Here is a 52430-nt window from a genome sequence, read left to right as displayed (position 1 = left end):
CAATCGAAACAATCACCTGCACACCTCTTTCACCGCTGGTAACGCCATGCGTCCCCGGCAGCGGATGCGTACTTTACGCACCGGACCGGTTCAGCGCAAGGCCTTTTTGAAGAGATTGTCATTCAGTTGTCATGCCTGATCAGGCAAGGCACTACCCACGCCAGTCCAGGCTCTCATCTGCCTTTTTGCTCCTTCTATGGTTTCTCTCTACCCCGTCTTCTATCTACCCCCTTTCAACAGACTTTCTGCCAATCCTGCTCCGCCCCTACTACATACCCTCTACTTAGCCGCGCTCAACAACTTCCACCACCATGCCTGAATTCCAGTCCCCAAGAACGCATTCGGCCCCGCCATGAATGGCGGGGCCGAATATCAGAGATCACACTCCCCTGCTTATCCTTGCTTGCTGCTGCGCATCTTGCGCCCTAGCGCCATGACTGGGCCACTGGCCACATAGAGAGCGAAGAGGCCGAGCAGCATCACGGACGGCTCCAGTGAGATGACCACGAAGGCCAGCACGATAGCGAGCAGCGCCACGAAGGGCACCGGCCCCTTGAGATCGATCTCCTTGAAGCTGTAGTAGCGGATATTTGACACCATCAGGATGCCGGCAGCTGCCACCACGAAGACCATCAGTGACTTGAAGGCGAAGGTTTCGGCATCAAAGTTGTGCATCGTCCAGACGCAGCCAGCGACCAATGCGGCGGCAGCCGGACTTGGCAGGCCAATGAACCACTTCTTGTCAGTGGAGCCAATCTGGACGTTGAAGCGCGCCAGGCGCAGCGCTGCACCGGCCACATAGACGAAGGCGGCGATCCAGCCGATCTTGCCCACATCCTGAAGTATCCAACTGAATGTGACCAACGCTGGCGCCACGCCGAAAGACAGCATGTCTGCCAAGCTGTCATATTCGGCGCCAAAAGCACTCTGAGTATTGGTCAGGCGTGCCACTCGTCCGTCAAGGCCATCAAGTACCATTGAGACAAAGATGGCAATGGAGGCATTGGCAAACTCACCGTTCAGTGCGCACACCACCGCAAAGAAACCGGAGAACAACGCCGAGGTGGTAAACAGGTTGGGCAGCAGGTAGATACCACGTCGTCTGACAGGCTTGCCATCCTCAACCGTATCTTCCACTACCTCACTGTCATCCGTGAACTCTTCCACCACCTTGTCCAGCACGGAACTGGTGCGGCGTGGCTGCTCTTCAGGTGCATCTTCTGCGCCGGGATGTCGATTGTCGTCAGTCATGGGATTCCTTGCATCTTGCCTCGTCGTGGCAGGGTAACGTCATTCTACACCTGCCAGTGACCGCGAATAGTGCTGACACCCTAGCGGCCTCATCGCTGACTGTCACTTTCCTCATCGACTCATTACCGATAGATACGCATAAACGCAAGCGGGGCGCCCTCCTGATGGAGAGCGCCCCGCTCATTTCACGCCAGATCCAGAAGGAAGGATCAGTTGCGTGACTTGTCGACCAGCTGGTTGGCCGTGATCCACGGCATCATGCCACGCAGCTTCTCACCGGTCTGCTCGATCGGGTGTTCAGCATTCTGACGACGACGTGCAGTCATCGACGGATAGTTGGTGTTGCCTTCCTGGATGAACATCTTGGCGTATTCACCGCTCTGGATGCGCTTCAGTGCATTACGCATAGCCACACGGGACTGCTCGTTGATGATTTCCGTCCCCGTCACGTACTCGCCATATTCCGCATTGTTGGAGATGGAGTAGTTCATGTTGGCGATGCCGCCTTCATACATCAGGTCGACGATCAGCTTGAGCTCATGGAGACACTCGAAGTAAGCCATTTCCGGTGCATAGCCAGCTTCCGTCAGGGTCTCGAAGCCCATCTTGACCAGCTCGACTGCGCCACCACACAGGACTGCCTGCTCACCGAACAGATCTGTTTCGGTCTCGTCCTTGAAAGTGGTCTCGATGATACCGGTACGACCACCACCGACGCCGGCAGCATAAGACAGGGCAATTTCCTTGGCCTGACCAGAAGCATCCTGGTGGATGGCGATCAGATCAGGGATGCCGCCACCTTTGACGAACTCGGAACGCACGGTGTGGCCCGGGGCCTTCGGCGCGATCATGATGACGTCGAGGTCAGCGCGCGGAACCACCTGGTTGTAATGGATATTGAAGCCGTGAGCGAAGGCAAGAGTCGCGCCTTGCTTGAGGTTAGGCTCAACCTGATTCTCGTAGATAGCCTTCTGGTTTTCGTCCGGCGCCAGAATCATGACCACATCAGCAGCCTTGACGGCATCTTCAACTTCAGCGACTTTCAGGCCTGCTGTTTCAGCCTTGGACCAGCTGGAAGAGCTGCGACGCAGAGCAACAGTGACGTCGACACCGGATTCCTTCAGGTTGTTCGCATGAGCGTGGCCCTGTGAACCGTAACCGAGGATGACCACCTTCTTGCCCTGAATGAGGGAAAGGTCGCAGTCCTTGTCGTAATAAAGTTTCATTGTCATTGCTCCTGGCGGCACATCCATACAAATGGATGGCATGAAATCATGAAATAGCGTGTCTGTTGTTCTTGCCGTCTCTCGCCTATCGGGAGAAACGTTCAGCAGTGTCCAGCGCCGACGACCAACTATCCTGGGCCGCTCTGCGTCTCGGGAGGTCGTGCACCCTGATGATCAAAACCTGTCTTGCGACTTTGATCAAGGTCTGCCGTCCCCCTCTTGCGCGGCGATGACTCCACCTTACCCGCCGCCCATCGTTGCGTAAAATGCTATATTTGCACTACCACATGCCGATTATTGCAACGACAGGGATTGGCTATTCACCCCAGGACTCACAGACAGCGGACCTTCGGAATGGACAATCGCCAACTCAAGCAATTCCTGACCCTCGCCGAGACGCTTCACTTCGGACGCGCCAGTACCGCCTGCCATCTAAGCGCCTCAGCGCTGTCGCGCGCCATTCGCGCCATGGAAGAAGACCTGGGCGTCACTTTATTCGAACGTGACAACCGCAGTGTCGCTCTGACGCCCGCCGGCGAACGCTTCCGACGTCATGCTCGCGAACTGCTGAATCAGTGGGATGACATACGTCAGTCACTGCTGGAGGACAGCAACGAGCTACGCGGAGAGCTATCTCTCTATTGCTCGGTGACCGCCAGCTATAGTTTCTTGTACGACATTCTCGCCGCCTTTCGCGCTCGTCATCCACATGTGGAATTGAAACTGCACACAGGTGACCCGGCAGTGGCGCTGGAGCGTGTATTGATGGGCCATGAGGATCTCGCGATTGCCGCTCGCCCCGATGTACTGCCAGCCCGCCTTGCCTTCACTGACTTTGCCGAGTCACCGCTACGCTTTATCGCCCCACGCCGTGATGGCCCCGGCCAACAGCTTGAAGGCATCGATGAGACAGGTGCAGACGAGACAAGTATCGATTGGGCACGCGTGCCGATGATTCTTTCGGAGACTGGTCTCGCACGTGAACGCTTCGATGTCTGGTGTCATACGCGAGGCATCAAGCCGCGCTTATACGCTCAAGTCGCCGGTAACGAAGCAATCGTCAGCATGGTCGGATTGGGATTTGGCATCGGCGTGGTGCCACAGATAGTGCTCGACAACTCTCCGCTGGCCGATCAGGTACGTATCCTCGAAGTCGATCCGCCGCTGACACCTTACAAGGTGGGACTGTGCGTGCAGGAGAAGCGTTTGCGGCACCCATTGGTGCGCGCCCTCTGGGATGAGCTGCCTAACAGTCCATTACGCACCACCGATTGAAAACCTCATCCGCCGGAATCCAATAGACCGAGAAAGGAAGCACAGATGAAAACGGCGCCCCGAAGGGCGCCGTTTTCATCTTGCGATCTTGCCTATGCCTGTCTTACAGGCTCAGCACCTTCTCGCCACGTGCAATGCCAGAAACACCCGTACGCGCGACTTCCAGTACGCCCACCGGCTGCATTGCCGCCAGGAAGGCATCCAGCTTGCCGGTGTCACCAGTGATCTGGATGGTATAGAGGCTCGGCGTGATATCGACGATCTGGGCACGGAAGATATCCGCCGTCCGTTTGATCTCGTCACGCTGAGCACCCAATGCCTTGACCTTGACCAGCATCAGTTCGCGCTCGATGTGGCTGCCCTCGGTCAGATCTACCAGCTTGACCACATCAATCAGCTTGTTGAGATGCTTGGTGATCTGTTCGATGACCTTATCTTCACCCACCGTGGTGACCGTAAGACGTGACAGCGTTGCATCTTCCGTCGGCGCCACGTTGAGGGTTTCGATATTGAAGTTACGCTGTGAAAACAGGCCGACGATTCGTGACAGCGCACCCGGTTCATTTTCCAGCAGAATGGAGATGATATGTCGCATCAGGTCCGCTCCGTCTTCGTAAGCAGCATGTCACGCATGGAGCCAAGAGGCACCTGCATCGGATAGACGTGTTCACGCGGGTCAACATAGACATCGAGGAACACCAGCTCGTCCTTGTTGCGGAAGACCTCTTCCAGCGCCGGCTCCAACTCTTCCACCGTGTGCACCTTGATGGCACGGAAGCCATAGGCACCCGCCAGCTGGACAAAGTCCGGCAGCGACTGCATGTAGGAATGCGAATGGCGAGACTTGTAGTTCAAGTCCTGCCACTGGCGCACCATACCCAGCGACTGGTTATTGAGATTGATGATCTTGACCCCGACACCATACTGCTTACAGGTCGAGAACTCCTGCATCATCATTTGGAAACTGCCTTCACCAGTGAACAGCACCACTTCGTCATCCGGGTAAGACATCTTGATGCCCATGGCCGCCGGGAAGCCAAAGCCCATGGTGCCGAGCCCACCGGAGGTGATCCAACGATTGGGAAGTTCGAACTTGTAGTACTGCGCGGCAAACATCTGATGCTGACCGACGTCGGTCGCTACAAAGGCTTCGCCACGCGTCACGCGGTGCACCGCCTCAACGACCTGCTGAGGCTTGAGTGGCTCACCCGGGGCAGCCGGCTCGTAGAGCTTGCCTTCACGTTCGGCACGCCAGCCATCGATCTGGGTCCACCAGGCGGCCAGCGCCTCAGGATTGGCCAGCTCGCGCCCCTGCACAAGGCTGATCATCTCGTTGATCACGGCGTCCGCCGGACCGACGATCGGTACATCGGCGCGCACGGTTTTGGAGACCGAGCTCGGGTCGATATCGACATGGATGATCTTGGCGGTCGGGCAGAACTTCGAGGTGTTGTTGGTCACGCGGTCATCAAAGCGTGCGCCGATACAGATGATCAGATCCGTATGGTGCATGGCATTGTTCGACTCGTAGGAGCCGTGCATGCCAGGCCAGCCCAGACACTGACGATCGCCTTGCGGATAGGCACCAATGCCCATCAGCGAGGTGGTAATCGGGAAGCCGAGACGGCGGACCAGGTCGGTCAGCGCCTCACAGGCACGCCCAGACACCACGCCACCACCAGTGAAGAACAACGGGCGACGCGCCTTGAGCATCAGCTCAACCGCTTTCTTGATCTGACCACTATGGCCACGGGTCACCGGGCTATAGGAGCGCATGCGTACTTTTTTCGGGTAGCTGTACTCATAGCGCTCGGTCGGTGCCGTCATATCCTTCGGAATGTCGATCACGACCGGCCCGGGGCGACCACTACCGGCAAGATAGAAGGCCTTCTTGATGACGCCCGGGATTTCGCTCGGGTGCCTGATCGAGAAGCTGTGTTTCACGATGGGCCGAGTCACACCGACGATATCAGTTTCCTGGAAGGCATCTTCGCCAATCAGGTGACTGGCGACCTGTCCGCACAACACCACCATCGGAATCGAGTCCATATAAGCGGTGGCGATACCGGTCACGGCATTGGTAGCACCGGGACCTGAGGTCACCAGTACGACGCCAGGCTTGCCGGAAGCGCGCGCATAGCCATCAGCCGCATGAGTAGCAGCCTGCTCGTGACGGACCAGAATGTGCTGGACCTTATCCTGGCGGAACAGGGCGTCATAAATATGCAGCGCCGCTCCCCCCGGATAGCCGTAAATATATTCCACGCCCTCGTCGTGCAGGGCGCGGGCGATCATGTCAGCGCCGGAAAGCAATTCCACTTGATTATTCTCCCCTGGAGGTCTCGAGTGCGTCCGGCGGCAATACGCAAGCCGGATCGAGTGCGACCTGAATGTCGCTGCCGTGTTGTCACGGCACCTGATGCCAAACCCTGGCGTCTGAGGCCCGGTTAGGGCCTGCACTCTTGTCGCATCGGTTGGATGCGGTCGGGGCTGATGGCCGGTCGGTACGGTTGGCGTACCCGGACCGGCGTATCCTTCGACAGGCGGACAGAGACTCAGCGTCTGTCCTTAACGCGGTACTTCGAGGGTCACTCGAAAGGCCGCGCCCGCAATCAGGAATGGTCAAGAGTCCAACAGCCACGAGAGGCTGTCAACTGCCCCTTACGCCACTTTGCGTCGCTTGCGCCAAAAGCCACGCAAAAGATGCAAAATGTCGCCACATCCATGCGCAAGACATCACCATCAGTCATTATTTCGCAATTTACTGCCTCATCAATTTCACATGAGTGTGTACGTAATTGCCTGAACACGACCACTCCTCGGAAATGACAACGCCCCGCGGCCTGCTGGACATTACTGCCAGCCGCCCGCGAGGCGTCGATGATGATGTGACTTTAGCGCGTGAAGGTCAGCTCACCGCCCTCTTCCGCCACATGGATGATATCCCCTGGCACGAAGTCACCGGCCAACAGCGAATGTGCCAATGGGTTCTCGATACGGCTCTGGATTGCGCGCTTGAGCGGACGAGCGCCATAGACAGGGTCAAAGCCCGCCTTGGCCAGCAACGCCATGGCCGCATCGCTGATCTCGAAGCCAAGGTCGCGATCTGCCAGACGCGCCTTGAGACGTCCCAGTTGAATGCCAGCGATCGAGGCGATCTGCGACTGTCCCAATGCGTGAAAGACGACGACCTCATCAATGCGGTTGATCAGCTCAGGACGGAAGTGATTGCCTACCACTTCCATCACGGCGGCTTTCATGTCGTCGTACTGGAAAGCAGCTTTATCAGCAGCTTCGCCTTCTGTCTCGCCTTCAACTACACCATTGAGACCACTCATTCGCTGGATCATCTCAGACCCCAGATTCGAGGTCATCACGATCACAGTGTTGCGGAAATCGACAGTACGTCCCTGACCATCGGTGAGACGGCCATCTTCCAGCACCTGCAACAGGATATTGAAGACATCCGGATGCGCCTTCTCCACTTCATCCAGCAACAGCACGGAATACGGTTTGCGACGCACAGCCTCGGTCAGATAACCGCCTTCTTCGTAGCCGACATAGCCGGGAGGCGCACCGATCAAGCGAGCCACGGAGTGCTTCTCCATGAACTCCGACATGTCGATACGCACCATCGCCTCTTCGGTATCGAACAGGAAGTTGGCCAGCGATTTACAGAGCTCGGTCTTGCCAACGCCAGTCGGGCCGAGGAACAGGAAGGAGCCGTTGGGACGATTCGGATCCGACAGCCCCGCACGTGAACGACGTACCGCGTTGGCCACCGCGATTACCGCCTCGTCCTGACCAATCACCTTCTCGTGCAGCGCCTCTTCCATGCGCAGCAGCTTGTCACGCTCACCTTCAAGCATCTTGGAAACAGGGATGCCGGTCCAACGCGAGACAACCTCGGCAATCTCTTCCTCAGTGACATTGGAGCGCAGCAATACGTGAGTCGAGGTGTCTGCCTCACCCTCACCCACCTCACTGATCTGTTTCTCAAGCCCGGGGATCACACCGTACTGCAGCTCGGACATGCGGCTGAGGTCGCCTGCGCGTCGTGCCTGCTCAAGATCGATACGTGCTTGCTCAAGCTCAGCCTTGAACTGGGCCGCACCCTGAATGCTGGCTTTCTCGGCCTTCCAGACTTCATCGAGGTCCGCGTATTCACGCTCCAATTCAGTGATCTGCACTTCCAGGGCATCGAGACGCTTGAGCGCGGCTTCATCCGTCTCCTTCTTGAGCGCCTCGCGCTCCATCTTTAGCTGGATCAGGCGACGATCGAGACGGTCCATCTCCTCCGGCTTGGAGTCCAGCTCCATGCGGATACGTGAGGCCGCCTCATCAATCAGATCAATCGCCTTGTCCGGCAGCTGGCGATCCGTGATGTAGCGCGAGGACAACCGTGCCGCCGCAATGATGGCGCTATCAGTGATATCGACACCGTGGTGCACTTCATAGCGCTCTTTCAAGCCGCGCAGAATGGCAACGGTGTCTTCTTCACTGGGCTGGTCGACCTGTACCTTCTGGAAACGACGCTCCAATGCAGCATCTTTCTCGATGTACTGGCGATATTCATTCAGCGTGGTGGCACCGACACAATGCAGCTCGCCACGCGCCAGCGCCGGCTTGAGCATGTTGCCGGCATCCATCGCGCCCTCGGCCTTGCCCGCGCCGACCATGGTATGCAGCTCATCAATGAACAGGATGACCTGCCCTTCTTCCTGCGACAGCTCCTTGAGCACCGACTTGAGGCGCTCCTCGAACTCCCCTCGGAACTTGGCCCCCGCCAGCAGCGAGCCCATGTCCAGTGACAGCACACGCTTGTTCTTGAGACCTTCCGGCACTTCGCCATTGACGATGCGACTGGCAAGCCCCTCGACGATAGCCGTCTTTCCCACCCCCGGCTCACCGATTAGTACCGGATTGTTCTTGGTGCGGCGCTGCAATACCTGAATCGTGCGACGAATCTCTTCATCGCGCCCGATGACAGGGTCCAGCTTGCCGGCACGCGCACGTTCGGTCAGGTCCATGGTGTACTTGTTGAGCGCTTCGCGATTGTTCTCCGCGTCTGCATCCCCCACGGCTTCACCACCACGCAGGGCATCAATCGCCGATGCCAGTGCTGGTTTCTTGACGCCGGAAGAGATGAACAGCTTGCCAAGATCACCGCCCAGCTCTAGCGCGACTAGCAACGCGAGCTCGGAGGCAATGAATTGGTCGCCGCGCTTCTGGGCCTCGCGGTCCGCGAGATTCAACAACTTGCCGAGTGCCTGAGAAGGTGCGACGTTGCCATCGAACTGTGAGACGGTTGGCAGATCATCCAGCTGACGCCTCAGGCCACTCATCAGCGCTGTAGCATCACCACCGGCCTTGTTAACCAGTGCCTTGAGGCCACCATCACGGTCCTCCAGCAACGCCAGCAACAAGTGCTGAGGATGGATTTCATTGTGGCCACGCCCGACGGCGAGGGACTGAGCATCGGCCAATGCGTTCTGTAGCTTGCTGGTCAGTTTATCTATGCGCATGGTGCTTCTCCTGAGAGTCATGGCGGTACTCCTTTTCTCAGGAGCTTCGCCTGTAACAATTCGTATCTGACACTCAAGATGGGGGCTGCCCAGTGGCTTTCAAGGGAGTTTTCGCGGCAATGCAGCATACATGGTGACTTTCCTGATCCAGATCACCTCGAGAGCACCTTCTGGTAAAAACAACAACGCCCCACCCACCTGAATCATTCAAGTGGGTGGGGCGTTGTGCGGACAATAATCGCTATCAGCTCATGCGAGCTAATCCCAACGAGTCCATCAAGGCAATTCAGCGCAGCCAGATAACGGTAGCCAAGCGCCCTGTCACACCATCATCGCGACGGTGGGAGTAGAAGCGCGGTTCTGATGCAGTACAGAAATGCCCACCGCTGACATGGCCAACACCAGCACGCTCAAGTCGCAGACGTGCCAGCTTGTAAAGATCACACATATAGTGACCCAACCGATAAGGGCTAGCTTCGAAGGCATCTTCCGCTGCTGGCTGATCAGACAGAAAAGCATCTCGTACTTCAGGGCCCACCTCGAACTGCGCATTGGAGATGGCCGGCCCTAACCAAGCCATCAGCTCACCAGGGTCTTCCCCGAGCCGCGCAACCGTGGCTTCGAGCACACCTTCTACCAATCCACGCCAGCCAGCATGTGCCACACCGATGCGAGTGCCCTGGCGATCGCAGAACAATACCGGCAAGCAATCCGCCGTCATCACGACACAGGCTTGTCCCGTACCGGTGCTGACACAGGCATCTGCACGCGGCGCTACGACTGTTTCAGAATGCTCCTCACCGTGGCAGACCTCGAAGGCATCCATGACCTGAGTGCCATGCACCTGATCGAGCCAGGCCAACGGGCGGCCATCATCAACTTCTGCCGCCAGCAACTCCCGCACCCGCGCCACCATTATCGGGTCATCACCGACATGCAGCGCGGGATTGAAGCCGGCAAAAGGGCCCTGGCTTGGGCCACTCTCGCGCGTGGTGACAAAGGCCTGCACCGGACTGGGTGCGGGCCAATCCGGCAAAATCAGGGTCGGGCGCTGGCTGTCGTGCATGTCATCTCCTTGAGCCAGCACTGTGACAATCGGCATTTTTCCTCGACCGTCACAGCGCCAGCACAAAATCAGCGGGCGATGTCTTCCTTGAGATAGTCGATCAGTACCAGCATGTCACCCGGCATCTCGGCGCGGAATTCAACTTCCTTGCCGGTAATCGGGTGAATGAAGGCAAGGCGACGTGCATGCAGCGCCTGACGCGGGAACTGACGCAACAGCTCCTTCAGTGGATCACTGGCACCCGGCGGCAACTTGAAACGACCACCGTAGACCGGATCACCGACCAACGGATAGCGCTGATGCGCCATGTGCACGCGAATCTGATGCGTACGCCCTGTCTCCAGCTTGCAGCGGACATGGGTATGGCCGCGGAAGCGCTCAACCACGCGATAGTGCGTGATCGCCAGCTTGCCACTGTGCGTGACTGCCTGGCGCTTGCGGTCCTTGGGATGGCGGCCGATAGGCGCATCCACGGTACCGCCAGCCGTCATCACACCGGTCACGACTGCATCGTATTCACGCGATACGGTACGCGCCTGCAACTGCTCGGCCAGCTCAGTCTGTGCCGTCAGCGACTTGGCGACCACCATCAAACCACTGGTGTCCTTGTCGAGACGATGCACGATACCAGCGCGCGGCAGCATCGAATTGCCCGGGCAGTGGTGCAAGATAGCGTTCAGCAAGGTGCCATCATGATTACCGGCCCCCGGATGCACGACCATGCCGTGGTCCTTGTTGATGACCAATACATCGTCATCTTCGAAGACGATCTCGAATTCGATATCCTCAGGGCCGTGACTGACTTCTTCTTCAAGCTCGGCGTTCAAGGACAGGCGCTCACCGCCATAGACCTTCTCGCGGGGCTTTACGGCGGCGCCGTCGAGGGTCAACACACCGGTCTTTATCCAGTGCTTGAGGCGCTCACGGGAATAGTCGGAGAAGATCTCGGCACATGCCTGATCGAAGCGCATACCAATCATCGTTTCCGGAATTCGCTCTTCGCGGTTAATGGTGTCTGCCATATTGCTCTCTGAGGCCGTTTCGCAGGAAAGGGCCTTTGCTTTATAGTAAGTGCGGATCGGCGGATTCTAGCATGCCCGCCATGGATTGCCCGAGATGAGGAAACCGATGCGCGCTCTTCCCTTGACTGCCCTCGCCCTGGCCAGCACTTTGCTGGCTGGCTGTGCGACCTCCGAGCCGGCACCGGATCTCCAGGAACAGGACCTGTATCGTCAGGCTCAGGTTTCCCTGGACACCAGCCGCTTCAATTCAGCGGTTCAGCAACTTGAAGCCCTGGATACTCGCTTCCCGTTCGGTAGCTATGCCGAGCAGTCGCAGCTGGAACTGATCTATGCCTATTACCAGGTCGACAACTGGGAAGCGGCACGCGCCGCAGCCAGTCGATTCATTCGCCTGCACCCTGATCACCCGCAGATCGACTATGCCTACTACATGCGTGGTCTGGCAGCGTACAGTGCAGGACGATTCAGTCTGGAAGCGCTGGACCTGATCGACATCTCGCGCCGCGATCTAGGGGCTACGCGTGATGCCTATATCGATTTTGGCGAATTGGTGCGTCGCTTCCCCAACAGCACCTACGCAGCAGATTCGCGTCAGCGCATCATTTATCTGCGCAACGTGCTGGCACGTGGCGAGCTGCAGACAGCTGATTTCTATCTGCGCAAACAGGCCTATCTAGCTGCTGTGAAGCGTGGCGAGTGGGTTATCGAGCACTACCCTAACACTCCTGCCACCCGCGATGCGCTGGCCGTGATGGTAGAAGGGTACTTGGGGCTCGGTCTACGTGACCGCGCCAGCGAGACTCTCAAGGTGCTGATCAAGAATGATCCGGACAACAAGCGTCTGGATGGTCGCACCTTCGACCCTCGTTACGTTAACGCTGACCCGCTCACCGTATAACTCAAGCACCATCCAAAGCATGGCAGCTGTACCTGCGCGGCGCCAGATACATGGCCGCAAACGAAAAGCCCGTGATCATTGATCACGGGCTTTTTTATGCTCTCACGCGTCAATCAGCATGGCACCCACTGCTGATCAAAAGATAACCACTAGCGGAATCACTCGCCGGCGGCCCAGCCATTGACGATCGGATAGCGGCGATCACGCCCAAAACCACGCGGTGTAACTCGCACACCGACCGGCGCCTGACGGCGTTTATATTCACAGCGATCGACCAAGCGTACTACCCGATAGACGTCTTCTTCCTCAAAGCCAGCACGGATAATCGCCTCAGCACTCATATCACTCTCGATATAGTGAGTGAGAATGGCGTCCAGGATGTCGTAATCAGGCAGCGAGTCGCTGTCGAGCTGATCTTCAGCAAGCTCCGCCGACGGTGGACGCGTGATGACACGCTCAGGAATCGCCGGCCCCATGGTGTTACGCCAATGGGCGAGACGGAACACCCACGTCTTGTAGACATCCTTTAGCGCGTTATAGCCACCGACCATGTCGCCATAGAGCGTGGCATAACCCACCGCCATCTCACTCTTGTTACCAGTCGTCAGCACCATCAGCCCTTTCTTGTTGGAGATGGCCATCAGCAGCACACCGCGACAGCGGGACTGTAAATTCTCTTCAGTGGTATCACGCTCGCTACCCGCGAAGCTCTCGGCCAACGTTTCGGTAAAGGCCTCGACCATCGGGGCGATGGGCATCACTTCATAACTCACGCCCAATAGCTTGGCTTGCTCAGCAGCGTCCTCCTTCGAGATGTCCGCCGTATAGTGATACGGCATCATCACGGCATGCACGCGGTCTGCGCCCAGCGCATCGACAGCAATTGCCAGTGACAGACCGGAATCGATCCCACCGGACAACCCGAGTACCACACCCTTGAAGCCACTCTTGTTGACGTAGTCACGCAGGCCCGTGACCAGTGCGCAGTAAAGAGATTCTTCCGGTGACAGCAGTTCGGCGATTTCACCAGACTGGGGTGTCCAGCGGCCACCCTCTTCCTTGAGGAACTGCACCGGCATCAGGCCGACATCCCACCACGGGGCCTGAACGCAGGTCTTGCCATCGGCATCGATCGCCGCGGAGCCTCCATCAAAGACCAGCTCATCCTGGCCGCCAATCTGATTGACGTAGACCAGCGGGCAACCCACTTCAGCGGCACGCTTGGCAAACAGACGATTGCGCTCAGCCGGCTTCTCGAGATGATAGGGGGAGGCGTTGAGGCTGACGAGGATATCAGCCCCCGCGTCACGGGCCTGACGCGTCGGAGTGCCGTCCCACAGGTCTTCACAGATCACGATGCCCAGACGAGCGCCACGGCATTCCACCACGCAGGATTCAGTACCCGGTGTGAAATAACGTTGTTCATCGAAGACCTGATAGTTGGGCAGCGCCTGCTTGGCGTACTCGGCGATCCATTCGCCATCCTTGAGCACACCGGCAAGATTATAACGCTGGCCATCCCGCATGCCGGGGTAGCCGACAATGACCATCACGCCACGCGCGACTTTCTTTGCCATGCGCGCACGTGCCTCTTCAAGACGTGCTTCCATGGAGTCGCGCAGCAGCAGGTCTTCCGGTGGATAGCCCGTCAGACATAGCTCGGGTAGCACCACGACATCGGCCTTATGCTCAAGACTCGCTTCACGAACGGCCTCAATGGCACGCTCAGTATTGCCGGGAATATCACCGACCAGCGGGTCGAGCTGGGCCATTACCAGAGTCAGATCTTGCATGCGGTAAGGATCTCTCGATTGGCGGTTCGATAAGGGGCCAGTACACTGTGGCCAGACATCTGGCTCAGACGATTGAGCCGTGTACCGGCCCATCTGAATTCATGATGGCCGCCATTGTCCCGCAAGGTCACGCCGCTGGCAAAAGCCGCTCGCGTCACCTCACCAGGGAGTTATATAGGAATGAGCCTGTTGATCATCCGTCTGCTGGTTTTCGTCGTCCTGTTCTGGGCGGGTTTACGCCTTTACCGCATGTATCGCCAATGGAAGCTGGGTCAGGAACACAGCGAGCATGGCGAACCTACTGAGCGTAAAGCCCAGAACATGGTGCGCTGCGCCTACTGCGATCTGCATCTGCCGGAAGACGATGCCATTCGCCATGAGGCGCTCACCTTCTGCTGCAATGAGCATCAGCAGCACTTTCTGGAGGAAGGGCCGCGCAAGTAAGCCAACATCCCTGGCCCGAACACGTTGTCCAAGCACGCGATCAAGCCCAGTGCGTCGTCGCATCTTCCGACGGCGTCTGGGCCAACAACGTAACAGGCTGATAGGGGACGGGATCAACAATCGGCGTGCGCCCGAGTAGTTGGTCCGCCAGCAGGCGAGTCGATGCCGGCGCCAACACTAGTCCATTGCGATAGTGACCGGCGTTGACATGCAGATGGCGTCGCTCTGGCACAGCACCAATGAACGGCGTGCCAGTGGGGGAGCCAGGGCGTAAACCTGCCCAATGATGCTCGACCTCACACTCCGCCAGCGCCGGAATGATCTCACAGGCACTCTTGACCAACGATTCACGCGCCTCAGCGGTGGTCGTCTTGTCGAAGCCGACCTCCTCTAGCGTGGACCCTGCCACGATACGACCATCGGCGCGCGGAATCACGTAGCGCCCATTCTTGAGCACCACTCGCTCCACCAGCCCCTTGGGCGCCTTGAACAGCACCATCTGGCCACGTACCGGACGCACCGGCAGCGCCATGCCTGCCTCGCTCAGAATCTCGCGACTCCAGGCACCGCCGCAGACCACGACCTGCCCCGCTGCCAACACCGAGTTGGCGGTCTGTACGCCGATAGCAGTGTCGTCCTGCATCAGAATGCCTTTGACCGCGACATTCTCCAGCAGACGCACACGTGGATGCGCCTCAAGCGCCGCACGCAAGGCCTTGCCAAGGCGCGGATTGCGAATGCTACCCAACGTCGGCATCCATAGCGCGGAATCACATCCAGGGGCGACGGCGGGTGCCTTGTCGTAGAGGAAATCTGCATTAACGCGAGTCAGCGGCTTGGCATATTCTTCAGACCAGGCAAGCGCTGTCTCGGCGTCCTCGACATTCAGGTACAAAAGCCCCTGCTGACGATATTCAGGATCAATGCCCGTGGACTCGAGCAGACGTTCGGCCAGCGAAGGATAAAACCCTTCGGACCATGCTGAGAGTCGTGAGATCGGTGAACTATAACGCCAAGGATAAAGCGGCGAGACGATCCCACCACCCGCCCAGGAAGCCTCGCGACCACACTGACCTCGCTCGACAAGCGTGATACTCGCGCCACCATCCGCCAGTTCCAGCGCAGTCAGCATGCCGATCACTCCCCCGCCTACCACTACAAAATCATTCACGCCTGTCTGCCCCTACCGTCAATTGCGAGAGTCTACGAGCATACCCTGCAGCCAGTGATCCACAAGTCACACGGATGCCTCCAGCCTATTAGCAAGCAATCCGCTACCAACAGTCTCCCCCGCCTTCTGCCGTGCGCCGACCGGTACTGCTCAGACTCAATGTCTTGCACTCAGTATCTTGAGCCTGCACGTCGATTGCCGTGGCCTTGAGCGTGAACGCCGTCTCATTGCCACTGATGCCTAGCGTATAAAAGCTTTCCGGTGATGTCGTGCCACGCCCCAAACCATCGGCGTCGCAGCTCGCATCTCCACCAATGCTCTGGGAGTACTCGCCACAGCGCGCCATGTAACGCTCCTGAGCCTGGGCAAGTGTGACCAGCGCAATGTGTGCATCCTCACGATGAGTTCGCAGTACATAACGCTGATAACTGGGGTATGCGATAGATGCCAGAATGCCGATAATCGCGACAACGATCATGAGCTCGATCAGGCTAAAACCACACTGCTTCCAATAAATATTTGTATGACGAGCAGCACGCAAATTCGTAATGAATCTTTTGGACATGGTGGCTTCCTGTCATTAAACAGCCACCGCAACAAGTTGCGATGGCTGAGATAAGAAGTGAGAACACTGCGCCTCACTAAGTGACTTACCGTAGCTGATACCAGGACACGCGGCCTGACGCAGAGGATGTCTGAACATTCAGCTCGAGCGGAGTGACCGCCCCTGGCTCACTCCCACTGGCACCAGTTGCCACAAAGACATGATTGCCAATGCTGGTCAGCCCGCTAGGCTCTCCAGAGAGCTTGATGCTGACCACGATATTACCAACCTCGGGACCGCTCTCATCCACCTTTCCGATCAGATCACCGACATCGAAGCTCTTGTCTTCATTGAGATCGAAAATCGGCACATAGCTTGAGTTTCCGCTGTCGTAGGACGGCAAACCTGTTTGCGCATCTACCGCGATCAGCCAACCACTACTATTGGCTTCACAGAAATTACTGCCGCCACCGTCCGTGCGAGTTGCAACCACCAGAAGATTACCTAGCAGGCTGGCCGGCTGGATGACCTCTTCCCCTGCATCCGTGAGATCCAGATACCAACCATAGCGAGAATCACTGTTATCCAGTTGCTGGCCATAATCAAAGAGCTGACCATTCAATGTACGGCCTACCAATTCACCTTCGCTGTATTGCTGCTCGTCAAAGGCACGCGATTCAAGTTGATTACGCCCCAATCCAAGATGCTGCCCATCATCCAGCACGGTGTAGAGACTTTGCTGAGTGGCCACATCATCATCAATCGGCGTATAGAGCTGCTCACCAGTGCCGAAGGATACTAATAAATTAGGCTCGCTCATGGTGTGCGTCACTCCAGTAAGGCGACTCAGTGTCGGCTTGACCGTGATCGGTTGAACACTTCCACTTCCACAGCTCTTTACATCACAGGTGGCTGTGAAAAGCAGGTTGGCACTCCACTCAGAAGGATCTTTCTCGCTGAGATTGAACTTCCATAACCGTCCCTGCATATCACCACCGTAGGCAAAGTCGACCGTTCCGTTGCCATCAAGATCAGCGACCTGAAGGCTGGTGAGTTCTCCTGCCCCACTGCCGCCAACAAGCTTGGCAATCGCAGTGCCAGTCGTCAGCTCACGCAGAAACAGAGTGGCGGAGGCCTGGTCGTTCTCCGGCTTGAGTCCATTGGGGACCAGTAATGCCTGTTGTCCATTGTTGAGCTGACCAACATGAACTTCGCCATAGACATAGCCAATATCCTTATCCTTGAGACCATTGCGATTATTGTCAGCCCCAAATTCCCAACCTGACAGCCCAGTGGTCGAGATCTCATTGCCTTTGACGGCATCCGTGACATTGAGTACGAAAACTCCACGGCCACCGCCGCCCAATCCAGAAGCTAGCCAGGTACTACCCTCGGATAATGTCGTCACTCGCGGGACGGCATCGACATAATAGCGATGCTGGTAACCAGTGCTCGCCAGATAGCCGAGACCTTCTCCGTTTTCTTCACTAAACAGCAGCTCAGGAATGTAGGCGAATTGCTCATCGCCTGTACCAAGATCAAAGGCATGCAACATGCCATCGTTGGCACCGACGAAAACACTGCCTTGGCTATTGTCATTGCTCCGCGTGATGACTACCGGTGAGGAGCCAATGATATCGCCTAGAACACTCCCTTGGCGGGTACGCAATCCTTTGCCTTCCAGCGCACGACTCCCCTTGAGCCAGGCGACCATCGCCTCACGCCCCTCACTCTTGCTCAAGTCATCGGGAGCATAGCGCTCTAGATCCTTCTGCTGAACATTGGTGAGGTTGCCTTCCGAGAACACGACTGTTGAGCCGTTATCGGCGGTATAGACCTTTCGATTGGCAACGCCTGCTCCCTTGAGATTGGCCGTCAACCTATCCGAGGCATTCCATAATGGAGATGTCTGGTTTGCCTCGAATGTATCGCTATCCACCACATCAATATCGGAATCGGAGTCCCCCTGCGTAACGGCTGATACTGCCATTACCTCTCCCGACCAGCTGGCCGGTGAGTAGCTGACCTGTAATATCGCGCCACCTGCCTCGACCTCGGCAGTACTCAGATTGGTCGCCACGCCGCTGACACTCTCGCCTCGTGCAACGATGTCGCGGGAAATGGCCGCCAGTGCATCAACCAGCGCCGCAGGGTCAGCGGCATTGAAGTAAAGGCCACCACCATCTTCTGCCGCCTGCTTGAGATCATCGATAGTGCTGGAGGTAGACTCTTGAACGTAGCCTGGCGCGCCATTCGTCAACGCGGTATTCCACTTGCTATTATCGGCGTCGACGCCAAAAGCTACTGTATACGTAGTCATTACTTGATCTTCATAACTTCCACTGCCTAATGTCGTCTTCAAGTCATTATGGGCATAGTGGTAGGCAACATCTGCAAGCGTTGTCTTGCCACCATAATTACCATTGGAATAATACCAACGGCGACTATCTCCATTAGCATCGCCAATATCCTCGACATTGTTACGGTCGCTACCACTACTCTCTCTATTCCAGAAACCATCAGTCACCAAAATAGTAAAGTTCTGCTGGCACATACCTCCTTCATCAGCACTTAAAATAGGAGATGATCCTAATCGTGAATATCTACCTGCATAGTATTCTCCTGCACGATAAAGGGCTTCACGCAAGGGTGTGCCTCGGTATGAGTTCTCACTACTAATGACACTTTTCTCTATGGCCGCTCGGAGTTCATCAAAGTGACTATTGGTGCTAGTATTTCCCAATACCCCCCCGGTAACCGAACTCAACAACCCAGATACCGTATTCAATATCTGAGTAATGATCCCATCTACACCAACACGCTGAGCAGTGTTAGCATTGGGATTGATCGTCAAGAAGCCAGTGCGATATTGAGTGCCGGTCAACAACTCAAGACTTGCGGCTTTCCCAACACTCAAGCGATCTCGATAGTAAGTAAACCAATTAGCATAATTCTGCTGCTCAGCACTTGTAAGGTCTATTACTTTACGCTCAAAATCACAACTTCTTTCCTTGTCTATGTAATAGGAAAAATCTGCCCTGCTATCTGTCAGGTCCACCATATTACTAGCATTATATCCCAAGGCATAATCAATCAACGCCTTCTTAGGATCACTTTGAGGAGCACGAGAACCACTGGACTCGAGCTTCCAAGGCTGATATTCAATATTTTGATTATATGCTTGTGAATTATAGGAAGCACAAAATAGTCGATCGTCAAGATCATATTGTGAAAAAATCCTCACCCAATATGGACTATAATTCCCACATCCACGACTCCTAGTGCAGTACCAAAGATCTCCATATAATTTATCATAGCCTCGAGCCGATTCCCCACCCGCAATAGTATCCTCAAAGGACATCGAGCCTGAGTCATCCAACATCAACAGTACATTGGGTGTGACACCGACATTCTGAGTAATAGGAAGCTGTGAAAGCGTACGCTCGTCATCTGCAGAAGCAGCGAAGCTTGTAGTAGTGACGAGTACCAGGCCGCAGGCTGGCAGCAGACGATAACGCGAGTAACGCTGTGTCATTGATAGTTCCCTTACTGTGCCAGTACGATTTCACTTTGAACGACCGCAAGCGCCAAGCGCTCACTGCCCATCCAACCGGCGGCCGTAATGCGATAACCGTTTTCAGGCAGAGCATTATTCATATTATCGGCATTGAGAATCCCCTGAACGGTACTGCCCAGATATTCAATGATGTAGTTGCCACTCACGTTAGCATCTAAATGACCAATGCCATCCCACCCGCCTGGCGTGAGCAGATTGCCTGGGGCTTCGACACCAGCCGCCGTCAAATCATAGAGACCTTTCTTTCCTGTTTCTGAAAATTCACCTAGCGGGATACTGCCATTTTCCAATGCGGCTTCTGCTTCTCGTAACAAGCCTTCGGCATTGGCATACGCAGTATCATAGCGCTGAGTATTGACCGTCATCCGAGTCTGCAACTGAGTGTTCTCGCTGCCCGAAACAGCCATCAAACCCACGACCACCAACATGACCAGCACCATCAATAGTGCCATGCCACCCTGCTGTCGCGCTGAAGAAAGCCCTGCATTCATAAACCGAGATTCCGTGGACTAAAGGTCATGGAGAAAATGCGCTGCATGGCACCACCCGCCTCACCTTCCACCTGGAGTGAAGGCGGAGTACTAAGTGTCAGATCAAGATGAATGCGACGCACCTGGCTCCAACGACTCCCCACTTCGGCAGCAGTCTGGTCTACGGCGTAACCACTTCCCGCAGTGATATCGAACTTCAGCTCCATATCATTCACGTAGCTGGCCAGCTCTTCAGTGCAGCCTGCTGCAGGGCCATTACCCGATGCATTATCCGAGCTAAGACAAAGCCGCTGCGCCTTATCATCGCTCGGGGCTAGCATCACCAGATACCAACGCTCGAAAGGATAAACGAAGGGACGAGTTTGCTGATTGCCGCCGTAACCATGTTGTAAACCATTGGCCAATGACAATTTGCCATCGTCGCTGGCACTGATGGTGTCGATATCACCACTTTCACAGTCACTCACCATCACGTAACTGCCAGATGCCAATTGCTCGCCACTGTAGTTCTTGACGTTCAACACCCTGTCCCCCTGCGCTGCAGATGACGAGAGCTGCCAACCACGTTGACCATCACTAGCGAGTGCGAGTGCCGGAATTTGCATGGCCAGGCGATCATAGCTCAGTCCCTCATCAATAACCGCTGTCACCTCTAGTGGCTGTGCATGAGTGCCAGTATTGTCGCTCACGCTTCCCAAAGGCGTGCAGCCCGAAAATCCGATATTGCGCATCACCGGTTGTAGCCGATGAGAAACGTGCCGCGCGCTCTCCTGCAGATAAGAAAGCGCTTCCTGAGTCGTCGCGGTAGTGCGCGTAGTCAGAAAGTACTGCAGTGCCATACCGGTGATAAAAAGCCCCAACACCAGGCCCAGCATCAGCTCAACCAGTCCCATGCCTTGCTGACGGTGGAAGCTTTGCTGGCGATGCTGGCGGCAACAAAAAGTAAGTAATGGCTTCATGGCGCGACCCGGACCTCGAGAGTTTCATTAAGCGTCTGTGCATCGGTATCGCTAGCACTGCCCTTATCGGCTGCTGCCTGCCAGCTTACGGTCAACTCGAGGAGGCTATTATTACCGGCGATGTTACCCACCGGGCTGCTCAAGCGGCTAGCGGTAAGCTCCTGCTGCCAGGCCCAGACATCATGTGCCGCCAACGCGTCATTACTGGTAATTCCCGTCTGCTTTTCTGCTTCTTTTGTACTGCCACCCAAATATTTTCCCTCTGAGTTGGCCTGGATACGCTCCGCCATGCCGATCAGAAGAATACGCGCCTCTGTACGCGCATAGCTTTCGCTATTGGCCTGTAGAGTTTCCATTTGCATCAACGCAAAACCAAGCAGGGCAATTCCCATCAGCAGCAGGGCAATCAGCGCCTCAATCAAGCTGGTGCCTCGTTCGGTAGCTTTTACTGGCCAGCATTTCTTACCCACAGCTCATTCCCCCATTACCGTACGCTTCCGGAGCCAAGCGCCCGATGACCGACAGCTCTAGCTGGCGATGGGCCGCAGAGGTGGCTGTCCCACAAATCAACAGTCGCGTGGTGTTACTGGCAGCCCCCTGATCATCAAAGGAGATGCTGTTAGTACCGCTCTGCACCAATGCACCACTAGCATGCTCACGTAGCACTTCAACCTTGTTGCTGCTGAAGCTGCTCAGCGCATCTGCTGGGCTCCCCAGCACCACAGCCCAGCCATTATTCCATTCAGTCGTCGCTTCACAGCGGCTACCGTCATTACTGAGCGGGCATACTGATACCTGCAACCCGCGGGTGACAGCCGTACTACGAGCATAATTAAGCGCAGAGGTCAGTGTCTCTGTCGTGCTAGCTACTTCCTGGCGCGCGATAAAGCCCTGCCAAGCAGGTACAGCGATGGTCGAGATAATAGCTAACACGGCAATCGTGACCATCAGTTCAATGAGGGTAAAGCCACGCATCATGTAGACTCGCTTACCAGTAAGGCTGCCAACAGTGGAGAGGTAAACAGGCATCATCAGGCGCTTCCATCAGAGGGTATCGGCGGGTCAGCCATATGCAAACATTCGTTATTAATCAGTTACACATTCTCACTCAGCCGACACGTAACAACAAGATTCCCCTGCCCTCCTCACTGGCATACATGCCTCCAAGCGCCGGAAACTGACATAAAAAGCCCCGGTCACGAATGACCAGGGCTCGGGGGCGACGCACATTGAGGATGTAGCCAGATCTACCAGCAATCGTTATCTTCGAGCGTATTCGGGTCTATTAGTACACCTCCAGATTTGACCCCTAATTCTGTCAGCTCAAAGGTTTGGCAGTCCTCATCATTGACCTGCGCTCCCTGCGCAGTCGCCGTCAGTTTGTAGCTGTCCGCGTCTCCTGCGACGGCCAGGGAATAGAAGCCCTCTTCACTGACCGCATCAGCCTGCCCCAACCCTATCCCCTCACCACCTCCTCCCAGTGCATCCCCACAACTGGTGGCATCCGTAACACTGGCAGTCGCATATTCACCACAGGTCGCCATGATGCGCTCCTGCATCTGGGCCAATGCCAGCAGCGATGTCGTGGCGTCAGTACGTCGTGATCGCTCGACCTGGGATTGATAACTCGGATAAGCGATGGAGGCGAGAATGCCGATGATGGCAACCGCAATCATGATCTCCAGCAGCCCAAAACCCGATTGTCGTCTGATAAGCATCAGCCACCCCGCCTCAACAGCGTGATATCACGAATGGCGCGCGGTTCACTGCGTGGGTCAAAGAGAATGCGCACCTCCTGTCCTCTCTGCAGGTGGAAGCTCTTCAGCTCCCGCCCCTTGCGAGTCAGCACTCGCGATGCCGGTACCAACACGAAACTGATATCGTCGAGCATTACTTGGTTGCCTTCGATAGAGTCAATGACACCCGTCATCTCTGACTCGCCATCCACCTCGATGGCCAACCCGGCGGAAAGTACCGTCGAACTCATACCCATCATTGCCATCCCTGCCAACATCGCCAACCACACGGTGCAGCGAGAGGGTCTATCTACGAGATAGCGTGCATCGTTCATCATTGGTTCTCCTAACGCAGCTGATACCAGGCGCTCCGACCCTCGAGCCCGCCGATGCCAAAGTCCATCACTGTCGGAAGCACTGTCGTGGTACCGCCCAGGCCTACGAACTGGGTATCGCCCACAAATTTAGGCGATGTCGGCTCACCGTCTACTCTGATCGACAATACGACCTGGTCGTTGACGTTGTCACTGGCATTCACCGTGCCGTCGTCATTGTAATCAAATACCTGTTGGACATTGCTACCGCTGCGCGACGGCTGCAGACCATTACGTAGACTGAGTGCGTTAAGCCAGCCACTGGCCCCTCCCGTGCAGGGACCATTACTGCCCGGGATGGTGGTATTGAAGACAATCAGGTCGCCTCTGACTGCCGGGATGGTGACCATGCGCTCACCTGAGTCTGGCAGAGAGACATACCATCCATATTGAGCACCATTATTATTCAGGTTGGCATAGTCGACGCTGACCCCAGTAACCGTGCGTGCGTCACTTACACCGGATATGTCCGAGAAGCTCTGTTTGACCAACTCACCATGGTAGCGACGCGTGGAAGCACCGGTATGCAATACGCTGTAGAACGCCTGCTCGGAGGTATCGACGGCATCCTGTAGCGTGACCAGTTGTCCTGTTCCCCAGTAGACATTCAGATACGGGGTATCGACGGTGCTATGGAAAACGCCACTCCGCGCCACGGCGACCCGTGAGGTGATTGGCTGACGTGAGGCTACAGGGCAGGTCGCGGAGGCACTATTCAGGGCAACGGCACACGACTGGAAAAGACGTGAGACCTGACCACTGCCCACAGTATCCAGCGCGAACTGGCGCATGTCGAAGGTCCAGACATTGCCGTGCAGGTCACCGGCATAGATCCAATCGGTAATGCCATCGGCGTTAATATCCGCAAGCTCCGGGCTCGACATGCCATTGCAATCGCTGTTCGAGGCAGTACAGCTGCCACCAGCATTACTTCCCTGCTGGGTATCCAGCAAAGCATAGTTGTCAGGATTTTCCAGATCGACGATGAACAGCTTTGCGCGACCATCACTGTCGGCGTTATAACCATTGCCGAAAATGGCGTACCAGCCCCCATCGTCGAGGCGTGCTACCTGAATATCGCTGAAGGTGTATCCCAGGTCTTCGTGGGTGAATTCCCATTGCACGACCTCTGAAGGAGATGTACCACCAGACTCACCAAGCGTGTCGAAGCTGTCAGGATCCGTGATATCCAGCATGTAGATCGCCTTACCACCGGCCCCCAGCCCACCCAATAACAGGGAATGCCAGCTGGCAGTGTCCTCATCTGATAACTGAACGTGGACATCACGAGCGACTGGCGTGGCATCGACATAATACTGGTGAACATAATCTTCATCCGCCAGCTGACGAATGCCGCGTCCATTATCGATACTGAAAGTGGCATATGGCATATAAGCAAATTTCTCTTCACCCGAACTCATGTCTATCGCATGCAGCATTCCATCATTGGCGCCGATGTAGACCATGGATTGACGGTCTTCATGAAGCGTCTTGAAGGCACTATAGGAAGAGGTTTCCATGTCATTGCTGTAACTGGCTGATGGCGGCCCAACTATCGCGGGTGATGCATGCACGATGTCACCCAGATAGTTACCGTTACGCTCCCTGAACAAGCTACCTTCATACTCGTCGTCACCCTTGAGGTAGCCGATCAGATTTTCGAGCTCTGACGTCTTGACCGCCGTCGCCACACCATTGAGCTTGAGGAAGGTGCCAGTGGTATCCAGGATCTGCCCTGTCAGCTGAGTAACGGTATCTCCGACGAGGTCCAACACCCCACTTTGACCGCCCTCAAGACCCAATCCGCCCAGCAGGCTATCGCCCCCTCCCAGAAGCCCCCCTACCAGGCCTGTCGTCACACCATTGGCCGCCTCACGGACTGATATCAATAAAGACTCTGACAACAGGGACTCATCGAGGAAACCGATCAGATCAAGGATTTGCTCAGCCTCAAGTGAACCTGCTTCCTCGATGTCAAAGAAGAACGCCTTCTCATCCACATCGGCAATACCCGGGTTATACGTCAGCACCTGGCGATTACCGCTGCGGCTGGCATCGTCGCGCAGCCAATCAGCAACAGACCACTGTGCCTCTTCCAGCAGGTCGCCATTGTTATCAATCTTGCGTGCCACGATGTCACCAGACCAATTGGAAGGATCATAGGTAGTCTGCACCAGATAGACATCACTGCTCTGTCCACTAGTAGTAATATCGAGGCTACCGGTACTGGCAGCGCGCCCAGCGATAGACTGTGCGATGTTATTGAGCGCATTGATCAATGCCTGAGGATTCGCTGCACTCAAGAACTCACCCCGACCATTCCAGGCAGCATGACGTAGATCATCAATCGTAGTATTGGTATCGGCAACAGGCTGCGGCCAGGAGAATGTGCTGGTGAGGCTGTCCGGGTTGTTCGACAGCGTGCCATCGACACCGAACCCGACGGTGTAAGTCACCATATGCTGGGCAGAGTTCTCGTCCACACCAGGTACTGTCGGCACGCTATCAATAAGGTCCGAGCGAAGGTCAGTGCGGTAATATTTCATCGCCACATCTGCCAGCGTATCGGAATAGGTATCGCGATGGCTGGCATTGATGAAGGTGCCGCTTCCACCATCGGCATTACCCACCCCGGGGCTGGAGCCATTCCAGTAACCATCGGTCATCATGATCGCGTAATTCTGCTGACACATACCACCTTCATCAGCACTCAAGATCGGCGCATTATTTCCTGTGCCCGCGTAATACTCCCCCGCCCTCTTGAGAGCCGAACGCAAAGGTGTCCCACCAGAAGGGTATGCGGTAAAGAGCTTTTCCAGCAGTGCATCGCGCTCATCTGAGTCTGTCATGTCAGCGACATTGCGATCATTACGCTGCTGGATGGTTTTCAAGCCAACGCGCGACTCATTGGTATTGATGACACCGGCCATGGCGGCCTTGGCGACAGACATCCGGTCACGATAATAAGTAAACCAGTTGGAGAAGTTGATCTGCTGCGCTGCGGTCAGTCGACTGACCACAACCTGCTTGGTGGTATCCACATACAGATTGTTCCCGGTACGATAAAGACCACATTCCCCAAAGTCGTATTCACCATCAGCGTCATCATCCGACCAGGGCATGTAATAGACCCCGGACAGATTGACCACTTCAGTCGGCTCGTAAGGATCAGAGCGTGCCGTATACAGAGTCTTGTCAGTGTAGGTGACTCCCAATCTGTCCTTGCCTGCCCAGGGCGAGTAAGTCAGCTGGGGGTTATAGGCGAGCACATTGAAACCGTTGCAAGAACCGATCGCCTTGGCCACCGTCGTCTGGGACTGATGGCTGACGGTGCCAAACCTATTGATGGTATAGACACCACTCCCGGTCAATATGGAAGAAGCTGGCTGATACCCCCAATATTCCACGCCATTATTGAGCGTGTCCTGCCACTCCATGCTTCCCGAATCGTCAAGGATAAACAGGATGTTGGGTTGAACGCCGGTCGCTTCCGTTACCGGCGCACGAGCAATTTCACCAGGGGCCGCCAGGCAAGGCAAAGCGAAAAGGCATAAGGCACCACTCAGCAGATAACGCATATCAATGCTCCTCTCAGAAATAGGGGCCCAGCTCCAGCTCGCTTTGCACCACCGTCCAGGAAGCGCCATTGCCTCCGCCGCCCCCCCTCGCATTGACACGGAAAGCATCAAGTCGGGTGCCCACGGCATTGAGTTCATTGCTTTGATTCAAGGGCGGCTCACCAACCTTGCCCAGGTACTCGATCACATAGGCACCGATAACGGCCCCAGTGACATCATCGAGTGTCTGAATGCCATTGGCTTGCCAATCCGCTTCCGACAGCGGATTGATCGGGGGGACATCCTCTGGCAATGCCAGCATCAACCCCGCCGAGTCATCAAAGTTGCCTAGCTCCCAGGCACCATCTTCAAGGCTTTCCTGAAGTGCACGTTCACCAATACTGAGACTGGTTTCTGCGTTGTAGTAAGATTGCTCAAAGTTGCGGCTATTGACCGCCATGCGGGTTTGTAGCTGGCTGTCCTCGACCCCAGTGACCGCAAGCAAACCAATGACAACCAACATGACCAGCACAATCAGCAGAGCAATTCCCTGCTGACGAACCGGCCCTTGTCCAACTTGAGTAGCAGAAATGGAATGCTTGTTAGCCATCATCAGCTATCCCTCAGTTGAAGGTTGCGCGGCGTAAAGGTGAGATTAAAGGTGCGCGTCAGGCGACCGTTGTTATCGCCCCCTGGTACCACGCCTGGCAGGCTTTCGAGCGTCAGGGCTATCTCGATACGACGAATCTCATCCCATCTGCTCTCGCTACGCACTGTCGCCGCCGGCACCTTGACGCGATCCACGCTGCCATTCCCCGTAGTGTCCAGGCTGAAGCTCACATCAAATCCCTGCACGCCGGATACCAGCTCCTCACGAGCGAAGGTGGCGTTGATGCGATCGATATACAGCGCCCGCACGGTTGAGTCAGTGGCCTGATCGTCGAGCCTCAGATCCCAAGCTTGTACCGGATAGAGGTAGGCGTTAGAAGACAGGGAGCTTCCGTAAGAACGAGACAGGGTGTCGTTAGTTTCTACGCGTCCTTGCGTTGTGCCCGAAACCTTGAAGACATCCGTGCTGTTACAGTCGCTGACCAGCGCAAACTCATCTGCGACAAACCCGGATTCACTACCGTTACGAACGGATAGAGGGCCGCCTAGAGAGCTCATGCTACTGGTCAATGTCGTCTCATTGCCGTCTTTGCTCGCCGAGACAAACGTTAGATTGAAGTAGCTGAGACTACGCTGAGTACGCTGCTGACCACCGAACGGTGCCGTTAGATCGTGCGCAGCATCCACGGAGCTTGAATTAGTGATATCGCGGCTATTGGCGCATCCGGCATAACCCACATTGCGCATCAGCGGTTGCAGGCGGAACGACACATAGCGCGCCGACTCTTGCAGGTAGGACAATGCTTCTTGGGTGCTGACCGTACTGCGTGATGTCGCGAACATCTGTACTGCCATCGCCGTGATCAATAGCCCCAGCACCAGGCTGATCATCAGCTCAACGAGGCCGACGCCTGCCTGACGTCCAAGGCGTGAAACACCGGAAGAAGAGAGACTCATGGCTCCACCTCGAAACGATACGTCTGTAAGTCGACACCACCACTGATGGGATCGCTCCACTGCACCTGAACGCTCACATCATGCACACCAATGCCTGCTCCTCCCACCAGCCTCTCAGTGGCATCCACGCTGCCAACTCCGCTGGTTAGCGTGGAGCCGACAATGGCATCACGCCAGTCCATGACATCCTGGTCCGCCAGTCCGCTCGGCGCGCAGTCTGAGGAACACCCCCCTTCCGGTGCATTCGTGGTCACGGCACCATCGTATTGATCGATGGCCTCGAGATTCGCGCGAATGCGCTCTGCCATGTCCAGCGACAGCAACTGAGCAACCGTATTGCTATAACTAACGCGCTGGTGCTGCAACGTCTGTACCTGCAAGAGCCCTAACCCTAAAAGAGAGACTCCCAGCAACATGACAGCCACCAAGGCTTCGATCAGACCGACGCCCCGCTGAGTGCGCGCAGAGGGATGACGTCTAGATATGATGTGGAATTGCTGCCTCATGAGCAGTCCCCTCCTGTTTCCAGGCGTACGCGGCCAGAAGGTGCCACCACGACAGAGGTAGCATCCGCCGCTGCACAGAAGACCAAGGTGCTGTTACCACTGGTCAACGTACCGCGATCGTTATACGTGATTCGAGCAGCGCCACCCGACTGCGCCACGGCATTGCTACCTTGATGGATCCACAGCCGGTCATCTAGCGCAAAGCTGGCAGCGCTACCGACATACACCACCCAGCCATTCGACCAGTCGCCATCACAGTCGGTAGGATTTGGCGTGGCGACACTCGGCGCATAAGGACAGACACTCACAGGCAAGCCTCGCGTCGTAGACGTACTACGCGCCATTCCCAGCGCATGCGTTAGCGCACGCACGTCAGACTCCACCTGAGAGCGCTGCACCATGCCCTGCCAGGCAGGCACCGCCCAGGTAGCAATAATGGCGATGATCGCCACTGTCACCACCAGCTCAATCAGAGTGAAACCGCGAGAATGACGCATGATGTCCAATTCTCCTTGCCGCTCGGGTCTATTCGAAAGGTGTTCCCTCCAGGCCCTGTGTCGGGAGTCAGATCTTTCCTTTATCACCAGCACCGCCCTCCGCCTTCGGCTCCGGTATTCATGGCCTCATCCATCCACAATATTCCGCAATCATCATTAAGCTGAGAACCTTGCGGTGTAGCCTGGAGCACAAATGCGGTCGGCGTAAGACTGCGATACGACACGATATAGCGTAGATTCCCGCCGCCATCTTCGATTCTACTGACACCGTCCGCAGGCAGGTTTCCTTCACTGACAGGGGCCTCGGAGAAATTCTGGTAGTAAAAACCATGTAGCTGTCTTGCCTGCTGACCTAGAGCTTGCTGGGCATGAGAGCGCCAACTACGCTCCACATAACCGAGATAAGACGGCACGGCGACGGCTGCCAGAATTCCGATAATCGCGACGACCATCATCAGCTCGATCAAGGTGAAGCCCTGCACTCCTCTCTTCGTCATCCCTTCACACACCCCCGCCTTGCCACGTCGTGCGTGCGCACTAATGACACCGGAGTGGGAAGGAAGACCGAGCATGAGCAATTCTCCAGAGTACGAACCATGCTCCCATTATGTATCATTTTAGTAACCGAGCATTACATTTTTTTTCAATTCTTCCTTACCACATCAACGATCCGGCACCGACAAGCGCTTCCTGACAACTGAAAAACCCCAAGCTGCTCGGCTGATTTCGGGGAGATGACATAAAAAAAGCCGCGACAGAGTCGCGGCTTTTGCATGAGAAGTAGCTTACTTAAGGTTACAACTCACGAATCTGATCCGATGCGATCAGACGCTCCTTCAGCTCTTTAGGCATGGAGAAGACGATGTTCTCCTCTTGCCCATCAAGCTCCTGTGGAGCGGAAGCTCCCAACACCATCAGGCGATCAATCACGCCCTGCACCAGTACTTCAGGCGCGCTCGCCCCTGCAGTGATTCCGATACTACCGATACCCTCAAACCAGCTAGCGTCGATCTGCGCGGCATCATCAATCAACCATGCCGACGTTTCCATGCGTTCTGCCAGCTCACGCAGACGGTTGGAGTTGGAGCTGTTGGGACTACCGACCACCAGCACGACATCGCACGCTTCCGCCAGCATGCGCACGGCATCCTGACGGTTCTGCGTGGCATAGCAGATGTCGTCCTTGCGCGGCCCCTGAATCGCCGGAAAGCGCTCACGTAACGCATCAATCACCTTGGCGGTATCGTCCATCGACAGGGTTGTCTGAGTGACAAACGCTAGCTGAGAAGGATCCTTGACCTCTAGACGCTGCACATCAGCCTCGTCCTCGACCAGATGGATCGTTCCCCCCTTCGAAGTATCGTAGCGCCCCATGGTGCCTTCGACCTCAGGATGCCCAGCATGACCGATCAACACACAGTCCTGGCCCTTGCGCGCATAGCGCAGCACTTCCATGTGCACCTTGGTGACCAGCGGGCAGGTCGCATCGAAGACCTTTAGATTGCGACGTTCGGCTTCTTCCTGAACAGCACGCGACACGCCATGCGCCGAGAAGATGACGATGACGTCATCGGGCACCTCGTGAAGCTCCTCGACGAAGATGGCACCACGATCCTTGAGCGTATCGACCACGAAGCGGTTATGGACCACCTCATGACGCACATAGATCGGTGGCCCGAACACGTCGAGGGCCCCGTTGACGATATCGATGGCGCGATCCACTCCGGCGCAGAAACCGCGCGGGTTGGCCAGCTTGATCTGCATGACAGGCTCCGCTTGATGGCAGGCAGCACTCACGGAGAGCGCACCTGAGGAAAGAAGACTCAGTGCGTGGTCACGGGGGCGACTGACAACACCTCGACCTCGAAGGTCAGGGTACGCCCGGCCAGCGGGTGATTGAAGTCGACCTTGACATCACGCTCGTCGATTTCACGGATGATACCCGGAAGCTCAGAGCCGGAAGGCTCCGCGAAGGACATCACCATGCCGACCTCGATCTCTTCATCGAAGTTCTTGCGCGACACGACCTGCACATTCTGCGGGTTATGCTGACCGAAGGCATGCTCCGGCGTGACGGTGAAACTGCCCGTCTCTCCGGCTGCCATGCCCATGACCGGACGTTCGAAGCCCGGCGGCAGGTTACCGTCACCGACCTGGAAGGTAGCCGGCGTCTTGTCGAAGGTGGAATCTACCTCGGTGCCGTCTTCCAGACGTAGACGGAAGTGGAGGCTGACCTCCATATTATCGGCGATACGATGCTCGCTCATGTCGACCTCGACTTGGCCACTCATTCAGAGCGGCTACGGAAGGATTCAATAATCAGTGCCACGGCACCCAGACTGATACCGACATCCGCCACATTGAAGGCAGGGAAGAAGGCACCGTTCCAGTGGAAGGACAGGAAGTCCACCACGTAGCCGTGCACGACTCGGTCATAGAGATTGCCCAGTGCGCCACCCAGTACCAGCGCGATGCCCAGCGCCGTGAAGGTTTCGTGACGCTTGAGGCGAGTCAGCCAGATACTCAGGCCAACGGCCGCAACGACGGCAATACCGGCAAACAACCAGCGCTGCCAGCCATCATGAGCGGCCAGAAAGCTGAACGCTGCCCCTGTATTGTGCAAAAGCGTCAGATTGAAGATCGGCAGTACCTCATTGGCCTGCCCGTAGACCAGCGAACTACTGGCCAGCCACTTGGTCGCCAGATCCAGCACCACGATGGTCAGAGACAACCACAACCAGCGCAATGGCGAGCGCATCGGAAGGTTGGCTGCTGACGGCGTATCGCTGGCGGGGTCTTGAGTAGAAGAAGTCATGTTGCCTTCCTGTCGGGGATGCCTGAGACATCCACCCATGAAATTGGCCTACAGCTGCAAGACACGAACGCCGGGCCTGAGCCCGGCGTTCGATGGCGTCGATCAATAAAACGACCGGCGCAATTACCGCATCATGTCGATCACGCGAAGTGGCGAGTCTCGCCGTTACCGTCCGGCAGGTTAGTCACGCAGCGGCTACACAGTGTCGGGTGCTCCAGCAGCGTGCCAACTTCCGGGCGATGGTGCCAACAGCGCTCGCACTTGGCATGCTCGCTCGCTTTCACGGCAACCTTCAAGCCAGCCACTTCGGTGTCAACGACATCGCTACCTGCGGACTCAAGTGCGACCAGTTCAACACCGCTGGTCAGCATCACGAAGCGCAGCTCATCACCGAGGTTGGCCAACAGTGTCTTGAGCTCATCATTGACGAACAGCGTCACTTCAGCCGCAAGACCATTCTTGACCATACCCTCGTTACGCGCCGCTTCCAGTGTCTTGTTGACCGCCTGCTTGACGTGCAACACCTGCTCCCAGAACTCGCGCCCCATCGCAGCGTCGTCGGCAAGCGTGGTCAGGCCGGTGTAGGACTCTTCGAGGAAGATGGTGTCCTTGCGCGGGCCCGGAATGTTGGCGTAGATCTCTTCCCCGGTGAAGGAGAGAATCGGCGCCATCCAGCGTGCCAGCGCTTCGATCACATGATAGAGCGCGGTCTGGCAGCTACGACGCGCCAATGAATCCGGCTGCGTGGTGTACTGGCGGTCCTTGATGATATCCAGATAGAAGCCCCCAAGCTCACGCGAGCAGAAGGTCAGCACCTGCTGATAGATATCGAGGAAGCGATACTCTTCATACGCAAGCTCAACACGCGCCTGCAACTGAGCGGCACGGTCGACTACCCACTGGTCCAACGCCAGCATGTCGTCGAAGGCCACCACATCACGCGCTGGCTCGAATCCGTTCAGATTCGACAGCAGGAAGCGCGAGGTGTTGCGGATACGACGATAGGCATCGGCGGTACGCTTGAGGATCTCATCCGACACCGCCATTTCGCCGGAGTAGTCATTGGATGACACCCACAGACGCAGAATATCGGCGCCCAGTTTGTCCATCACCTGCTGCGGCGCGACGACGTTGCCGACCGACTTGGACATCTTGCGGCCCTGCGCATCGACAGTGAAGCCATGCGTCAGCAGTGCCTTGTACGGGGCATGGCCATCGATGGCACAACCAGTCAGCAGCGACGAGTGGAACCAGCCACGGTGCTGATCCGACCCTTCCAGATACAGATCGGCACGCGGGCCTTCAGCGTGACCATGCGGGTGTGAGCCACGCAGTACGTGCCAGTGCGTCGTTCCGGAATCGAACCACACGTCCAGCGTATCGGTAACCTTCTCGTATTGCTCAGCCTCGTCACCCAGCAGCTCCTGGTTGTCGAGCGCCCACCAGGCATCAATGCCCTTCTCGGCCACACGGTCCGCGACTGCTTCCATCAGCTCGACGCTGTTGGGATGCAGCTCGCCAGTCGCGCGATGCAGGAACAGCGGGATCGGCACGCCCCAGTTACGCTGACGCGAGATGCACCAATCAGGACGGTTGGCGATCATGCTCTTCAGGCGCGCCTGACCCCAGGCAGGAATGAAGGCAGTCTCCTCGATGGCAGACAACGCCTTGTCGCGCAGCGTCACACCGTCGGAGCCAGCGATATCCATGCCGACAAACCACTGCGCTGTTGCACGATAGATGACCGGCGTCTTGTGGCGCCAGCAGTGCATATAGCTGTGAGTGATCTTCTCGTGGGCCATCAGTGCGCCAAGCTCTTCGAGACGCGCGACGATGTTCGGGTTGGCCTTCCAGATGAACTGACCACCGAATTCCGGCAGGTCAGGTACATAAACACCATTGCCCTGCACCGGGCTTTCGATCTCATCGAATTCCATGCCATAGCGACGGCAGGTATGGAAATCGTCTTCGCCATAGGCCGGCGCGGAATGGACGATACCGGTACCGGCACCTGTCTCGACATAGTCAGCCAGGTAGACCGGCGACAGACGATCGTAGATCGGATGACGGAAGTTGATCAGCTCAAGCGCCGCACCATTGACGGTCGCCAGCGTCTCGCCACTCAGACCGAAGCGCGCCAGGCTGTCATCGACCAGCTCTTCGGCGAGCACCAGCAGGCGCTCGCCGGTATCGACCAGCGAGTAGACGAAGTCCGGGTGAACGTTGAGCGCCTGGTTGGCCGGGATGGTCCACGGGGTGGTGGTCCAGATCACGGCGGCGGCCGGCTTGCTCAGTGACTCGAGCCCGAAGGCCTTGGCCAGCACCACCGAATCATCGGCAGTGAAAGCAACATCGATGGCATCAGAGGCTTTGTCAGCGTACTCGACTTCGGCTTCCGCCAGCGCAGAACCGCAGTCGAAGCACCAGTTGACCGGCTTCAGGCCCTTGAAGACGAAACCGCCCTTGACCATCTCGGCCAACGCACGGATCTCGCCGGCTTCATTGGCGAAGTCCATGGAGCGATACGGGTTGCCCCAGTCACCGACGATGCCGAGACGAATGAACTCATGCTTCTGGCCTTCGACCTGAACACCGGCGTATTCACGGCACAGGTGGCGGGCTTTCTCGGACTCGAGATGCTTGCCGTGGGTCGTCTCGACCTTGTGCTCGATGGGCAGACCATGACAGTCCCAACCCGGCACGTACGGCGCATCAAAGCCCGCCATCGTCTTGGACTTGACGATGATGTCCTTGAGAATCTTGTTGACGGCATGACCGATGTGAATATTGCCGTTGGCATAGGGAGGGCCATCGTGGAGCACGAAGCTCGGACGGCCCTTGCCTGCTTCACGCAGACGCGCGTAAAGGTCAATCTCGCTCCAGCGTGCCAGTTGATCCGGCTCACGCTTGGGAAGATTGCCACGCATCGGGAAGTCGGTATCGGGCAGATTCAGGGTGTGCTTGTAGTCGCTCATAGCCTTTCGGGTCAGCCGTCGTGGGGGCGGGAAGCCTGCGCTTCCCGAGCCGTGGAATCAGACACCTCAGCAGTGCCGTGTAGGGGTGTCACCTGAGCACGCGTCATCAGCGCGCTCAGCGGACAGCTGGCCAGCGGCAGGTCAGCCATCGAGGTAATGCAGTGGTGCATCTCACGCTCATCAACAGCCGGTGTATCACCCGCTGCCAGTGCGAAGAAGCGCCGAGCCAGCGCAATATCAGAGTAGATCGCGGCCTTCAAGGCATCGAGACCATCGAAACGCATCTCGCCCCGCAAGAAAGCGCAAAAGCTCACACCTAATCGCTGACCATAAATATCTTCCGAGAAGTCCAGCAGATGGACTTCGAGTACCGGCCGCGGCGTACCGACCGTGGGTCGCCAGCCAATATTGGCCACCGCTGGACAGGAGCGCCCGTCAGCCAGATGCGCTATTACCGCATAGACGCCGGACACCGAGAGCGGTGCATTCGGCAGCGGTAGATTAGCGGTCGGTACGCCGAGCGTACGTCCCAGCTGGCGGTCCGCAACCACACGGCCCTGCCAGCAGTGGGGGCGCCCCAGCAGCTCAGTGGCCAGCGTCATGTTGCCATCGGCCAGTACCTTGCGTACCCGGGTGCTCGAGACGCGCTCATCTGCGACCTCGAAGGTGCGGGTATGCTCCACCGCAAAACCTTCGGCCGCACCGATGCGCTCCAGTAGTGGAAAATCGCCGGCACGATCACAGCCGAAGCGGAAATCATCACCGACCACCAGGTGACGCACCCCAAGGCCATCAATTAGTACCTGCTCGATGAACTCGCGAGCCGACAGTGAACGCAGCGCCTCATTGAAGGGCAGGCATAGCACGCGTTCAGCGCCGTGCTGTGCCAGCAGGCGTACTTTATCTGCTAGCCGCGTCAAACGAGGCGGCGCCTTGGCACCGGCAAAAAACTCGCGCGGCTGTGGTTCAAATACCACGACCGTCGCCGGCAGGCCGTAAGCTGCCGCACGTTCCCGGAGCTGTTCCAGAATCGCCTGATGCCCGAGGTGAACACCATCAAAATTACCGATGGTGGCCACGCAGCCGCGGCTGCCATCCTGCTTGCGCAGGCGGGCGAGATTGTGCAGTCCTCTGATCAAGTCCATGCGTGCATCACACAAGCCGCCGAAAGAGGTCGATTATAGCGGAGGGGCGCGGCGCTGACAGCCACCACAAGCCCCGTAAGCGAAAATCAACGGGAACAGAACGTCCGCCGAAGTGCACAGCGGACTCTACGCGAGGTCACGCAAGGCCAGCTGCTAGCCCTGCATGCGGAAGTGTCGCGGACGCACACCACAAAGCCCTAACCACAGGCCATACGCCAATATGCCGCCCACCACCAATGCTCCCATCATCGCACAGCGCTCCCACAGGCCCCAACCAAGCCAGGTCGTCCAGTCTGGTGACAGCCACATCAGCCCGCCGCCCATCAGCACGCAACCGCCAAGCAAGGTCAGTGAGTAACGCCCCCAACCGGGCTGGAATCGAAGTGCGCCTTCGCGATACAAGCCCCGGGCAAGTAAGCCAGCATTGAGAAAGGCTGACAGAGCAGTGGCCAATGCAAGCCCAGCATGCGCCAGCGGCCCGATCAATATCAGGTTAAAGATCATATTGGCAATCATGGCGATGATGCCGATTTTCACCGGCGCCTTGGTGTTCTGCCGCGCATAGAAGCCCGGCGCCAGCACCTTGATCAGCATGAAGGCCAGCAGCCCGAAGCTGTAGGCCCGCAGGCTCTGGGCCGACATCACGACATCATTGTCGGTCATCGCGCCATAGTGGAACAACGTAATCAACAGCGGCTCCGCCAGTACCCCCAGCGCCAACGCTGCCGGCACGCCGATCAATAATACCGAGCGCAGCGCCCAGTCGAGCATCTTCTGGAAGTGCTCCAGCGACTGCTCGGCATGCCGCTTGGAGAGCGCCGGCAGAATGACCGTACCAATCGCAATGCCGATGATGCCCAGTGGCAGCTCGACAAGACGGTCCGAGTAATAAAGCCAGGACACGCTACCCGTGACCAGGAACGACGCCAGTACCGTATCAAGCAGCAGATTGATCTGCGAGACCGAGACCCCGAACAACGCCGGCGTCATCAGCTTCAGAATACGCCGCACCCCTTCATGCGCAAAATTAGGCCACGGTTTGGGCATCAGCCCCAGGCGCAGCAAAAAGGGCACCTGGAACAACAGCTGAACACACCCCGCAATCAATACTCCCCATGCCAGCGCAATGGCCGGCGTCTCGAAGCGTGGCGCTAACAGCAAGGCGGCTCCGATCAAACTCAGGTTAAGCAGAACTGGAGTAATCGCAGGGACCGCGAAGCGATTCCAGGTATTGAGCACACTACCAGAGAAGGCCGTCAGCGAGATCAGCAGCAAATAGGGAAAGGTCAGTCGTAGCATTTCACCAGTGAGAGCGAGCTTACCGGCATCTTCACTGAAGCCTGGCGCAAACACCCACACCAGCCAAGGCGCACATAGCATAGCCAGTGCGGTAATTAGTGCCAGAATAACACCGAGACTACCGCTGACCGCATCGAGCAGCTCGCGAACCTCCTCGCGCGTGCGCCGAGTGGCGTACTCGGAAAGCACCGGAATGAAGGCCTGATTGAAAGCCCCTTCGGCAAACAGGCGACGCATGAAGTTGGGAATCTTGAAGGCGACGAAGAAGGCATCTGCACCACTCCCCGCTCCGAGCAAGCTGGCAATGATGACATCGCGTGCCAACCCTAGTACTCGAGAGAGCATCGTCATCACGCTGACGATCATCCCCGAGCGCAACAGTCCGGCGCGCACCGGCAGGCTATCGCCTGAAGCGGTCTCACCCTGTGCACTTGCCTGCGTAGCGGTCTTCCCTGCAGCGGGCGACTCATCCTGCGGCTTGCTCACCCTGACACCTCTCTCGATTCCCTGTCATGACACGATCTTCACGGGACTTCTCGACGCTTTATGTCGTTGCACGGCGCACATGATCGCCATGCCACACGATAGACAGACACAAAAAAACCGGCCGAAGCCGGTTTTTTTACGCGAACACGTCTTAGACAGCCAGTGCCTTGACGCGTGCGTTCAGACGGCTCTTGACGCGAGCGGCCTTCTTCTTGGACAGAATGTCCTTGTCGGCGTAACGGTCGAGGACCTTCTGCGCGACATTGAAAGCGGCCATGGACGCAGCGTGATCGCCGGTCTTGACAGCCTTCAGCACGTTCTTGACACCGGTACGCACGGCAGAACGCTGTGCGGAGTTGTGCTGACGACGAACTTCAGACTGACGAGCGCGCTTACGTGCCTGCTTAGTATTTGCCACTTTAAATGCTCCTTATGAGTCCACCCTTGGGCGCATACTCATGAACTTGAATTTGGAAGACATTGTCGCGATGCGACAGCGAGTCCGATCACTTCCCAAATGTCTCACCTGATACTTCGGAAAGCATTCGGAAAATCAGCGACTTGGCGTGGAAGCCCCACCAAGTCTTCGCCATCGGGATGGACCAGCACCCGACAGGACGGCAAATTCTAGCATGACCGGCCGCCAGATCGCTAGCGACAGGCAGCACATGCCTACCGCCAGCATAGCCATATCTCACAGCACGATCAGGTTATCGCGATGAATCAGCTCAGGGGCTTCTATATAGCCCAGCGCTGCCTCGATCTGATGACTTGGCAGCCCCAGAATTCGCCCGGCATCCTCTGCATTGTAGTTGACCAGCCCCTTGGCAATCCTCACGCCTGACTCATCAACGCACTGCACCATGTCGCCGCGACGAAAGCTACCTTCAGCCTTCTTCACACCCACCGGCAGCAAGCTAGAGCCACGAGTGGTCAGGACATTCACGGCCCCGGCATCCAACGTCAGAGTGCCACGCACCTGTAGCTGGCCTGCCAGCCAACGCTTGCGCGCCGCAATCGGCGCATGCTCTGGCAGCAACAGCGTGCCGAATCGCTCGCCAGCGACCAGACGCGTGATCACTTCCGGCTGACGGCCAGAGGCAATCACGGTCAGTGCACCACTCCGTGCAGCCAGACGCGCTGCACGCACCTTGGTGGCCATGCCGCCACGACCCAGCAGACCGCCGCCACCAGCCACCTTGACCAGAATAGGGTCATCCGCCTGCGCCTCTTCGATCAGCTTGGCTGAAGAATCATGGCGCGGATCGGCATCAAACAATCCCTCCTGGTCCGTGAGCAGCAGCAGTGCATCGGCTTCCAACAAGTTAGCCACCAGCGCACCGAGCGTGTCGTTGTCACCAAAGCGAATCTCATCGGTGACCACGGTATCGTTCTCGTTGATCACCGGCACCACGCGTAACTCGACCAGCGTTCTCAATGCAGAGCGTGCATTCAGATAGCGCTTGCGATTGGAGAGATCATCGTGGGTCAGCAGAATCTGTGCGGTTGTCAGGCCATGACGCTGGAAGTGCTCTTCGTAACATTGGGTCAGGCCATTCTGGCCGACGGCAGCGGCGGCCTGAAGCTCATGCACGCCACTGGGGCGAGCCGTCCAACCGAGCCGCGACATGCCCACGGCGATAGCCCCGGACGACACCACGATCACCTCGATACCGCGCGCATGCAGAGTGGCTATCTGATCAACCCAGCGCCCGATGCTGGCATCATCAAGCCCGCGACCATCGTCGGTCAGCAGTGCACTGCCAATCTTGACCACTATTCGGCGCGCACTGGCTAGCGCTTCGCGCCCCTTTTGACTCCCCGCTGCTTCCACTCCCGCCGCCTGCTGTTCCGCCACCGCACTTCCTCCTGTGATATGGGCCTGTCGCCCTGACACATGCTCTTTAAGCTACCGGCATTGTCCGCTCCCGCCCGCCTGCTGTCATCTCTCCCTCGGCCGAGGTCAAAAAGTGAAGCCACTGAAATGACAACGCCCCACTTCGGAACCAAAAGGCTCGAGGCGGGGCGTTTGATACGTACCGATGCGACCATACGCTCAGGAAGCACAAGACTCAGAGAGCTTATGCGTCAAAGCACATCAGGCTCAGGGCGCGTATTCGACTTCGACGTCGTAATCGTCTTCATTGAAGTCGTCATCGTCCTCTACTTCATCATCTTTCTTGCGCTTGCGACGCGTCAGACGCTCTTCAACGCGCTCCAGAGATTCATTCTCCATGCGCGCAAGCAGTGCGGCATGCGCCTCGGCAGCATCAGGATCTTCCGCCAGGTGCAGACGATGCTCGCCCAGCCAGCGGTGTGCTGCCTGAACCAGGTCCTGAGTGCCGATACCACTGGCTGCCGAAATGACGAATAGCTCGCCTTCCCAGCCAAGACGCTCAACGAGATCTTTGACCAGCGCATCACGATCTTCTTCTGCCAGCAGGTCGACCTTGTTGATCACCAGCCAGCGCGGCAACTCGGTCAGTGCCGCCGAGAAGTTCTTGAGCTCTTTGAGAATGGCCTCAACCGCATAGGCCGGATCACTCTCGTCAAAAGGCGCAATATCTACCACGTGCAGCAGCAAGCGCGTGCGCGTCAGGTGCTTGAGGAAGCGCAGGCCAAGGCCAGCGCCGTCAGCAGCGCCTTCGATCAAGCCGGGAATGTCGGCCATCACGAAGTGCTGGTGACTACCGATCTTCACGACACCGAGGTTAGGCACCAAGGTCGTGAATGGGTAGTTGGCGACCTTGGGTTTGGCAGCAGAGACGGCGCGGATCAGCGTCGACTTGCCGGCATTCGGCATGCCCAGCAAACCAACGTCAGCCATCACCTTCATCTCGAGACGCAGGCTGCGACGCTCACCCCAGGTACCCTTGCTGGTCTGGCGCGGCGCACGGTTGGTCGAGGACTTGAAGTGGATGTTACCCAATCCACGACGACCGCCCTGCGAGACCAACAGCAACTGACCGACTTCGGTCACATCACCGATCATCTCGAGCGTTTCCTCGTCGATCACCGTCGTGCCGACCGGCACCTTGACGAGCAAATCTTCACCCGCTCGGCCCGCCATCTGGCTACCCTGGCCAGCGATACCGCTTTCCGCCTGATAATAGCGCTGGAACTTGAAATCGATCAGGGTATTGAGCGAGTCATCCCCTATCAGATAAACACTGCCACCATGCCCGCCATCGCCCCCATCGGGACCACCGCGCGGCACGTATTTTTCTCGGCGAAAACTCATGCAACCATTGCCGCCACGTCCGGCCTCGACAATGATCGACGCTTCATCAAGGAACTGCATGCTGCTCTCTCCTGACGACGACCCGGGCCGTCATGCGACAAAAAAGCCCCGCCTGAGCGGGGCTTCCTTGCAGACTGTCACACGATACCGGGGCATCGGCCAGTCTGCGTAAGCTGTCAGACGTTTCAGGCAGAAACGATGCTGACGAACTTGCGGTTCTTCGGACCTTTGACCTCAAACTTCACGTGTCCGTCGGACAGTGCGAAGAGAGTGTGGTCCTTGCCGATACCAACGCCAGTACCAGCGTGGAAACGAGTGCCGCGCTGACGCACGATGATGTTGCCGGCGATGGCTGCTTGGCCACCGAACAGCTTCACACCAAGGCGCTTGGATTCAGAATCGCGACCGTTGCGGGTAGAACCCGCCGCCTTCTTATGTGCCATTGGATAATTCTCCTATGGTGGGTAGCACTGCAATTAAGCAGAGATACCAGTGATCTTGACTTCGGTGAACCACTGACGGTGGCCAGCACGACGCATGGAGTGCTTCCGGCGACGGAACTTGATGATGGTGATCTTGTCGCCACGGCCGTGAGACACGACCTCTGCAGCAACCTTGGCACCTTCAACCAGCGGAGCGCCGACCTTGATGTCGTCGCCGTCGGCGACCATCAGGACTTCGTCGAACTGGATGGTTTCACCAGTGGCGATTTCAAGCTTCTCGAGCTTCAGGGTCTCGCCTTCCTGAACGCGGTACTGCTTGCCACCGCTCTTGATAACTGCGTACATGATTCTCTCCATCGGGCTCATCTAAGGGTGTGCTCTTGGGTGACCTGCTGCGAGTGGCGCCCCTTCTGGAGCCATCTGACAGGGAGCGTGATGAGCCACGGCCGCGTATTATAGCGGTGCGTGCCGCGTTCGACAAGCAATGTCAAGCCAAAGACCTCTTGCCCACCGCCAGCCAGCGTCCTTGCGCGGGCGCGCGCCTTGACGCCCATAGAGGTGCCCCATAGCATAACCGCCAAACGGCACGCTACGGCGGCCTCACCTCTCGCTACGGGCACGACGATCTCATGCAAGCCGACGCATCGACCCTTCACGCGGCAGTGGCAGATGACTTCGCCGCCGTTGACCGCACTATCCTCGCGCAGCTCGAATCGCGCGTGCCGCTGGTCCAGACCATCGGACAGTACATCATCCAGAGTGGTGGCAAGCGCCTGCGCCCGGTTCTGGTACTGCTAGCCGCACGAGCGCTAGGCTATCAAGGCGAGCAGCACGTCAGCCTGGCAGCGCTGATCGAGTTCATGCACACCTCGACACTGCTGCATGATGACGTCGTGGATGAATCCAGCCTGCGCCGCGGCCGCTCTACCGCCAACGACACTTGGGGCAATGCGCCATCGGTACTGGTCGGCGACTTCCTCTACTCGCGCTCCTTCCAGATGATGGTCGAAGTCGGTTCGATGGAGGTGATGGCAATTCTTTCTGCCGCGACCTGTACCATCGCTGAGGGCGAGGTGCTGCAGCTCACCAACATCGGCAATGCCGACATCGATGAAGCAGCCTACTTCGAGACCATCCACGGCAAGACCGCCATGCTGTTCGAGGCCGCTGCCCATGCCGGCGCAGTACTCGCCAAGGAAGCTGACGCGGCGATCACACCGGCGCAGGTCAGTGCGCTACAGAACTACGGCCGCTACCTGGGACTTGCTTTCCAGCTGATCGATGATTTGCTCGACTATCAAGGCGACGCCAAGACCATGGGCAAGAATGTCGGTGACGACCTCGCCGAAGGCAAGCCTACCCTACCCTTGATTCGCGCCATGCAGGTTGGTAGCCCAGCGCAGGCCAGCTTGGTGCGTGGTGCTATCGAGAAAGGAGGGCTGGAGCAGCTCGACGAAGTGCTGGAAGTCGTCCGTGCGACTGGCGGCCTCGACTACACTCGCAGTCGCGCCCAGGAAATGGCGGATAACGCGCTCGTAGAACTCGAGGCACTACCTGACAATGAGTTCCGTGCCAGCCTAGAGCGGATCGCACTCCTCAGCGTCGGCCGCCAGGCCTGACGAGCGCCAGAAATCACAAGAGGCAGGCAGGTCCGGAAGTCAATTCCAGCCCCACTGCCAGCCTCTTATCTGAGCACCCGAGAACGGCACAAAAGTTTTTGCCCTCAAGGGCTTGCAAACAAAAGCTCTCTGCGTATAATTCACCTCCGTCGAGACAAGCTCACGACGCATCGGAGTATAGCTCAGCTTGGTAGAGCGCTGCCTTCGGGAGGCAGAGGTCGTAGGTTCGAATCCTGCTACTCCGACCATATTATTGAAAAAGCCGCTGATCATTGATCAGCGGCTTTTTTGTTGTCCGAACGATAGCCTCACATCCATCAGGGATGCTCACATGCCAACGCTGCGCCTTGCTCTACCATTCCTGCTTGCAGGGCTTCTCACTGCCTGCGCCGCACCTCAAGCGCAATGGGGGAAAGACGGCACGTCCAGCACACAGGTGCATAACGCCTATGCCGGCTGTCGCTATGAAATTGGCATGTCTGATAAGTCTGATAATGAAAAGCGTGGATTGATGCAGTTCTGCATGGAGCGTGACGGCTTCCGCTTACAGCCATGAGCCTCTTGCTCACATCAAAGCCCACCACTCCACCCCACTATTCAGGTTAGTCGCCATCGCCAGCTTTCAAGGCCCGCTCGTGATCGGCATGCTCCCGTTCGCGGCGGGCCTTTTGCTTTTGATAGTAGCTGCGCAGCGCGAGCCCGAGACCACAGGCCAGCATCAGCGCGAACACTAGCCCCTGCCACGGACGGGCGTCATCACCCAGCCAGGTTTCCAATGCCACGATGGCGATCAATCCCGCGGCCTGACTGGCGACGGCGATCGCACGACTGCGGTCATAATGGTGTGAAAGCATTCTGAAGTCCTTGGCCGGTAATGACAGCATCGAGGACGTGGATGTCCCAGTACGCCAATTATCGCATACTCGAGAACCTCATCTGCAGCGCTCACCAGAGTGAGGCTGCCTGCCTCATGACCTGCTGCTCTCCCAAGGAGACTCCGCATGGATGCCATTGCATTGGGCCCCGCCCTGATTTCCGTCGAACGCCTCTATGCATTCCTGGCAGCGCTGTTGATGCTGGGCGAGTTCGCCCTGTTGATCTGGCTGCTCAAGCGCGTTCGCGCGCCAGCACTATCATCAGCTGCCTTCTCCTCCGCACCACTTAGCCTGTCGCGCTGGTTCAACCGTGTACTGATCGGTTGGGTCATCGGGGCACGCCTGACCTATGTCACACTGCACTGGTCGAGCTATCAAGGCGCACCTCTTGATATTCTCAAGCTGTGGCAACCGGGCTATCACATGATTGGCGGGCTAGTTCTCGCCGCACTCGCCAGCCTGTGGTTGCTGCGACGTCAGGGGATACTACTGCAGGTCATTGCGCTCGGCAGCCTGACGCTCGGCCTGACCGCATTCCTAGGTCTCAAGCAGCTGAACCCACTGGGTAGCAACTCATCTCTCGATCGCATGCCCGCCATCACTCTCAATCATATTGACCTACGTCCTGTGGCACTCGACTCGATCCACAATGAGCGCGTCATCGTCAATTTATGGGCCACCTGGTGCCCGCCCTGCCGTCGCGAAATGCCATTGCTAGCTGAAGCTGACACGCATCCCGGGGTGACGGTCGTGCTGGCCAATCAGGGCGAGCAACCCCTCGCCGTGTCACGCTTCTTGAAAGGTGAGCAGCTGAACCTGAAATATGCGCTACTCGACCCCGCAATGCAGCTGATGGGGCTGGCAGAAGCTCAGGGTTTACCGGCGACGTTGGTATTTGATGGCGAAGGACATCTAATCGAGCGCCATATCGGCGAACTGAGTCGCGCCCAACTGGATACCCTGCTGCCAGAGAAACACTAACGCGAATACCATCACTCCGCCCCTGACAGCCGGAAAGAGACCGCTTTTCCTGATGCCGAAATGCCAAAGACGCACGACAAAGACAAAAGGCGCTTAAGCCACGGGCTTCGATCCGTTAAGATACCGCGCCCCTGTATTCCCGATTCCCGTCTTTGTCCTACCCCGAGGCATCATGAGCGATTTCATTCCCGGTCAGCGCTGGATCAGTGACGGCGAGGCCGATCTCGGTCTTGGCACCATTCTCAATGTCGATTTCCGCACCGTCACCGTCCTCTTTGCCGCCAGCGAAGAAACCCGCACCTACAGTCTCCGCGAGGCTCCCCTGACCCGGGTTGCCTTTGGTAGTGGTGATCGCATCCAGTCCGACGATGGCGAATGGCTCATCGTGGACGATTTCAAGGAGGTGCGCGGTCAGATCATCTACATCTGCGAGCGCAGTGGTGACACCACAGGTGAGCTCATCGAGCTTTCCGAGGCACGCCTGAACGACAAGATGCAGTTCAACCAGGCACGTGACCGCCTGCTGACCGGCCAGGTCGACCGTAATGACTGGTTCGATCTGCGCTATCGCACCCTGCGCCACTTCCATCGTGTCGAGCAGAGCCCTGCACTTGGCCTCTCCGGTCCCAAGGTCGATCTGGTGCCACACCAACTCTACATCGCCGATGAAGTCTCGCGCCGTCATGCGCCGCGCGTCATGCTGGCCGATGAGGTCGGGCTCGGCAAGACCATCGAAGCCGGCCTGATCCTGCATCGCCTGCTGCTCAGTGGCCGCGCCAGTCGCGCGCTGATTCTGGTGCCGGCGAGCCTGACTCACCAGTGGCTGGTCGAAATGCTGCGCCGCTTCTCGCTGGACGTGTCACTGCTCGATGAAGAGCAGTGCAAGGCCTACGGCACGCGCAACCCCTTCGAAGGCAATCAGATCATCCTCGCAAGTCAGGACTGGCTGTTCGCCAACCCATCACGTCAGGTACAAGCCGCGGCGTGCGACTGGGACATGTTGATTGTCGATGAGGCCCATCACCTCGACTGGAGCGAAGACAAGGTCGGCCCGGGTTATGCCTGCGTCGAATCACTGGCTCGCCAGACCGCTGGCGTGCTGCTGCTGACCGCCACGCCGGAGCAGATGGGGCTTGAGAGCCACTTTGCCCGCCTGCGCCTGCTTGATCCGGAGCGCTATCACGACATCGCGCGCTTCAAAGCCGAAGAACAGGGCTACGTCGCTGTCGCCGTCGCCATCGATGCGCTGGAAGCACTGCCGAGCGACCAGAGCGGATTGGAAAGCCTCACTGCCATGCTGGACGATAGCGACAGCCGCGCCCTGCTTGACACGCTGATGGACGTGGATGCCGACGACGTCCAGCGTGATAGTGCACGCCGTCAACTGCGCGATCAGCTGCTGGACCGCCACGGCACTGGCCGTGTGATGTTCCGCAACTCACGCAGCCACGTCGCAGGCTTCCCCGAACGTCGCCTGCACGTCCATGAGCTGGAACTACCCTCCTCCTATCGTCGTGTCGTGCGCAAGCTGGAACGCGACGAAGACTATCTCGATGACTTGTTGATCGAGACCGGCATGAACCACCCCGAAGTGGTGCTGTTCCTCGACGAGATGTATCGCGCACTGCCAGATGACCGCATGAACGCCGAGCCGTGGTGGCAAATCGACCCACGCGTGATGTGGCTGCTGGAAACACTGACAGACCTCGGCCACGAGAAGGCGCTGGTGATCTGCCACACCGCTGACACCGCTCGTGAGCTTTCTGAAGGACTACGCGTGCTGGGCGGTGTACACGCACCGGTATTTCATGAAGGCATGAGCCTGGTCGAGCGTGACCGCGCTGCTGCTGCATTCGCCTCCGAAGAAGAAGGCGTGCAGCTGCTGGTGTGCTCGGAAATCGGCTCTGAAGGCCGTAACTTCCAGTTCTGTCACCATCTGGTAATGTTCGACCTTCCGGTCCACCCGGATCAGCTCGAGCAACGCATCGGTCGTCTCGACCGTATCGGCCAACTGTTCCCGATCGAGATCCACGTGCCTGTCTTTGAAGGCTCACCGGGCGCTCAGTTGTTGCGCTGGTTCCGTGACGGCATGGACTCCTTCAGTGCCCCGCACGGCATCGGTAGTGAGCTTTATGCCCAGTTTGGTGACGCGCTGGAAGAGGCGCTGCTGGATAGCGAAGAAGTCGACAGCATCATTGAGCAGACGCGCGAACGCTTCGATGCGCTGCAGGCAGAGCGCCAATCAGGCCGTAACCGCCTGCTGGAGCTGAATGCCTGTCGCCATGAGCGCGCTGAAGAAGTCATCGCAGCCATCAAGACGCTGGATAACGACAAGGCACTACCGGGCTACCTGGAACGCGCCTTCGATATCTTCGGCATCGAGAGCCGCGACCTCGGCAATGGCATTACCTACTTGGCACCGGGCCCGCACATGCTCGATGGCCTGCCAGGACTAGTGAAGGGCGAGGAAGGCTTCAGCGTCACCAGCGATCGTGCGACCGCACTGTCCCGTGAAGACGTGCATCACCTGTCGTGGGAACACCCGCTGGTTCGCGAGATGCTGGTTCGCATCATTGATGGCTCGATGGGCAATACCGCGTTGGCGCTGCTCAAGCATCCGGCGATTCCCGGCGGCCGCCTGATGACAGAAGTCGTCTTCCGCACGCAGTCCACCGCTCCGCGGGGTCTGCGCCTGGGTCGCTTCCTGCCGCCCACGGCCATCCGCGTATTACTGGATGAAACGGGCAGTAACCTGTCTGACAAGGTGTCCTTCAGCGGCCTGTCCAAGAACCTCAAGCCAGTGAAGAAGGCGGTCGCGCGCGACCTGATCAAGCAGAGCCACGCGACGCTACGCAAGCTGATGAGCGATGCCGAGCAGGAAGCTGAGCGTGAACTGCCCACCATCATCGAGCAGGCTCAGCAGCAGATGCGCGAGCAACTGACCAGCGAGCTTTCACGCTTGGAAGCACTGGCGAGTCACAATCCGGCAGTCCGCGAGGAAGAACTCGAAGCACTGCGTCAGGAACGCGCTGCACTCGACAATGCCATCGAAACCACGCGCCTGCGCCTTGATAGCGTACGCGTGATCGTAACGGTAGATGCTCACGAGCGCTGATAGGCTCTTCGCATCACCTACAAGCGCCCCGGCTGCCACTCGCAGACGGGGCGCTTGTCTTTGTGGGCGGGTCTTTTCACACTTGCCTTTACAGGCGGGTCTTGCAGACTTGTCAGTCATGACCACGATGACTCACTGTCACTGATAAGAGCATATTCATGCAGACACCCGCGACTTCCAGCACCGGCCATGCCTCTCATCACCTAGGCTGGCAAGATAATCGCCTGCAAGAGGAGCGTGAACGTGTGGCAACGCTGGGCTTATCGCTACTGGCGGCTGGCGATGACTGGTGGGCGATCGACAAGCCTGCCGAGCTACCTTCAGTGCCGGGCCGTGACCCGTCTCGCTTCGACAGTGTGTACTCGCGCCTGTGTCAGCTAAGCAGCGACACCCGTGCGGTACATCGTCTCGATGTCGCCACCTCCGGCGTATTGCTGGTCGCGCGCAATGTCGAGGGGCAGCGACGGCTGTCACGACTGTTTCAGTCGCGCACCATCGACAAGCGTTATGTCGCTATCGTCGCCGGATTCCTTACCCCCGCAGAGGGCAGCATTGCGCTGCCACTGCGCTGTGACTGGCCGCGTCGCCCCCTGCAGATCGTCGACATCACGCTGGGCAAATCCGCGCTGACCCACTATCAGGTTGGGCAGCACCTGGCACTTGAGGGAAAGCGACCGGATGGCACACCACAGATGCTGTCCTGTTCACGGGTGCTGCTCACACCGCACACTGGTCGCTCGCATCAGTTGCGGCTGCATATGCTGGCACTGGGCCACCCCATCATCGGCGATGCCTTCTATGCACGCGGCGCAGCACTGAATGCCAGCCCCCGCCTACTTCTACATGCCGCACGGCTGGTGATTCCACCAGCCCCCGACAGTGACGAAGCACCTCTGGTACTGGAAGCGCCACTCCCCTTCTGATCACGCCATGTATAGCGCATGGCCACTCAGTCCTTGCCCAGGATATCGGCGAACGCCACGTCGAGTGTCGGGTAATCGAAACGGAAACCAGCCTCTTCCAGACGAGCCGGCACCATGCGCGCACCCTCCAGCAACAGCGTGCTCATCTCACCCAATCCTAATTTGAGCGCTGTCGCCGGCAACGGCAGGATCGCCGGTCGTCCCAGTGCCCGTGCCAATGCATGGGTAAACCCCATATTGGTAACAGGATGCGGTGCGCTGGCATTGAAGGCACCGCTCAGCGTGGTATCCGTCAATAGGCGCTCGATGATGCGAATCAGGTCATGGCGATGAATCCACGGCATATAGTGACGACCATCACCGAGTCGTCCACCGAGACCAAAGCGGAACGGCGTCAGCAATTTGGCCAGCGTGCCACCATCCGCCTCCATCACCAGCCCGATGCGGATGATCGCGAGTCGAACGCCGCTATCCGTCACTGGCATGGCAGCGGCCTCCCAATCACGGCACAGACGATGATTGAAATCATCGTGAGGCGTGGCCTGCTCATCGATCTCGACATCACCCGGCTGACCTGCTTTGGGCTGCGCGCCGTAATAGCCCATCGCTGAGCCGGACACCATCACCTGCGGCGGATGTCCTTCGACTGCTAGCTGCTCGCATAGCATCACGAGATGCTCGGTGATGTTCAGGCGCGACTCCCGTAGCTCGCGCTTGTGCGCATCACTCCAGCGACGTCCGGCGATAGACTCTCCGGCGAGATTGACGATCGCTTCTGGCTGCCAGTCCTTGAAGGCCAGCGGAGTATCGGCTGCCGTGACGGTTATGCCCTGAGCGCCAAGTGCACGTTCGGCACGCTCAGGATTACGTGACACGACGGCCAGTGAATGTTCAGCCTTGGCCAAGAGACGGCATAGGGCCTGCCCCACAAAGCCGGTGCCACCAGTGATCAAGATACGCATGCTGTTTCTCCTTGCCGCTGGGCGACGCTGGCCGTGACTCATCACGAGTCATCAGGCTTTCCGACAATATTTTTCTCTTTTTCATCTGCGAATACTGTACCTCTCAATTCTCCTACCAAAACTATACCTTTATTGTACAATTGAGTGCCAAGAAGTTAACTTCAGCGCAGCACATCTTTATCCGGCACGTATATGCCGCCGTTCACAGAGGTCGCTCGATGTCAGTATCGTCCATCGCCATCATCGGTGCCGGTATCGCCGGCTTGTCTGCTGCCGCTCATCTGGCCGCCGCCGGCCATGCGGTCACCCTCTTTGAGAAGGCACGTGGCCCTGGTGGACGTCTCGCGAGTCGCCGCACACCGGATGGACCCATTGATATCGGAGCCCAATACTTCACGGCACATGATCCACGCTTCATTGCAGCGCTCAACGACTGGCAAGCGGCTGGCATTGTCGCGCCGTGGGGCGAGCGGCTACTAGGGCTTGGTGACGAAGGATGGCAGCCCTTGCAGGACCAGCAGCCACCACGCTTCGTGGCCAGCCCACGCATGAGCGCGCTGAGCCGGTATCTGAGCGAGCGGCTGCCATCCAGTGTGCAGTTTCACGCCAATGCACGCGTCACGCGGCTGATACCGACCGAAGAGGGTCGTTGGCAGTTGGAGACTGTCGAGGGTGAGCTGCATGGTCCCTTTCATCGCGTCATGATCACGGCACCAGCCCCCCAAGCCAGCGCGCTACTCGCCACGGCAGGGACTGACGAAAATGGGGTGGCGCGCTCAGTGGACTCCTTGGCACCTCGCCTCAGCGCAGTACTGGCAAAGGTAGAGATGGCGCCCACCTGGACAGTAATGGCAGCGCTCGATACAACGTTGCCCGCACTGGGTGGCCAGCAGGACTGGCAGGGGTTATTGGTGAGTCGTGGCAATGACGTGCCACTGCGCTGCGTGATGCGTCAGCACTCGCGCCCGGGACGCGCTGCGCTGCGCAATGCCCAAGACGACCAGACTCGCACACCCGCTCAGGAAATCCTGAGTATTCTGGCGACTGCAGGCTGGAGTAAAGCGCATCTTGAAGACAGTCCCGAGCAGGTCACTGCCGCTCTCTGGCAAGCCTTTGAGGCGCTTCCTGAGATCGCCACGCTACCGAAGAACTGGCATGAGGGCAGGATCACATTGACGGCGCATCGCTGGCGCTATGCTCATCCGACCCAATGCGCGCCACAGACTGCATTCGAACACACCGCTAGCCAGCACGGCTTGATACTTGCCGGTGATTGTCTGCGTGGCCCCCGTGTCGAAGATGCCTGGCTATCCGGACGTGAAGCCGCCGAGCAGCTGATGGCTGAGCCAAGAAAGTAGCGGAAAGAGCCGCCAGCGAATGCCGCTGGCCAGCAGCACACCGGTAACTGATACGCTGCATCCGATGCCCTATTCACGAGGAAGCTTGCATGACCACCACTCCCGATAGCAGCGACGCCCTGATCCTGCTGGCCCACGGCTCACGAGACCCACGCTGGCGCGAGCCGTTTGAGGCGCTCGAGACCGCACTGGCAACACGACTGAAGCGTCCGACACGCCTGGCTTACATGGAGCTATGTGATCCGCTGCTGACAGATACTATCGATGCACTGGCAGCCCACGGCGCGACACGTATCGACATCCTGCCATTGTTCTTTGCGGCGGGTCGGCATCTACGTGAAGACGTACCGACAATGCTCGAGGTTTCTCAGCGCGAACACCCGGAATGCCCCATCACGCTGCTGGACCCTGTCGGCGCACACCCTGCCTTTGTCGAGGCCTTGATTCAGATTGTGGAACAACAGGACCACTAAGATATTGCACGAAAAGTGACGGCGTGACGGCCACCACCAGCGGTGCGGTGCGCTACCTGAGCATGCGTGTTGACGATGCGACGCAGTTTGACGGTATATGCCACTTGTCAGGGTCAGGCTGCTGCGCCATCCTGATGCCCACATGTACAGCTAGTGCACAAGATGCATTGCCGGTATCCCGCAGCTCTGTGAGCGCGCCACTTTTTTACTCTGTGTCGCCCTGACCTGTGCTTCATCCGGGA

Annotated in this window: 46 protein-coding genes and 1 tRNA gene; 11 read left to right on the top strand and 36 right to left on the bottom strand. The window is 57.7% G+C overall.

Annotation, left to right across the window (positions count from 1 at the left end):
• Positions 1–393: 393 nt before the first annotated feature.
• Entirely contained in the window at positions 394–1251 is an 858-nt protein-coding gene (pssA, locus tag CFN46_RS16565; protein ID WP_088744180.1) for a CDP-diacylglycerol--serine O-phosphatidyltransferase, read from the bottom strand.
• Between the two features lie 209 nt (positions 1252–1460).
• Positions 1461–2477, bottom strand: coding sequence for a ketol-acid reductoisomerase (gene ilvC / locus CFN46_RS16560; RefSeq protein WP_024951560.1), 1017 nt, complete (start codon positions 2475–2477; stop codon positions 1461–1463).
• A 354-nt stretch (positions 2478–2831) separates the two neighbouring features.
• Here ilvC and ilvY point away from each other — a divergent pair, with 354 nt between their 5' ends.
• Positions 2832–3752: an HTH-type transcriptional activator IlvY gene (gene ilvY / locus CFN46_RS16555; RefSeq protein WP_024951561.1), complete on the top strand. Its 921-nt coding sequence runs from the start codon at positions 2832–2834 to the stop codon at positions 3750–3752.
• 103 nt (positions 3753–3855) lie between these two features.
• Here the strand turns inward: ilvY and ilvN are convergent, their stop codons facing one another.
• The 5 genes from ilvN to rluD all read right to left on the bottom strand — a co-directional run bounded on the left by ilvN (position 3856) and on the right by rluD (position 11365).
• Complete coding sequence (ilvN, locus tag CFN46_RS16550) at positions 3856–4347, bottom strand: acetolactate synthase small subunit (protein ID WP_024951562.1); 492 nt, start codon at positions 4345–4347, stop codon at positions 3856–3858.
• Positions 4347–6071, bottom strand: a complete 1725-nt coding sequence (locus CFN46_RS16545; protein WP_024951563.1) for an acetolactate synthase 3 large subunit — start codon at positions 6069–6071, stop codon at positions 4347–4349. The genes ilvN and CFN46_RS16545 overlap by 1 nt, the downstream gene beginning before the upstream one ends.
• 575 nt (positions 6072–6646) lie before the next feature.
• Complete coding sequence (gene clpB / locus CFN46_RS16540) at positions 6647–9277, bottom strand: ATP-dependent chaperone ClpB (RefSeq protein WP_088744179.1); 2631 nt, start codon at positions 9275–9277, stop codon at positions 6647–6649.
• 286 nt (positions 9278–9563) lie between these two features.
• Positions 9564–10343 carry a peptidoglycan editing factor PgeF gene (gene pgeF, locus CFN46_RS16535; RefSeq protein ID WP_024951565.1) on the bottom strand — a complete coding sequence of 260 codons (780 nt, stop codon included), beginning with the start codon at positions 10341–10343 and terminating at the stop codon, positions 9564–9566.
• A gap of 68 nt (positions 10344–10411) precedes the next feature.
• Complete coding sequence (gene rluD, locus CFN46_RS16530) at positions 10412–11365, bottom strand: 23S rRNA pseudouridine(1911/1915/1917) synthase RluD (protein WP_088744178.1); 954 nt, start codon at positions 11363–11365, stop codon at positions 10412–10414.
• A gap of 106 nt (positions 11366–11471) precedes the next feature.
• Between rluD and CFN46_RS16525 the strand changes: the two genes are divergently transcribed.
• Positions 11472–12263: an outer membrane protein assembly factor BamD gene (locus tag CFN46_RS16525; protein ID WP_088744177.1), complete on the top strand. Its 792-nt coding sequence runs from the start codon at positions 11472–11474 to the stop codon at positions 12261–12263.
• A 158-nt stretch (positions 12264–12421) separates the two neighbouring features.
• Here CFN46_RS16525 and CFN46_RS16520 read toward each other — a convergent pair whose 3' ends face one another.
• Complete coding sequence (locus tag CFN46_RS16520; RefSeq protein WP_088744176.1) at positions 12422–14056, bottom strand: NAD+ synthase; 1635 nt, start codon at positions 14054–14056, stop codon at positions 12422–12424.
• Positions 14057–14236: 180 nt separating this feature from the next.
• On the opposite strand from CFN46_RS16520, the gene CFN46_RS16515 reads away from it, so the two are divergent.
• The gene (locus CFN46_RS16515; RefSeq protein WP_024951568.1) at positions 14237–14500 is read left to right on the top strand and encodes a PP0621 family protein; all 264 of its coding nucleotides are present in this window, start codon (positions 14237–14239) and stop codon (positions 14498–14500) included.
• A 40-nt stretch (positions 14501–14540) separates the two neighbouring features.
• Here CFN46_RS16515 and thiO read toward each other — a convergent pair whose 3' ends face one another.
• The 26 genes from thiO to rplU form a co-directional block, all read right to left on the bottom strand.
• Positions 14541–15671, bottom strand: a complete 1131-nt coding sequence (gene thiO, locus CFN46_RS16510; protein ID WP_024951569.1) for a glycine oxidase ThiO — start codon at positions 15669–15671, stop codon at positions 14541–14543.
• 103 nt (positions 15672–15774) lie between these two features.
• Complete coding sequence (locus CFN46_RS16505) at positions 15775–16236, bottom strand: type IV pilin protein (protein ID WP_088744175.1); 462 nt, start codon at positions 16234–16236, stop codon at positions 15775–15777.
• 85 nt (positions 16237–16321) lie between these two features.
• The gene (locus CFN46_RS17605) at positions 16322–18535 is read right to left on the bottom strand and encodes a pilus assembly protein (protein ID WP_176426513.1); all 2214 of its coding nucleotides are present in this window, start codon (positions 18533–18535) and stop codon (positions 16322–16324) included.
• Positions 18536–19761: 1226 nt separating this feature from the next.
• Complete coding sequence (locus CFN46_RS16495) at positions 19762–20220, bottom strand: hypothetical protein (protein ID WP_141103678.1); 459 nt, start codon at positions 20218–20220, stop codon at positions 19762–19764.
• A gap of 59 nt (positions 20221–20279) precedes the next feature.
• Positions 20280–21242 (bottom strand): PilW family protein, encoded by a 963-nt coding sequence (locus tag CFN46_RS16490; protein WP_035159344.1) that lies wholly within the window; start codon positions 21240–21242, stop codon positions 20280–20282.
• Complete coding sequence (locus CFN46_RS16485) at positions 21239–21664, bottom strand: hypothetical protein (protein WP_051510784.1); 426 nt, start codon at positions 21662–21664, stop codon at positions 21239–21241. The genes CFN46_RS16490 and CFN46_RS16485 overlap by 4 nt, the downstream gene beginning before the upstream one ends.
• Before the next feature lie 40 nt (positions 21665–21704).
• Positions 21705–22274, bottom strand: coding sequence for a GspH/FimT family pseudopilin (locus CFN46_RS16480; RefSeq protein ID WP_084488004.1), 570 nt, complete (start codon positions 22272–22274; stop codon positions 21705–21707).
• A gap of 215 nt (positions 22275–22489) precedes the next feature.
• Complete coding sequence (locus tag CFN46_RS16475; protein ID WP_088744172.1) at positions 22490–22960, bottom strand: type IV pilin protein; 471 nt, start codon at positions 22958–22960, stop codon at positions 22490–22492.
• Complete coding sequence (locus tag CFN46_RS16470) at positions 22960–23316, bottom strand: hypothetical protein (RefSeq protein ID WP_024951577.1); 357 nt, start codon at positions 23314–23316, stop codon at positions 22960–22962. The genes CFN46_RS16475 and CFN46_RS16470 overlap by 1 nt, the downstream gene beginning before the upstream one ends.
• A gap of 8 nt (positions 23317–23324) precedes the next feature.
• Complete coding sequence (locus tag CFN46_RS16465) at positions 23325–26930, bottom strand: pilus assembly protein (RefSeq protein ID WP_176426512.1); 3606 nt, start codon at positions 26928–26930, stop codon at positions 23325–23327.
• A 13-nt stretch (positions 26931–26943) separates the two neighbouring features.
• On the bottom strand, positions 26944–27522 hold the full coding sequence (locus CFN46_RS17600; RefSeq protein ID WP_024951580.1) for a hypothetical protein: 579 nt from the start codon (positions 27520–27522) through the stop codon (positions 26944–26946).
• Complete coding sequence (locus tag CFN46_RS16460; RefSeq protein WP_024951581.1) at positions 27522–28475, bottom strand: PilW family protein; 954 nt, start codon at positions 28473–28475, stop codon at positions 27522–27524. The genes CFN46_RS17600 and CFN46_RS16460 overlap by 1 nt, the downstream gene beginning before the upstream one ends.
• Positions 28472–28981 (bottom strand): type IV pilus modification protein PilV, encoded by a 510-nt coding sequence (pilV, locus tag CFN46_RS16455; RefSeq protein WP_088744170.1) that lies wholly within the window; start codon positions 28979–28981, stop codon positions 28472–28474. The genes CFN46_RS16460 and pilV overlap by 4 nt, the downstream gene beginning before the upstream one ends.
• Positions 28978–29478, bottom strand: a complete 501-nt coding sequence (locus CFN46_RS16450; protein WP_024951582.1) for a GspH/FimT family protein — start codon at positions 29476–29478, stop codon at positions 28978–28980. Before CFN46_RS16450 ends, pilV begins: the two co-directional genes overlap by 4 nt.
• 83 nt (positions 29479–29561) lie before the next feature.
• Positions 29562–30050, bottom strand: a complete 489-nt coding sequence (locus tag CFN46_RS16445) for a type IV pilin protein (RefSeq protein WP_024951583.1) — start codon at positions 30048–30050, stop codon at positions 29562–29564.
• 223 nt (positions 30051–30273) lie between these two features.
• Positions 30274–31242, bottom strand: a complete 969-nt coding sequence (gene ispH, locus CFN46_RS16440; protein WP_024951584.1) for a 4-hydroxy-3-methylbut-2-enyl diphosphate reductase — start codon at positions 31240–31242, stop codon at positions 30274–30276.
• A gap of 59 nt (positions 31243–31301) precedes the next feature.
• Entirely contained in the window at positions 31302–31745 is a 444-nt protein-coding gene (gene fkpB / locus CFN46_RS16435) for an FKBP-type peptidyl-prolyl cis-trans isomerase (RefSeq protein WP_024951585.1), read from the bottom strand.
• Positions 31746–31765: 20 nt separating this feature from the next.
• A complete protein-coding gene (gene lspA / locus CFN46_RS16430) occupies positions 31766–32293 on the bottom strand; it encodes a signal peptidase II (protein ID WP_024951586.1) in 528 nt (175 codons plus the stop codon).
• Between the two features lie 140 nt (positions 32294–32433).
• A complete protein-coding gene (ileS, locus tag CFN46_RS16425; protein WP_024951587.1) occupies positions 32434–35268 on the bottom strand; it encodes an isoleucine--tRNA ligase in 2835 nt (944 codons plus the stop codon).
• 11 nt (positions 35269–35279) lie between these two features.
• Entirely contained in the window at positions 35280–36413 is a 1134-nt protein-coding gene (gene ribF / locus CFN46_RS16420) for a bifunctional riboflavin kinase/FAD synthetase (protein ID WP_024951588.1), read from the bottom strand.
• Between the two features lie 153 nt (positions 36414–36566).
• Positions 36567–38105, bottom strand: a complete 1539-nt coding sequence (gene murJ / locus CFN46_RS16415; RefSeq protein ID WP_254918526.1) for a murein biosynthesis integral membrane protein MurJ — start codon at positions 38103–38105, stop codon at positions 36567–36569.
• Positions 38106–38349: 244 nt separating this feature from the next.
• The gene (gene rpsT / locus CFN46_RS16410) at positions 38350–38616 is read right to left on the bottom strand and encodes a 30S ribosomal protein S20 (protein ID WP_024951590.1); all 267 of its coding nucleotides are present in this window, start codon (positions 38614–38616) and stop codon (positions 38350–38352) included.
• A gap of 276 nt (positions 38617–38892) precedes the next feature.
• Positions 38893–40056 (bottom strand): glutamate 5-kinase, encoded by a 1164-nt coding sequence (gene proB, locus CFN46_RS16405; RefSeq protein WP_024951591.1) that lies wholly within the window; start codon positions 40054–40056, stop codon positions 38893–38895.
• Positions 40057–40302: 246 nt separating this feature from the next.
• Positions 40303–41499, bottom strand: coding sequence for an Obg family GTPase CgtA (cgtA, locus tag CFN46_RS16400; protein WP_024951592.1), 1197 nt, complete (start codon positions 41497–41499; stop codon positions 40303–40305).
• A 125-nt stretch (positions 41500–41624) separates the two neighbouring features.
• Positions 41625–41882, bottom strand: a complete 258-nt coding sequence (rpmA, locus tag CFN46_RS16395) for a 50S ribosomal protein L27 (RefSeq protein ID WP_024951593.1) — start codon at positions 41880–41882, stop codon at positions 41625–41627.
• 33 nt (positions 41883–41915) lie between these two features.
• Positions 41916–42227 carry a 50S ribosomal protein L21 gene (gene rplU / locus CFN46_RS16390; RefSeq protein WP_024951594.1) on the bottom strand — a complete coding sequence of 104 codons (312 nt, stop codon included), beginning with the start codon at positions 42225–42227 and terminating at the stop codon, positions 41916–41918.
• 284 nt (positions 42228–42511) lie between these two features.
• On the opposite strand from rplU, the gene ispB reads away from it, so the two are divergent.
• The 3 genes from ispB to CFN46_RS16370 all read left to right on the top strand — a co-directional run bounded on the left by ispB (position 42512) and on the right by CFN46_RS16370 (position 44057).
• Positions 42512–43501 carry an octaprenyl diphosphate synthase gene (ispB, locus tag CFN46_RS16380; RefSeq protein ID WP_088744169.1) on the top strand — a complete coding sequence of 330 codons (990 nt, stop codon included), beginning with the start codon at positions 42512–42514 and terminating at the stop codon, positions 43499–43501.
• Positions 43502–43672: 171 nt separating this feature from the next.
• Positions 43673–43749: transfer RNA gene (locus CFN46_RS16375), tRNA-Pro, on the top strand.
• Positions 43750–43754: 5 nt separating this feature from the next.
• The gene (locus CFN46_RS16370; protein ID WP_141103677.1) at positions 43755–44057 is read left to right on the top strand and encodes a hypothetical protein; all 303 of its coding nucleotides are present in this window, start codon (positions 43755–43757) and stop codon (positions 44055–44057) included.
• 46 nt (positions 44058–44103) lie between these two features.
• Here CFN46_RS16370 and CFN46_RS16365 read toward each other — a convergent pair whose 3' ends face one another.
• Positions 44104–44355 (bottom strand): hypothetical protein, encoded by a 252-nt coding sequence (locus CFN46_RS16365; protein WP_024951598.1) that lies wholly within the window; start codon positions 44353–44355, stop codon positions 44104–44106.
• Between the two features lie 147 nt (positions 44356–44502).
• Here CFN46_RS16365 and CFN46_RS16360 point away from each other — a divergent pair, with 147 nt between their 5' ends.
• The 3 genes from CFN46_RS16360 to CFN46_RS16350 all read left to right on the top strand — a co-directional run bounded on the left by CFN46_RS16360 (position 44503) and on the right by CFN46_RS16350 (position 49395).
• Entirely contained in the window at positions 44503–45357 is an 855-nt protein-coding gene (locus CFN46_RS16360; RefSeq protein WP_088744168.1) for a TlpA disulfide reductase family protein, read from the top strand.
• A 172-nt stretch (positions 45358–45529) separates the two neighbouring features.
• Positions 45530–48472, top strand: a complete 2943-nt coding sequence (gene rapA / locus CFN46_RS16355) for an RNA polymerase-associated protein RapA (RefSeq protein WP_088744167.1) — start codon at positions 45530–45532, stop codon at positions 48470–48472.
• 158 nt (positions 48473–48630) lie between these two features.
• Entirely contained in the window at positions 48631–49395 is a 765-nt protein-coding gene (locus tag CFN46_RS16350) for an RluA family pseudouridine synthase (protein WP_088744166.1), read from the top strand.
• A 26-nt stretch (positions 49396–49421) separates the two neighbouring features.
• Here the strand turns inward: CFN46_RS16350 and CFN46_RS16345 are convergent, their stop codons facing one another.
• Positions 49422–50357 (bottom strand): TIGR01777 family oxidoreductase, encoded by a 936-nt coding sequence (locus tag CFN46_RS16345; RefSeq protein ID WP_024952766.1) that lies wholly within the window; start codon positions 50355–50357, stop codon positions 49422–49424.
• A 218-nt stretch (positions 50358–50575) separates the two neighbouring features.
• Here CFN46_RS16345 and CFN46_RS16340 point away from each other — a divergent pair, with 218 nt between their 5' ends.
• Positions 50576–51715: an NAD(P)/FAD-dependent oxidoreductase gene (locus CFN46_RS16340; protein ID WP_088744165.1), complete on the top strand. Its 1140-nt coding sequence runs from the start codon at positions 50576–50578 to the stop codon at positions 51713–51715.
• A gap of 89 nt (positions 51716–51804) precedes the next feature.
• Complete coding sequence (locus CFN46_RS16335) at positions 51805–52188, top strand: sirohydrochlorin chelatase (protein WP_024952764.1); 384 nt, start codon at positions 51805–51807, stop codon at positions 52186–52188.
• Positions 52189–52430 lie beyond the last annotated feature (242 nt).

Origin of the sequence: Cobetia sp. QF-1, from assembly GCF_002213105.1 — a bacterium.
Classification (GTDB): Bacteria; Pseudomonadota; Gammaproteobacteria; order Pseudomonadales; family Halomonadaceae; genus Cobetia; species Cobetia crustatorum.
This window is presented reverse-complemented; position numbering and strand designations above follow the sequence as displayed.

Coding starts and splice junctions, on each gene's coding strand:
- pssA (WP_088744180.1), bottom strand. CDS start 1,251: ATGACTGACGACAATCGACATCCCGGCGCAGAAGATGCACCTGAAGAG.
- ilvC (WP_024951560.1), bottom strand. CDS start 2,477: ATGAAACTTTATTACGACAAGGACTGCGACCTTTCCCTCATTCAGGGC.
- ilvY (WP_024951561.1), top strand. CDS start 2,832: ATGGACAATCGCCAACTCAAGCAATTCCTGACCCTCGCCGAGACGCTT.
- ilvN (WP_024951562.1), bottom strand. CDS start 4,347: ATGCGACATATCATCTCCATTCTGCTGGAAAATGAACCGGGTGCGCTG.
- clpB (WP_088744179.1), bottom strand. CDS start 9,277: ATGCGCATAGATAAACTGACCAGCAAGCTACAGAACGCATTGGCCGAT.
- pgeF (WP_024951565.1), bottom strand. CDS start 10,343: ATGCACGACAGCCAGCGCCCGACCCTGATTTTGCCGGATTGGCCCGCA.
- rluD (WP_088744178.1), bottom strand. CDS start 11,365: ATGGCAGACACCATTAACCGCGAAGAGCGAATTCCGGAAACGATGATT.
- CFN46_RS16525 (WP_088744177.1), top strand. CDS start 11,472: ATGCGCGCTCTTCCCTTGACTGCCCTCGCCCTGGCCAGCACTTTGCTG.
- CFN46_RS16520 (WP_088744176.1), bottom strand. CDS start 14,056: ATGCAAGATCTGACTCTGGTAATGGCCCAGCTCGACCCGCTGGTCGGT.
- CFN46_RS16515 (WP_024951568.1), top strand. CDS start 14,237: ATGAGCCTGTTGATCATCCGTCTGCTGGTTTTCGTCGTCCTGTTCTGG.
- CFN46_RS16505 (WP_088744175.1), bottom strand. CDS start 16,236: ATGTCCAAAAGATTCATTACGAATTTGCGTGCTGCTCGTCATACAAAT.
- CFN46_RS17605 (WP_176426513.1), bottom strand. CDS start 18,535: ATGACTACGTATACAGTAGCTTTTGGCGTCGACGCCGATAATAGCAAG.
- CFN46_RS16495 (WP_141103678.1), bottom strand. CDS start 20,220: ATGTTGGTGGTCGTGGGTTTGATGGCTGTTTCGGGCAGCGAGAACACT.
- CFN46_RS16490 (WP_035159344.1), bottom strand. CDS start 21,242: ATGAAGCCATTACTTACTTTTTGTTGCCGCCAGCATCGCCAGCAAAGC.
- CFN46_RS16480 (WP_084488004.1), bottom strand. CDS start 22,274: ATGATGCCTGTTTACCTCTCCACTGTTGGCAGCCTTACTGGTAAGCGA.
- CFN46_RS16475 (WP_088744172.1), bottom strand. CDS start 22,960: ATGCTTATCAGACGACAATCGGGTTTTGGGCTGCTGGAGATCATGATT.
- CFN46_RS16470 (WP_024951577.1), bottom strand. CDS start 23,316: ATGATGAACGATGCACGCTATCTCGTAGATAGACCCTCTCGCTGCACC.
- CFN46_RS16465 (WP_176426512.1), bottom strand. CDS start 26,930: ATGCGTTATCTGCTGAGTGGTGCCTTATGCCTTTTCGCTTTGCCTTGC.
- CFN46_RS17600 (WP_024951580.1), bottom strand. CDS start 27,522: ATGATGGCTAACAAGCATTCCATTTCTGCTACTCAAGTTGGACAAGGG.
- CFN46_RS16460 (WP_024951581.1), bottom strand. CDS start 28,475: ATGAGTCTCTCTTCTTCCGGTGTTTCACGCCTTGGACGTCAGGCAGGC.
- pilV (WP_088744170.1), bottom strand. CDS start 28,981: ATGAGGCAGCAATTCCACATCATATCTAGACGTCATCCCTCTGCGCGC.
- CFN46_RS16450 (WP_024951582.1), bottom strand. CDS start 29,478: ATGCGTCATTCTCGCGGTTTCACTCTGATTGAGCTGGTGGTGACAGTG.
- CFN46_RS16445 (WP_024951583.1), bottom strand. CDS start 30,050: ATGCTCGGTCTTCCTTCCCACTCCGGTGTCATTAGTGCGCACGCACGA.
- ispH (WP_024951584.1), bottom strand. CDS start 31,242: ATGCAGATCAAGCTGGCCAACCCGCGCGGTTTCTGCGCCGGAGTGGAT.
- fkpB (WP_024951585.1), bottom strand. CDS start 31,745: ATGAGCGAGCATCGTATCGCCGATAATATGGAGGTCAGCCTCCACTTC.
- lspA (WP_024951586.1), bottom strand. CDS start 32,293: ATGACTTCTTCTACTCAAGACCCCGCCAGCGATACGCCGTCAGCAGCC.
- ileS (WP_024951587.1), bottom strand. CDS start 35,268: ATGAGCGACTACAAGCACACCCTGAATCTGCCCGATACCGACTTCCCG.
- ribF (WP_024951588.1), bottom strand. CDS start 36,413: ATGGACTTGATCAGAGGACTGCACAATCTCGCCCGCCTGCGCAAGCAG.
- cgtA (WP_024951592.1), bottom strand. CDS start 41,499: ATGCAGTTCCTTGATGAAGCGTCGATCATTGTCGAGGCCGGACGTGGC.
- rpmA (WP_024951593.1), bottom strand. CDS start 41,882: ATGGCACATAAGAAGGCGGCGGGTTCTACCCGCAACGGTCGCGATTCT.
- rplU (WP_024951594.1), bottom strand. CDS start 42,227: ATGTACGCAGTTATCAAGAGCGGTGGCAAGCAGTACCGCGTTCAGGAA.
- ispB (WP_088744169.1), top strand. CDS start 42,512: ATGCAAGCCGACGCATCGACCCTTCACGCGGCAGTGGCAGATGACTTC.
- CFN46_RS16365 (WP_024951598.1), bottom strand. CDS start 44,355: ATGCTTTCACACCATTATGACCGCAGTCGTGCGATCGCCGTCGCCAGT.
- CFN46_RS16360 (WP_088744168.1), top strand. CDS start 44,503: ATGGATGCCATTGCATTGGGCCCCGCCCTGATTTCCGTCGAACGCCTC.
- rapA (WP_088744167.1), top strand. CDS start 45,530: ATGAGCGATTTCATTCCCGGTCAGCGCTGGATCAGTGACGGCGAGGCC.
- CFN46_RS16350 (WP_088744166.1), top strand. CDS start 48,631: ATGCAGACACCCGCGACTTCCAGCACCGGCCATGCCTCTCATCACCTA.
- CFN46_RS16345 (WP_024952766.1), bottom strand. CDS start 50,357: ATGCGTATCTTGATCACTGGTGGCACCGGCTTTGTGGGGCAGGCCCTA.
- CFN46_RS16340 (WP_088744165.1), top strand. CDS start 50,576: ATGTCAGTATCGTCCATCGCCATCATCGGTGCCGGTATCGCCGGCTTG.
- CFN46_RS16335 (WP_024952764.1), top strand. CDS start 51,805: ATGACCACCACTCCCGATAGCAGCGACGCCCTGATCCTGCTGGCCCAC.